The 57,671-nt window shown below is 61.4% G+C and carries 49 protein-coding genes (1 of these 49 running past the window's edge); 19 read left to right on the forward strand and 30 right to left on the reverse strand.

The features are described 5' to 3' along the window. Positions 1 to 104: 104 nt before the first annotated feature. Together AC50X5_RS10690 and uxaC are read right to left on the reverse strand one after the other, a co-directional pair. Positions 105 to 1,526: a mannitol dehydrogenase family protein gene (locus AC50X5_RS10690; protein ID WP_494976094.1), complete on the reverse strand. Its 1,422-nt coding sequence runs from the start codon at positions 1,524 to 1,526 to the stop codon at positions 105 to 107. Beyond that, complete coding sequence (uxaC, locus tag AC50X5_RS10695) at positions 1,523 to 2,932, reverse strand: glucuronate isomerase (RefSeq protein WP_494976095.1); 1,410 nt, start codon at positions 2,930 to 2,932, stop codon at positions 1,523 to 1,525. Before uxaC ends, AC50X5_RS10690 begins: the two co-directional genes overlap by 4 nt. 197 nt (positions 2,933 to 3,129) lie before the next feature. On the opposite strand from uxaC, the gene AC50X5_RS10700 reads away from it, so the two are divergent. Then, positions 3,130 to 4,185 (forward strand): LacI family DNA-binding transcriptional regulator, encoded by a 1,056-nt coding sequence (locus AC50X5_RS10700; protein ID WP_494976096.1) that lies wholly within the window; start codon positions 3,130 to 3,132, stop codon positions 4,183 to 4,185. 265 nt (positions 4,186 to 4,450) lie between these two features. Continuing rightward, positions 4,451 to 6,247, forward strand: a complete 1,797-nt coding sequence (gene uidA, locus AC50X5_RS10705) for a beta-glucuronidase (RefSeq protein WP_494976097.1) — start codon at positions 4,451 to 4,453, stop codon at positions 6,245 to 6,247. A gap of 274 nt (positions 6,248 to 6,521) precedes the next feature. Here uidA and AC50X5_RS10710 read toward each other — a convergent pair whose 3' ends face one another. The 4 genes from AC50X5_RS10710 to AC50X5_RS10725 all read right to left on the reverse strand — a co-directional run bounded on the left by AC50X5_RS10710 (position 6,522) and on the right by AC50X5_RS10725 (position 11,902). Then, positions 6,522 to 7,967, reverse strand: a complete 1,446-nt coding sequence (locus tag AC50X5_RS10710) for an MFS transporter (RefSeq protein ID WP_494976098.1) — start codon at positions 7,965 to 7,967, stop codon at positions 6,522 to 6,524. 382 nt (positions 7,968 to 8,349) lie between these two features. After that, positions 8,350 to 9,129 (reverse strand): alpha/beta fold hydrolase, encoded by a 780-nt coding sequence (locus tag AC50X5_RS10715; RefSeq protein WP_494976099.1) that lies wholly within the window; start codon positions 9,127 to 9,129, stop codon positions 8,350 to 8,352. A 174-nt stretch (positions 9,130 to 9,303) separates the two neighbouring features. After that, positions 9,304 to 10,914: an ABC transporter substrate-binding protein gene (locus AC50X5_RS10720; protein ID WP_494976100.1), complete on the reverse strand. Its 1,611-nt coding sequence runs from the start codon at positions 10,912 to 10,914 to the stop codon at positions 9,304 to 9,306. Then, positions 10,877 to 11,902, reverse strand: coding sequence for a D-2-hydroxyacid dehydrogenase (locus AC50X5_RS10725; protein ID WP_494976101.1), 1,026 nt, complete (start codon positions 11,900 to 11,902; stop codon positions 10,877 to 10,879). The genes AC50X5_RS10720 and AC50X5_RS10725 overlap by 38 nt, the downstream gene beginning before the upstream one ends. Positions 11,903 to 12,523: 621 nt before the next feature. Between AC50X5_RS10725 and AC50X5_RS10730 the strand changes: the two genes are divergently transcribed. The 8 genes from AC50X5_RS10730 (at position 12,524) to AC50X5_RS10765 (ending at position 23,111) form a co-directional block, all read left to right on the forward strand. Beyond that, complete coding sequence (locus AC50X5_RS10730) at positions 12,524 to 13,465, forward strand: ABC transporter permease (RefSeq protein WP_494976102.1); 942 nt, start codon at positions 12,524 to 12,526, stop codon at positions 13,463 to 13,465. After that, complete coding sequence (locus AC50X5_RS10735; protein ID WP_494976103.1) at positions 13,462 to 15,249, forward strand: dipeptide/oligopeptide/nickel ABC transporter permease/ATP-binding protein; 1,788 nt, start codon at positions 13,462 to 13,464, stop codon at positions 15,247 to 15,249. Before AC50X5_RS10730 ends, AC50X5_RS10735 begins: the two co-directional genes overlap by 4 nt. Next, positions 15,246 to 16,106: an ATP-binding cassette domain-containing protein gene (locus AC50X5_RS10740; protein ID WP_494976104.1), complete on the forward strand. Its 861-nt coding sequence runs from the start codon at positions 15,246 to 15,248 to the stop codon at positions 16,104 to 16,106. Before AC50X5_RS10735 ends, AC50X5_RS10740 begins: the two co-directional genes overlap by 4 nt. Before the next feature lie 33 nt (positions 16,107 to 16,139). Further along, complete coding sequence (locus AC50X5_RS10745) at positions 16,140 to 18,215, forward strand: alpha-amylase family protein (RefSeq protein WP_494976105.1); 2,076 nt, start codon at positions 16,140 to 16,142, stop codon at positions 18,213 to 18,215. Between the two features lie 94 nt (positions 18,216 to 18,309). After that, positions 18,310 to 19,791: an FAD-binding oxidoreductase gene (locus tag AC50X5_RS10750; protein ID WP_494976106.1), complete on the forward strand. Its 1,482-nt coding sequence runs from the start codon at positions 18,310 to 18,312 to the stop codon at positions 19,789 to 19,791. Then, positions 19,788 to 21,989, forward strand: coding sequence for a malate synthase G (locus tag AC50X5_RS10755; RefSeq protein ID WP_494976107.1), 2,202 nt, complete (start codon positions 19,788 to 19,790; stop codon positions 21,987 to 21,989). The genes AC50X5_RS10750 and AC50X5_RS10755 overlap by 4 nt, the downstream gene beginning before the upstream one ends. Positions 21,990 to 22,015: 26 nt before the next feature. Beyond that, positions 22,016 to 22,441 carry a GlcG/HbpS family heme-binding protein gene (locus AC50X5_RS10760; protein WP_494976108.1) on the forward strand — a complete coding sequence of 142 codons (426 nt, stop codon included), beginning with the start codon at positions 22,016 to 22,018 and terminating at the stop codon, positions 22,439 to 22,441. A 241-nt stretch (positions 22,442 to 22,682) separates the two neighbouring features. Then, positions 22,683 to 23,111 (forward strand): universal stress protein, encoded by a 429-nt coding sequence (locus AC50X5_RS10765; RefSeq protein WP_494976109.1) that lies wholly within the window; start codon positions 22,683 to 22,685, stop codon positions 23,109 to 23,111. 189 nt (positions 23,112 to 23,300) lie between these two features. On the opposite strand, the gene AC50X5_RS10770 is transcribed toward AC50X5_RS10765, so the two are convergent. The 7 genes from AC50X5_RS10770 to AC50X5_RS10800 form a co-directional block, all read right to left on the reverse strand. Then, the gene (locus AC50X5_RS10770; protein ID WP_494976110.1) at positions 23,301 to 24,254 is read right to left on the reverse strand and encodes a hypothetical protein; all 954 of its coding nucleotides are present in this window, start codon (positions 24,252 to 24,254) and stop codon (positions 23,301 to 23,303) included. After that, positions 24,251 to 25,177: an NAD-dependent epimerase/dehydratase family protein gene (locus AC50X5_RS10775; RefSeq protein ID WP_494976111.1), complete on the reverse strand. Its 927-nt coding sequence runs from the start codon at positions 25,175 to 25,177 to the stop codon at positions 24,251 to 24,253. The genes AC50X5_RS10770 and AC50X5_RS10775 overlap by 4 nt, the downstream gene beginning before the upstream one ends. Beyond that, the gene (locus AC50X5_RS10780) at positions 25,174 to 25,821 is read right to left on the reverse strand and encodes a MerR family transcriptional regulator (protein WP_494976112.1); all 648 of its coding nucleotides are present in this window, start codon (positions 25,819 to 25,821) and stop codon (positions 25,174 to 25,176) included. The genes AC50X5_RS10775 and AC50X5_RS10780 overlap by 4 nt, the downstream gene beginning before the upstream one ends. A 752-nt stretch (positions 25,822 to 26,573) precedes the next feature. Beyond that, positions 26,574 to 26,789 carry an AsnC family protein gene (locus tag AC50X5_RS10785; protein WP_494976113.1) on the reverse strand — a complete coding sequence of 72 codons (216 nt, stop codon included), beginning with the start codon at positions 26,787 to 26,789 and terminating at the stop codon, positions 26,574 to 26,576. Positions 26,790 to 26,868: 79 nt separating this feature from the next. Continuing rightward, complete coding sequence (locus AC50X5_RS10790) at positions 26,869 to 29,259, reverse strand: ATP-binding cassette domain-containing protein (protein WP_494976114.1); 2,391 nt, start codon at positions 29,257 to 29,259, stop codon at positions 26,869 to 26,871. 84 nt (positions 29,260 to 29,343) lie between these two features. Then, on the reverse strand, positions 29,344 to 29,754 hold the full coding sequence (locus tag AC50X5_RS10795) for a VOC family protein (RefSeq protein ID WP_494976115.1): 411 nt from the start codon (positions 29,752 to 29,754) through the stop codon (positions 29,344 to 29,346). Between the two features lie 5 nt (positions 29,755 to 29,759). Beyond that, positions 29,760 to 30,236: a helix-turn-helix transcriptional regulator gene (locus AC50X5_RS10800; protein WP_494976116.1), complete on the reverse strand. Its 477-nt coding sequence runs from the start codon at positions 30,234 to 30,236 to the stop codon at positions 29,760 to 29,762. Between the two features lie 215 nt (positions 30,237 to 30,451). Between AC50X5_RS10800 and AC50X5_RS10805 the strand changes: the two genes are divergently transcribed. The 3 genes from AC50X5_RS10805 to AC50X5_RS10815 are packed head-to-tail and all read left to right on the forward strand — an operon-like array spanning position 30,452 to position 33,571. Continuing rightward, complete coding sequence (locus tag AC50X5_RS10805; RefSeq protein ID WP_494976117.1) at positions 30,452 to 31,711, forward strand: type III polyketide synthase; 1,260 nt, start codon at positions 30,452 to 30,454, stop codon at positions 31,709 to 31,711. A 17-nt stretch (positions 31,712 to 31,728) separates the two neighbouring features. Further along, positions 31,729 to 32,415: a class I SAM-dependent methyltransferase gene (locus AC50X5_RS10810; protein ID WP_494976118.1), complete on the forward strand. Its 687-nt coding sequence runs from the start codon at positions 31,729 to 31,731 to the stop codon at positions 32,413 to 32,415. Next, complete coding sequence (locus tag AC50X5_RS10815; RefSeq protein WP_494976119.1) at positions 32,408 to 33,571, forward strand: FAD-dependent oxidoreductase; 1,164 nt, start codon at positions 32,408 to 32,410, stop codon at positions 33,569 to 33,571. The genes AC50X5_RS10810 and AC50X5_RS10815 overlap by 8 nt, the downstream gene beginning before the upstream one ends. 40 nt (positions 33,572 to 33,611) lie before the next feature. On the opposite strand, the gene AC50X5_RS10820 is transcribed toward AC50X5_RS10815, so the two are convergent. Next, positions 33,612 to 34,031, reverse strand: a complete 420-nt coding sequence (locus tag AC50X5_RS10820; protein ID WP_494976120.1) for a nuclear transport factor 2 family protein — start codon at positions 34,029 to 34,031, stop codon at positions 33,612 to 33,614. Positions 34,032 to 34,105: 74 nt separating this feature from the next. Here AC50X5_RS10820 and AC50X5_RS10825 point away from each other — a divergent pair, with 74 nt between their 5' ends. The 6 genes from AC50X5_RS10825 (at position 34,106) to AC50X5_RS10850 (ending at position 38,842) form a co-directional block, all read left to right on the forward strand. After that, on the forward strand, positions 34,106 to 35,026 hold the full coding sequence (locus AC50X5_RS10825; protein ID WP_494976121.1) for a hypothetical protein: 921 nt from the start codon (positions 34,106 to 34,108) through the stop codon (positions 35,024 to 35,026). 10 nt (positions 35,027 to 35,036) lie between these two features. After that, on the forward strand, positions 35,037 to 35,717 hold the full coding sequence (locus AC50X5_RS10830; protein WP_494976122.1) for a peptide deformylase: 681 nt from the start codon (positions 35,037 to 35,039) through the stop codon (positions 35,715 to 35,717). Positions 35,718 to 35,721: 4 nt separating this feature from the next. Next, on the forward strand, positions 35,722 to 36,597 hold the full coding sequence (locus AC50X5_RS10835) for a putative RNA methyltransferase (RefSeq protein WP_494976123.1): 876 nt from the start codon (positions 35,722 to 35,724) through the stop codon (positions 36,595 to 36,597). 148 nt (positions 36,598 to 36,745) lie between these two features. Then, entirely contained in the window at positions 36,746 to 37,207 is a 462-nt protein-coding gene (locus AC50X5_RS10840) for an NfeD family protein (protein ID WP_463937807.1), read from the forward strand. Between the two features lie 80 nt (positions 37,208 to 37,287). Continuing rightward, positions 37,288 to 38,253 carry an SPFH domain-containing protein gene (locus AC50X5_RS10845; RefSeq protein ID WP_494976124.1) on the forward strand — a complete coding sequence of 322 codons (966 nt, stop codon included), beginning with the start codon at positions 37,288 to 37,290 and terminating at the stop codon, positions 38,251 to 38,253. A 241-nt stretch (positions 38,254 to 38,494) separates the two neighbouring features. Continuing rightward, the gene (locus AC50X5_RS10850) at positions 38,495 to 38,842 is read left to right on the forward strand and encodes an RNA polymerase-binding protein RbpA (protein WP_003802221.1); all 348 of its coding nucleotides are present in this window, start codon (positions 38,495 to 38,497) and stop codon (positions 38,840 to 38,842) included. A gap of 105 nt (positions 38,843 to 38,947) precedes the next feature. On the opposite strand, the gene AC50X5_RS10855 is transcribed toward AC50X5_RS10850, so the two are convergent. The 16 genes from AC50X5_RS10855 to AC50X5_RS10930 form a co-directional block, all read right to left on the reverse strand. Then, positions 38,948 to 39,682: a polyprenol monophosphomannose synthase gene (locus AC50X5_RS10855; protein WP_494976125.1), complete on the reverse strand. Its 735-nt coding sequence runs from the start codon at positions 39,680 to 39,682 to the stop codon at positions 38,948 to 38,950. Positions 39,683 to 40,092: 410 nt separating this feature from the next. Next, positions 40,093 to 41,754, reverse strand: a complete 1,662-nt coding sequence (locus AC50X5_RS10860; RefSeq protein WP_494976126.1) for an amidohydrolase — start codon at positions 41,752 to 41,754, stop codon at positions 40,093 to 40,095. 79 nt (positions 41,755 to 41,833) lie between these two features. Then, positions 41,834 to 44,749, reverse strand: a complete 2,916-nt coding sequence (locus AC50X5_RS10865; RefSeq protein ID WP_494976127.1) for a DEAD/DEAH box helicase — start codon at positions 44,747 to 44,749, stop codon at positions 41,834 to 41,836. Between the two features lie 20 nt (positions 44,750 to 44,769). Then, positions 44,770 to 45,564, reverse strand: a complete 795-nt coding sequence (gene tatC, locus AC50X5_RS10870) for a twin-arginine translocase subunit TatC (RefSeq protein ID WP_494976128.1) — start codon at positions 45,562 to 45,564, stop codon at positions 44,770 to 44,772. Positions 45,565 to 45,611: 47 nt separating this feature from the next. Continuing rightward, positions 45,612 to 45,893, reverse strand: a complete 282-nt coding sequence (gene tatA / locus AC50X5_RS10875) for a Sec-independent protein translocase subunit TatA (RefSeq protein WP_494976129.1) — start codon at positions 45,891 to 45,893, stop codon at positions 45,612 to 45,614. 31 nt (positions 45,894 to 45,924) lie between these two features. Next, positions 45,925 to 46,275: a hypothetical protein gene (locus tag AC50X5_RS10880; RefSeq protein WP_494976130.1), complete on the reverse strand. Its 351-nt coding sequence runs from the start codon at positions 46,273 to 46,275 to the stop codon at positions 45,925 to 45,927. A 10-nt stretch (positions 46,276 to 46,285) separates the two neighbouring features. Beyond that, entirely contained in the window at positions 46,286 to 48,277 is a 1,992-nt protein-coding gene (locus tag AC50X5_RS10885) for a helix-turn-helix transcriptional regulator (RefSeq protein ID WP_494976131.1), read from the reverse strand. Between the two features lie 103 nt (positions 48,278 to 48,380). Continuing rightward, a complete protein-coding gene (locus AC50X5_RS10890) occupies positions 48,381 to 48,776 on the reverse strand; it encodes an FKBP-type peptidyl-prolyl cis-trans isomerase (protein WP_493985497.1) in 396 nt (131 codons plus the stop codon). Between the two features lie 60 nt (positions 48,777 to 48,836). Next, positions 48,837 to 49,769: an FKBP-type peptidyl-prolyl cis-trans isomerase gene (locus AC50X5_RS10895; RefSeq protein WP_494976132.1), complete on the reverse strand. Its 933-nt coding sequence runs from the start codon at positions 49,767 to 49,769 to the stop codon at positions 48,837 to 48,839. A 104-nt stretch (positions 49,770 to 49,873) separates the two neighbouring features. Further along, positions 49,874 to 51,238: a Pup--protein ligase gene (pafA, locus tag AC50X5_RS10900; RefSeq protein ID WP_494976133.1), complete on the reverse strand. Its 1,365-nt coding sequence runs from the start codon at positions 51,236 to 51,238 to the stop codon at positions 49,874 to 49,876. Further along, positions 51,238 to 51,945, reverse strand: coding sequence for a proteasome subunit alpha (prcA, locus tag AC50X5_RS10905; protein ID WP_494976134.1), 708 nt, complete (start codon positions 51,943 to 51,945; stop codon positions 51,238 to 51,240). The genes pafA and prcA overlap by 1 nt, the downstream gene beginning before the upstream one ends. A 2-nt stretch (positions 51,946 to 51,947) precedes the next feature. Then, complete coding sequence (gene prcB / locus AC50X5_RS10910) at positions 51,948 to 52,766, reverse strand: proteasome subunit beta (protein ID WP_494976135.1); 819 nt, start codon at positions 52,764 to 52,766, stop codon at positions 51,948 to 51,950. A 74-nt stretch (positions 52,767 to 52,840) separates the two neighbouring features. Further along, positions 52,841 to 53,044, reverse strand: coding sequence for a ubiquitin-like protein Pup (locus AC50X5_RS10915; RefSeq protein ID WP_493985501.1), 204 nt, complete (start codon positions 53,042 to 53,044; stop codon positions 52,841 to 52,843). 90 nt (positions 53,045 to 53,134) lie between these two features. Continuing rightward, positions 53,135 to 54,748 carry a depupylase/deamidase Dop gene (dop, locus tag AC50X5_RS10920; protein ID WP_494976389.1) on the reverse strand — a complete coding sequence of 538 codons (1,614 nt, stop codon included), beginning with the start codon at positions 54,746 to 54,748 and terminating at the stop codon, positions 53,135 to 53,137. Between the two features lie 50 nt (positions 54,749 to 54,798). Beyond that, complete coding sequence (gene arc / locus AC50X5_RS10925) at positions 54,799 to 56,550, reverse strand: proteasome ATPase (RefSeq protein ID WP_494976136.1); 1,752 nt, start codon at positions 56,548 to 56,550, stop codon at positions 54,799 to 54,801. 83 nt (positions 56,551 to 56,633) lie between these two features. Then, on the reverse strand, positions 56,634 to 57,671 hold the 3' portion of the coding sequence (locus AC50X5_RS10930; protein WP_494976137.1) for a tRNA (adenine-N1)-methyltransferase. It continues 18 nt past the right edge of the window; only the last 1,038 of its 1,056 coding nucleotides appear in the window; its start codon lies beyond the right edge, outside the window — the gene reads right to left on this strand; its stop codon occupies positions 56,634 to 56,636.

Below are 57,671 nucleotides of genomic sequence, written 5' to 3' on the forward strand. Positions count from 1 at the left end.
ACCATCCTCGGTAGTGATCCGGAGCGTCACAAAATTCCGCGACGGACTCGTCACGAAGACATCAGCGGCAATAATTTTCACTGCAAATCCTTTCAAAAACTGACTCAAGGGGCCGCTTTATCGAAGGCGGAAAAATCGGCGGTGGAGGAGGCAGCCATGAAGGCTGCTTGAAGGCTGGTTATTTGAGAAACAAGAACTTCCTCATCGGCGAGTCCAGGCTTAAGCAGCGCCAGGAGCGCCGCCGTGCGGTGGCGGCCCTCCAGGGCCAGGGCGGCCCTGATCTCGGGGGCGTGCTGGTCGTGGAACTCGGCTACCACTGATAAATAGGCGATCCATACTGCAATCATGCGGGCAGCCCCGTCACCCCGTCGTCCGGCAGCACGTTCTGCTTCCAGGACAGGCAAAGCGCGCATCCGAAGCTTTGTGGTCCCGTCCATGGCAATCTGCGCTAGGTTGTGCGCGATCCTGCTGTTTCCAAAACGCTCCAGCAGGGCGGCACGATATTCCGGAATCATAAGGTCTGCCGGCAGATGCCTGGCTGCCTCGTCCCAGAATTCCTGAACGGCCTCCCGGCATGTGCCGTCGGAAAGGGCTTCGGCCACGGTTTGATGACCCCTGACTTGTCCCGAGTACGCCAGGATGGAGTGCGCGCCATTAAGCAACCACAGCTTGCGGTTCTCGTACGGTTCAATGTCATCGACGAAGACGGCGCCAGCATTTTCCCACTGTGGGCGGCCGGCAGGAAAAGTGCCACTGAGGACCCAGTTGTGGAATGGTTCGGTGACCACTGGTGCCGCGTCCCGGTAGCCGCAGGTTTCGGCGACCAAATGAAGGTCCGCCGTCGTGGTCCTGGGAGTAATCCGGTCTACGGACGTGCTGACAAAGCTGACGTTAGCGTCGATCCAGTCTGCCAAACCCGCGAAAGAACCAGGCTGCCCTGCCGGCCACGCGGCCAGGGCCAGGACAGCGTTCCGCGTCACCTGCCCATTGCGGGCAAGGTTGTCACAGCTGACGACGGCGATGGGTCCGGCACCGGCGTCCCTGCGTGCGGCGAGTGCCAGGACAAGACGACCCAGCGGAGTTGAAGCCTCCAGGCCGCTGCCGTTCGACTCGCCCAAGGCATAGGCTGCCTCGGTGATAGTGAGGGTGACGATGGCGGTTTCCGGTGCCGCGACCAGTTCCTTGAGCCGTTGCAAATTGGCCCCGTCCACAGCTTCCACAATGCTTGCCACAAGTTCGAAGTCGTCACCGTTGCCCGACCGTCGAACAAGCGTGAACAGTCCGTCCTGGACGGCCAAGGTTTCCGCAGCATGCGGCCGGCGACCACTGAATGACGCTATTCCCCATTCCGATGCGTCACCTGCGTGCTGGGTGTACCAGGCCTGGTGGGAGCGGTGGAATGCTCCAAGTCCCAGATGGACGATTCGCACGGGAGCCGGGGCTGCAGCGCTTTTCAGGCGGCGGCTGAGCAGCGGCATCGGACGGTCCGCTGCTGTTGTTGAACTTTCGGGACTTGCAGCGCTCATAGCTTGAACACACGTCTTGGTGAAGTGTCTACGGTGTCGATCATTATTTCGTATGCACGTTCCTCACTGATTCGGTGTTCGGCCACCATCCGGGCCAGAAACGAAGCCTCTACCCGCCGGGACGCTTCGTGGCGCGCCGGTATCGAGCAGAACGCCCTCGTGTCGTCGACAAAGCCGGAAAAGCGGGAGAATCCCGCTGTTTCTGTAACAGCTGACCTGAAGCGCAGCATTGCATCGGGAGCGTCGAGGAACCACCACGGGGCACCAAGATAGACCGATGGATAAAAACCGGCCAGCGGGGCAAGTTCCCGTGAGAAAACGGTCTCGTCCAAGGTGAAGAGAACCAGGTGGAAGTCCTTGGCCGTGCCGAAATCCTGCAGGAGTGGGCGGACGGACTCGGTGTAATTGATCGCAAAAGGAATATCGTGACCAGTGTCGGGGCCGAAGGCATCGAAGCTTGCTTGGTGGTGGTTCCTGAAGGAGCCGGGATGGATCGTCATTACCAGCCCGTCCTCTACAGACATGCGGCCCATCTGGTACAGCATGTGCGCTTCGAAAGCGTCACGCTCCGCGTCGCTGAAGGTTCCGGTCCGCGCAAGCTCAAACAGTCGTGCAGCCTCAGGCTCACTCAGCTTTAAAGTTGCAGGAGTTCTTACTCCGTGGTCTGCCGAGACCGCGCCGTTGTCAATGAAGTAGCGTCTTCGGCTTTCCAGGGCACGAATATAGCTCTTGTAGCCGGTGTCCCCTTCCCCTGCAGCCGCGGTGAGCCGATCTACATTTTCCCTCCACCGTGGATGGGCAATGTTCATATAAGCGTCGGGCCGGAAGGTGGGCAGAACCCGCCCATGGAATGTTGGGTCCTCGGCGAGGGCTTTGTGGCTGCTCAGGTCGTCGCACGGGTCATCTGTCGTTGCCAACACTTCAATGTTGAAATCCTTGAAAAGTTGACGGGGACGGAAATCCTCTTCCTGAAGCTTTGCCGACAGCTCGTCGTAAATCCTGTCCGCCGATTCGGCGCTCGGCATCTCACTAAGTCCGAAGACGAACTGGAACTGGTCACGAAGCCAATGGCCTGAAGCTGTTCCATCGAAGAGTGGCCATGCCCGGCAAAACTCGCGCCAAATCGACCTGCTGTCCGGTCCCGACGATCCACCAGCCGCCGGAGTCAGCCGGGACAGCGGCACGCCACTGGCATGGATCAGGCGAACGACGTAATGGTCCGGGCTCACCAGCAACGCAGCCGGGTCAGGAAAAGCGGAGTTCTCCGCGATCACGGCCGCATCGACATGACCATGGGGCGAAAGGATGGGAAGGTTCTTCACCGAATCCAACAGGAACGTTGCGATTCGACGCATCCGGGGATCCGCAGGCAGAAGGCGGTCCGGGTGAACTAAGGACTGAGACATGCCTCCATGGTGGCCAAAACTTCGATTCTTGTCAACCGGTTGCCATGGCGGAATCGGAGCGGTGACCGTTTATGGTGGCAAGAAATCCGGGGGTGATACGCCTACGCTCCGGTTTTAGAGGAGGGAGGACAGCGGAGAAAACAGGAAAGATGGCAACCGAATGAGCTTTTGAGTCCCTCTCCGGATATCATGAGCAGGTGACTGAACTTTTACCCCCACGAGCCGACGAGAAGACCTCCGCCGGCATGGCCGAGGGCAGGGCGGCCAAGACAAACGCCACGATCTATGACATCGCGAAATTGGCAGGCGTGAACCCTTCTACGGTGTCCAGGGCTCTCAGCAAGCCCGGAAGGGTAAGTGTGAAAACCCGTAAGCTCATCGAGGATGCCGCGGCGGAGCTGAACTACCAAGTCAATCCCTTCGCCAGGGCGCTTCCCACTGGAAGAACCAGCACCATCGGCCTCATCGTCGCCGATATTGCAAACCCCACCTTTTTTGGGACTATCCGCGGCGCGGAATTTACCGCCGCGGACCATGATTACTCGGTAATCCTTGCTGAATCGGCCGAATCGCCAGAGAAGGAACTTTCCGCTGCACAACGCATGATGGCCAGCGTGGACGGCCTGATCCTCGCCAGCCCACGCATGGACGACGACCACATCCGGGAACTGGCCGATGCAAAACCTGTAGTAGTCGTGAACCGTGACGTCGAGGGCATCACGTGCGTCGTGCCAGATGTTGCCATGGGAGTGGGCGAAGCGATTCGCCATCTCGCTGTCCACGGCCACAGAAAGATAACCTTCATTGCCGGTCCGGAGGCGTCCTGGATGTCCAGCCGGCGATGGCTGGCCGTCCAAAAGGCATGCGAATGGTCCCGCATAGAACCGGTGAAGTTGCAATCTGAGAGTCCCACAATAAAAGGGGGCCGGGCAATTGCCCGCACCATCGTCAGCCTTGGATCCTCCGCCGTCGTCGCTTACAACGACCTTCTCGCCATAGGACTCATGCAGGAGCTCCAAGCAGCAGCCTACGTAGTTCCGGACCAAATTAGCATCGTTGGCTTCGACGACATCTTCGGTGCCGACTTCACGACTCCCGGACTGACCACCGTCCGTGCACCGATGGAAACCTGCGGCGTGGAGGCAGCCAGTCTCTTACTTACGTTTCTCAAGGGGCACGGAGACGTGCCCTCGACCCGCTACATCGACACAGAGCTGGTGGTCCGGGGATCCACCGGAAAACTCCTAGGCTGACCTGTTGCCGGTGACTGTCGCGAGCGGTTGCCAGGCACTTTTCGCGTGCAGTGCTAGTTTCGCGCAGTGCTAACCACGTTTCGCGGGTGGCGTGGGCTGTTCCAAGCCATTGATGACGAATAGCGCGCGCAAGATTGAAGCCTCTACAGGCGTCAGTGACGAAAAATTTCTCGCCATACCAGCACAGACGGGGTAGGCTCTTGGCAACCGCTTGCCTTTCAGACCAAGCGAAAGACTACAACCAGTTAGAGTCAGGAAATCACCAATGCTGAGACCTCAGGCTTCAGAAAGCCGCGACCTAGTCAACCTGGACGGAATTTGGCGCTTCGCCTTGGACAAGTCCCAGTCCGGTCTCCCGGAACCGTGGTCTGCCCCGCTTTCCGGTTCACTCGACGTAGCAGTACCGGCCAGTTACAACGATCTTTTTCTGGACGCGAGCGTCCGGGACCACGTCGGCTGGGTATGGTATCAGCGTGTCGTGTTCGTACCACGGGGATGGGATGACAAACGCACCATTATCCGCTTCGATGCGGCGACGCACCACGGGAAGGTATATGTCAATGACGTGCTCGTAGTGGAGCATGTCGGTGGCTACACTCCATTCGAGGCGGATATAACCGAGCACGTTCAGCCCGGGAAGTCCTTCCGGTTGACGGTAGGTGTGGACAACGAGCTTTCCATTCACACGATTCCGCCGGGGCACGTCAACGTCGTGGATTCGGGGCAGCGGCGGCAGAGCTACCATCACGACTTCTTCAACTACGCGGGTCTCGCGCGCTCGGTCTGGCTCGCAGGTGTGCCGGAGACGCGCGTCGAGGACATCATTGTGGCAACCGGCGTCGAAGGTACCGTCGGGACGATCGGGTATTCCGTGGCGACCACAGGATCCGCTGAGGTGCAGGTGGTCCTTCGGGACGAGGCGGGTGCGGAAGTCGTGCGCGGGAGCGGTGCCGAGGGCGTCCTTCGCGTCGAGGATGTAAAGCTGTGGCAGCCTGGAGCGGCGTATCTGTACAACTTGGAAGTGTCGCTGTACGCGAGTGGGGAACTCATCGACTCGTACACCCAAACCGTGGGGGTCCGCACTGTCGAAGTGACGAAAAACGAGTTTCTCATCAACGGCAAGCCCTTCTATTTCACGGGGTTCGGCAAGCATGAAGACACTCCGGTTCGCGGCAAAGGGCACGACAACGCGTACCTTGTCCACGACTTCGAACTGATGAAGTGGATCGGAGCCAATTCCTTCCGGACGTCCCACTATCCTTATGCAGAAGAAGTCCTGGACTACGCCGACAGACACGGCATTGTGGTGATTGGTGAGACTGCCGCTGTCGGATTCAACCTCGGTGTATCGGGAGGGATGTCTGCCAGAAACCCGCCACCCACGTTCTCGCCGGATACGCTGGGCGATGAGATGCAGGAGACCCACGCACAGCACCTTCGTGAACTGATTGGCCGGGACAAGAACCACCCAAGCGTCGTGATGTGGTGCATCGCCAATGAACCAGCCAGCCAGGAAGACGGCGCCTACGAGTACTTTGCGCCGCTTGCGGAACTGGCCCGAAAACTGGATCCCAGCCGCCCGATCACTTACACCGCCTGGTTGCTTGCCAACGCGCAAAACGACCAGATCGCGACGCTATTTGATGTCATCGGGATCAACCGGTACTTCGGTTGGTATATCGATAACGGCGACCTTGCCTCAGCACAGGTGAAGCTCGAAGCCGATATCCGCGACTGGGTCGGCAAATTCGACAAGCCGGTCATGATGACGGAATACGGTGCTGACACGCTGGCAGGCCTTCACTCGCTGAACGACGTCCCGTGGTCAGAGGAATACCAGATCGCCTACCTGGAGATGAATCACCGGGTGTTTGACAAATTTCCCGCCTTTGTCGGCGAGCACGTCTGGAATTTCGCCGACTTTCGGACGACGCCGGGTGTGCACCGGGTGGACGGAAACAAAAAGGGCATTTTCACCCGTGACCGCCGGCCGAAGGGTGCCGCATTCTTTCTTCGCAACCGGTGGACCGTGACCGGCAACAGCAAGCCCACCCAGCAGTAATTCAGCAGTGACGCAAAGGGTTCCGCTACCGGTAGCGGAACCCTTTGCCGTGTAGAAGCGAAAAGAATTCCTGGATGGGTGTGAAGCGAAGAGAAGAGCAGTCCTGGATCGGCGTGACTGCAGTGCTGTCACATCTCTGGGGCGGCTCCATGGGCCAATTGGGACAAACGAGACCGCCCCGTAAGGAAAGAAATACGCCGCCGATGCGCTGCTCATTGGAGTCCTCGTGTGCGGGGCGGGGGCAGACTCATCCAGGCGGCCCCGCCCCCGTGTGTCAGTCAGGAATGCGCTGGTCAGAAAGCCGATAACGGGGCAGAAACACCGCAATGACCAAGGCTGCAAGCGCGGCCGCTGCTCCGATCCCCATCATCATTTGAAAGGCTGCCCGTGAGGGAATGGGAGTTCCTGCCAAACTGGTGCTCATGTGAGCGAATACCAGCCCCGCGACGGCGGCCGACAGGGACGTGCCCACGGAGCGCATCAGGGAGTTGAGTCCGTTGGCAGAGGCGGACTCTGAGGGCGGGACTGCGCCCATCACCAGTGCCGGCATCGCGCCGTACGCGAGGCCAATGCCGGCACCGACAATGCCCGAGACGGCCACTAATTGCCAGACTGCTTCCATGGCAAAAAACCCGATCGTATATCCAGCAGTAACGAGGACCGCTCCGGCCATAAGGGACCACTTCGGCCCCCATGCTGCCGAGAGCCATGCAGACATGGGCGCTACAGCCATCATCACCAGACCCGAGGGAGCCATGACCAGACCCACGACCAACATCGATTGTCCCAACCCATAACCGGTTTCCGCCGGCAACTGTAAAATTTGGGGCAGGCTGAGGGACATGGAGAGCATGGAGAAGGCGAAGATTAGGGATGCCATGTTAGTCAGAAGCACCTGACGGCGCCCGATAGTCCGCAGGTCAACGAGTGGCCGGGCGACGCGTAGCTCCCAGAAAGTCCAGCCGGTAAAGAGGATCACGGATCCCCCGGTCAATCCCAGCGTCAACGCCGAAGTCCAGCCCCAGGTTCCGCCTTTGGAAACTACAAGCAGCAGCATCACCAGACCAGCCGACATGGACACAGCTCCGACGGCGTCAAAACGCCCCCCCGACTTAACCTGGGACTCTGGCACCAGCCAAGCGATGAGGACGAAGGCCACCAGGCCGAGTCCAGCCGCCACCCAGAACAAGGTATGCCAGTCCAGATTCTCTGCAATTACTGCCGCTAGCGGAAGACCAAGAGCACCGCCGACTCCAAGTGAGGCGCTCATTGTCGCTGTTGCGCCGCCTAATTTAGCGGGTGGGAGCTCGTCACGCATGATGCTGATGCCCAGGGGGATCACGCCTGCGGCGAGCCCCTGCAGGGTCCGCCCGACGATCAATGGCGCCAAGCTGAAACTGAACGCACCCACCACTGATCCGACGACAAGTAAGGCCAGGCTGATAAGTAGCATGCGTCGCTTGCCGTACATGTCCCCCAGGCGACCTACGGTGGGGGTGGCAACAGCACCGGCAAGCAAAGTTGTAGTGACTGCCCAGGTGGTATCACCTGCGGACGCTGACAGGAACTCCGGCAGTAGCGGAAGCAAAGGAATTACCAGGGAATGCATCAAGGAGACGACGATGCCGGCGAAGGCAAGCACCACAACAATCCTGCCCTGCCCCTTGGAAGCACCACCTTTGGGAGAGCCTGTCCGCCGTCGGGAAGTATCTACAGTCATGGCTTGTTCCTTTGCACAAAGAAGGTCGAACGTTTGGGGCGTATAACTGCACGAACGTCCTGGAGCGGTGAGGCGAACGGCAACAAGACGAGGTTGCTACGTTTTTGGGACGGCCCTGCCGGCCCAAGCTGCGAAGTACACTTCGGATTCAGAGAGGCCCACTATGCTGCGTGTTCAATCCTGGAAAACAACCCAGAACAACTCCATGCCTCGCCCTACGTCAACGACTTGTCCCTGCAGGTGAGGATTAGCACCTTGCCTGGCTTCCGACAGGGTCACCGTGCGAAACCTGAATGGAGGTTTCTACAGGCTATCCCTTGCGTGGCGCAGTGGTGCATTCGCGAGGCGACCTCTGATCAGCGCTTTCGTCCTGCCGATATCCTCAGTTGTTCAGTTTGGCGTGGTCCGAAACAAGGTCGGCAACCAGCTGCGGTTCAGCAACGGGTGCTAGGTGAGCCGTTTCTTTTAGAACTTCATGTCTGGCAGAGGGTATTCCTCGGGCGATGAGGTTTTGGTCTTCGACCGGGTTAGCTGAATCTGCCTCGCCACTGATAACCAGCACGGGCACCTTGATATCGGGGAGGTCGTCTCTCACGTCTGCTTCAGCGAGAAGATCACAGGCATAGGCGTAACCCACGGGATCTGTGGACGCAAGCATCTGCCGGTGCCGATTCACGACGTAGGGTTGCCGCTGCTGGAACTCCGGTGTAAACCAACGGTTCATCACTTGGGGCACCAGCGGAGTAATGCCCTCGGCGCGCACCTGTTGACCGCGTTCGACCCACACATCCTTGGAGAAGCGGGCAGCACAACACATCGCCACAGCGGACTTCGTTCTCTGGGGCATTAGCGCTGCCGCCCGCAATGCCACCAGTCCGCCCAACGACACCCCGGCAATGTGGGCTTTCTCCACGTCCTCTGCATCGAGCACCTCGAACAGGTCACCGACGAGATCATCGAGGCTGAAGGGACTGTGTCCGCGAGGGCCTCCCCGGTCCCTCTGGTCGAAGCGGACGACGTCGAAGTCTTTTGAGAGCCGGGCCACGACTCCGTCCCACATGCGCCCGTTCGTCGCCAGCGAGTTAACAAAAACGATGGTTCCCGAGGCGGGTTGTGCACCTCTCTTTCGCTCAACTGAAACGTTGAAGCCTCCGCCGTTCATGGGCTGGTCCTTTCTATCGATATGGATCAACAAAATGACGTGCAAGTGTCGGGTTGCCGAAGGCACCCCACTTATGACAGCTGCAGTCGGTGCGCATAAAGCGGCACTGGCCGGCAGGCAGGACTCAGGGAGCCCGTCTGCCGGCCAGCGGCCGTGGATTATCGGTCGGTGGGCTTACTTACCTGACACTCCGAATACGCGCAGGTCAGGAATAGCGCTACCGGTACCCCGGTATTCAATCCCTTCCTTCAGTGCCCAGTTAGTTTTCAGAGAGAAGAACGGAGCGAACCAGGCATTGTCGGTCGCGTATTTGTTGATCTCTTTGTAAATTTCCCCGGCACGTGTGGTGTCTGTTTCAGCCCCAAGCTTTGCCAGAAGGTCATTCATCTTAGGGTCTTCGTGCTTGAAGGGGTTTTGTGACCCATTTTTGTCGAAGTAGAGTGCAGCAGTACGTGAGGGAGCGGCCGTGCTGCCCAGGTTGAAGTACATACCCCATTTCGTTGTCTGACCTGAACTCTGGGCAGGCACAGGTTCCCATTCCACCTTGATACCAATGTCGGCAAGGGACTGCGTGATAGTGGCCTGGTATGTCTGCACGATAATGTTCGCAGGCATTGTGAGGCTGAACCCGTCGGGGTAGCCCGCTTCTTTCAGAAGGCTACGTGCCTTTTCCGGATCAAAGCTGTAGGCATCGTCCAGCTCTTCAACGTAGGCCGGGGAGAGCTTGTTGAAGATTTGTGTCGTGGAACGGCCGTTGCCACCAAGAAGTGCATCGAGCATTTTCTGGCGGTCAAAGGCATGGTTGATTGCCTGCCGGACGCGGACATCCGCCAGTGGCGGCGCTACCGTGCCTGCCCGGTCGGCGATCACCAATCCGCCGGTCGTCACGCCCTCAACGGGTGTGATGGTGAATCCGCTGGCTTCGATCTGCTTGGCTTGGCCGTGATCAACTGTCCCGGCATCAAGTTCTTTGGTCAGCAGTGAATTGAACAGTGCCGTCCGGTCCTGGATTGCCCTTATCGTGACCGTCTTGAACGGATATGCTGCCGCGTTCCAGTGGTCCTCGCGCTTGTTCAGCACGTACTTGGTACCGTCAACAGTCGCCGTTCGGTCAAGAATGTACGGACCCGATCCGACTGGATCCAGAGCGGTCCGCGCTTCGTTGATCGTATCGGGATCTCCAATCGCCCCTGCCCCGTATGAGAGAGCCACAAGCAAATTGGGATCCGGGCGGCTGAGGTTGATAACGGCGGTGTGCTCATCCGGTGCGTCGATGGAAGCTACCGCGGCAAGGTTGCTCTTTTGTGGTCCGGCGGTGGTCCGGGTTCGTTCGAGGCTTACTTTGACCGCCTCGGAGGTGACTGGGTCACCGTCACTGAACTTCATGTCATCCCGCAGCTTGAGCGTGAGAGATCGTGCGTCAGCTGAGTACTCCCAGCTCTTTGCTGCTCCGGGCTTGAGCACACCTTCATTGTCGCTGTAAATCAGGGTGTCGAAAACCGCTCCCCAGACGTACCGCTGCTGACCGTCGTGCAGTTGGGCGGGATCCAGTGAGTTCGGTGCCACCTGGACTCCGAACGCGAGCGTTTCAGGGGCGGATTCTGTTGCAGGAGTTGGGTCTCCCCCGCAGGCAGAGACTACCAGGCTTGTTGCGAGCACGACGGCGGCGCTGCCGACAGCGGCTCGGGAAAGGCGAAGTTTTGGCATGAAAGTTCCTTTGACTTGTAGTTGCCAGGCATTTCTTGAATTAGGTATGTGCCGAGGGCTGGAGGCGCGTGTAGACATCCCGTGGAGTTAGGGCGTTCAGCATGTCTTCTCCACGGCGGTACCGGTCGATGTTTTCTACGATGGTGTCAATGGACCGTTGCGTGCGGTTTGGAAGTTTTGGGGTGACATGAGGAGTGATGACCACATTGTCCATATCCCACAACAGCGAATCCCCGGTTAGTGGTTCGGGGTCGGTCACGTCCAACCCAGCCCCTGCTATCTGCCCGGTCTGCAGTGCTGAGATGAGAGCTTCCTGGTCTATAACACCGCCGCGGGCCATGTTGATGATGTACGCCTGATCCTTCATGCGGGAGAACTCCGCAGTTGAGAAGAGATGGTGAGTCTCATCATTCAGTGGCACGGCGAGCATAATGACATCAGATTCTTCGATCAGCGGTTCCAGGGAATCACCGGCGTCTTTTGACAGCATCAGATCCACATTCGCCGGTGTCTCACCGGCGCTGCGGCGGTGAGCGATGACGCGCATCCCGAAGGCTTTACCAAGGCGGGCCATTTCCTGCCCAGTGTTTCCGAACCCCACGATTCCCAGCGTCTTGCCCCAAAGGGCAAGCCGGTTCTCATAACCCGGGATTCGGGTCCAGACGTGCGAGGCCTGAAGTTCAAAAAGCCGTTTGGCGTCGAAGGTCAAGGCTAGTGCGAAGTAGAAGGCATGCTGCGCAAGTGCCGGCGCTGATCTGCCGGCAGATCCTGTGATGATGAGGCCCTTCGCGAAGACCTCGGGCCGGGCGGAGCGTGTGAGGCCCGAGTGATCGCAGTGCACCCATTTCAAGTGTGGAGCGGCTAAATACCGGTCATCGATATCGGTTTGGAGGATAGCCACGTCCACCCGCTTGAGTGCATCCTCAATGTCGGCCGCCTCACGTGGATGAAGGTGCAGGAACTCCGCCGGGGCAAAGGCCTGCCGAAGCTGCTCGATCTCGTCTGGCTGATACAGCAAGGTAGCGAGCACACTTCGGATTTCGCGTGCTTCAGATCCTGTATCCATATGTTTAAACTCCTTTGTTTACGGCGAACGAATCGGGAGTTCGCCGATACCCGCCTTCCGCAAGTATCACAACCTTAAAACATCTTGTCAACCGGTTGCCGTTTGTGAGACGTGACAAAGATATTTGCTTAGCAGCCTTAGATGTTGGGCTTGTGAGTGCTGGGCCATGCGCCGTAGATGAAACGGTCGAGGACAAGGATCAGTGCGCGATAGTTGTTCCCATGGTTCGCCAGTCGTTTTTCGGCAAGCGGTTGTCAACGGGTTCCATACATGCTTTACTTCAAGTGATGCGGGTAACAGCAATTTGCTGGTGTGGCCGCTGACCGCCAGTGTTCATGTGGCGGAAATCAATGAAACCGACAAAGGGGTCGCGATGTCCGACAGAATTCCCCCGGAGTGCACGGCTGCGTGCCTTGCACGGCAGAGGGGGTGGGAGCAGATTCGCACCGATCTGCATTCTCTCCGGGTGCCCCGAGTCGGGCCCTGGTCACAACGCTCCCGGATAGGTACCAACCCAGGAGAGTCGCAGGTACCGCTGTCCAGGCTCCTGCATCAGCTGCCCTTAGTTGCATTTAGGCTGCCGGCCACTCCGGCTCCCGTTCTATCTCATTAAGGTTCTCCATGATTCCCTATATTCTTCGCAGGATGGCAACAGGAGTTGTCCTTGCAGTCCTCGTGACGCTCATAACCTTTTGGTTATTGAGCTTTTCCTTTACAGGAGTTGCATCAAACATTCTGGGTCCTGCCTCCTCAGCCGAGGCGGTGGACGCCCTTATGGAACAAAAAGGGCTGAACCGCCCTGTCCTCACCCAATATTTTGACTGGCTCTGGGCCGCTCTCAGGGGGGACTTCGGGGTCTCCTACTTCACCAGTGAAGCGGTGGGCAAAGCTGTCACATCCCGGCTTGGAGTGACGCTGTCCATCGTTCTGGTGGCCTTGGTACTTAGTGTCATAGTCAGCGTCTTTCTTGGTGTATTGGCTGCTTCACGCGCCGGAGCCGTGGACCGCATCGCCCAAGGCACGTCCCTGATTGGGAACCTGTTTCCCAACCTTCTGATTGCGATCGGGCTGGTTGTGATATTTGCCCTCAACCTAAGGCTGCTCCCGGCCACCGGATTTACGCCTTTCTCAGAGGACCCAAGACGGTGGGCTGCTTCCATCACCATTCCGGTCATAGTCCTGGTCATCAACGGGGTCGCCAACATGTCGGCCCAGATCCGGGGCACGATGATTGGGGAACTTCAAAAAGACTATGTGCGGACGCTTCGTACACGGGGAATCCCTGCGCGATCCATCGTTTACCGTCACGCACTGCGTAACGCGGCTGCGCCCGCCCTCGTTGTGCTCTCCTTGGAGTTCATCTCGATGTTTGGGGGCGCACTCATCATCGAAAACGTCTTCGCGCTCCCAGGTTTCGGCTCTTTCGCATTCAATTCCTCACTGCAAGGTGATATTCCGGTGATCATGGGCGTCACCATCTTTAGCGTCATGCTCGTCGTATCCGTCAACCTGCTGACAGACGTCATCAACGGTTGGCTCAACCCGAAAGCGAGGCTTTTTTGAGCACCGAAGTAGCCCTCCTTGAGACGGAGACGATTGAAGCCGGCTCACAACGTTCACCCTTCCGGCGGCTGGTCAGGGACCCGCAGGCTGTCATCACCACAGCACTGCTGCTCATACTGATCCTGCTAGGTCTGCTGGCGCCCTTTATTGCCCAACACCACCCCAACGAGTCCTCACTCAACGCGGTGAACGCCGAGATCGGCGCACCTGGATACCTCCTGGGCGGAGACCAAAGCGGACGGGACATCTTTTCCCGGTTGCTCTACTCCATCAACACCGGTGCTATCTCCGCGCTCATCGGCACCGGCGTGGCCTGTTTTGTCGGTTTGACCTTCGGGCTTATTGGCGGTTACTTCGGCGGGCGGGTCCGGACCACGATTGAGTGGATCTTCAACCTGATCATGACGTTCCCAGGCCTTCTTCTCCTCATCGTCCTGATGCCACTGACCAAGGGAGATTTCCGCATCACCATGTTGATCTTCGGTGTCCTCCTTTCACCGTCGATCTATCGAATCGTCCGCAACGTCACCGCTGGAGTGAAGAACGAGCTTTATGTTGACGCAGCAAAGGTTGCCGGGTTATCGACGGCAAGGATCCTCGGACGACACGTAATGCCCGTAGTGAGAGGGCCGGTCATAATCTCGGCAGCTTTCCTCATGGGGGCGGCCATCAACCTACAATCTGGCCTGGCATTTCTCGGCGTAGGATCCACGGAAGTCCCCAGCTTCGGCTCCATGATCGCCACAGGGTTCCTGAACTTCTACGTTCACCCGCTGCAGTTCCTGTGGCCGGCACTGCTGCTGGGCGTAATTACTGCCTCCTTGGTCCTCCTGGGGAACTCTTTGCGCGATGCGCTTGAAGGTGCCCGGCCAAAGGCAGCCAAATTGGGAAGCGTCAAAGTCCTTGCACGAGGGGCGGCGGCCAGCGAGGCAAAGAGAGACGCGACCAACCTGCTCCAGGTAAAGGACCTGAAAATGGAGTACCCCACGCCTTCCGGGGAGCCCAAGCAGGTACTGAAAGGCGTTTCCCTCGAGCTTAAGGCCGGAGAAACCCTGGGGCTTGTCGGTGAGTCGGGTTCGGGAAAGACCCAGACTGCCTTTTCCGTCCTGGGTGTCCTGCCTCCCGAAGCGATCATCACGAGCGGGTCGGTGCTGCTTGAAGGAAGGGAACTGCTTGGTCTTCGGGAACGGGAGCTGCGGGAGATCCGCGGCAAAGAGATCGCCTACATCCCACAAGAACCCATGTCCAACCTCGACCCTTCGTTCACCGTCGGAAGCCAGCTGGTTGAAGGCATCAGGACGGCCTCCGGGATGTCCCGCTCGGCTGCCAAGGAACGTGCCTTGGAGCTTATGGAACGGGTCGGCATCCCCAATACCCGCCGTACTTTTGACCTCTACCCTCACCAGATTTCCGGCGGTATGGCCCAAAGGATCCTCATCGCCGGGGCCGTGGCAAGCCAGCCGCGGCTGCTTATTGCCGATGAACCAACAACAGCGCTGGACGTCACCATCCAGGCCGAAATCCTGGACCTGCTTCGCGACCTGCAGCAGGAAATGGGAATGGCCATTCTTCTTGTGACACACAACTTCGGCGTGGTCGCAGACATTTGCGACCGAATCGCCGTGATGCGCGAGGGCCTCATCGTAGAAGAAGGAGACGTTATGCAAGTCTTCACTAACCCACAGCACCCGTACACGCAGAAACTTCTCAGTTCCATCCTGGACGAAAGCACTCTGCGCGAAGACCTCACGCCTTTGGTAGCCACCGGCAAGGAGCAGAAATGACCGCGGACACACTACTCCAGGTGGAGGACCTTCGGGTTGCATTCCCCGGGCACGGCCTGCGCAGAAAAATGCATGAAGTGCTTCACGGTGTTTCGCTGTCAATCGCCCAAGGTGAAGTGTTGGGGCTTGTTGGTGAATCCGGATCTGGTAAGACCACCATCGGCCGGGCCGCGCTCGGGCTCGTCAAACCCACTGGTGGAACCATCACCTTCCAGGGTGAAAACATCACCCACGCCAGTCCAAGCCGGCGACGTGCGCTGGCTAGGGACATTCAGGTGGTGTTCCAAGACCCCTACTCGTCCCTGAATCCAGCGCTGACCATTGGCGACATTCTGACTGAACCCCTCGTGGTCCAAGGTGCAACCCGTGCTGACGCCCGCAAGCGCATACGTGGGCTCCTGAACCAGGTGGAACTGCCGGTCGACGCCGCCGAACGCCTGCCCCGGGAATTCAGCGGCGGACAACGGCAGCGAATCGCCATCGCCCGAGCCCTCGCCCCGGAACCGAAGCTCATCATCTGTGACGAACCGGTATCGGCCCTGGACCTGTCCACCCAGGCCACTGTTTTGCGTCTTCTCCTCGAAATCCAGCAGCGCACCGGTGTTGCGTGCCTGTTTATCTCGCACGACCTGGCTGTGGTGCGGTACGTCAGCCACCGGGTCTCCGTGATTTATAAAGGTGACATCGTCGAGACCGGACCTGCAGGGCTGGTCACCTCCTCCCCGGAACACCCCTACACAAAGACCCTGTTGCTTGCCGCTCCTGTTGCCGACCCGGTGGAACAGAAGCGAAGGCGGCTAGAACGGCTGCGCCTGGCGAAGGAGCAGAGTGCCCTTAATCCAGTGGCGGCCGGCTAACAAGCCACGCACGTCGTTTCATTCAGTTAGGTCATGATGCAAAAAGAATTCAACCTGTACGCCCGCGACCTTCCCAAGGACAGTCGATGGCACCATCCCTTCAACGTGCTGCAGACCAATCTCCAAGAGATAGACGCGGACATGGACACGGAGGCGGCAGCCGACGCGGTCGTGGACTATGGAGCTGACACCTGGCTCCTGAACGCCGGGGGGATCATGTCGTTTTATCCGACAGACCTTCCGTTCCAGACCCGTAACCCGCTGCTGGTTGACCGCCCTTCAGGGGACCTTCTTGGAGATGCAGTCAAAGCAGGCAAGGCGAGAGGGCTGAAAATTATTGCCCGCTTTGACATGTCAAAAGTGTCTGCACGTCTGGCACGCGAACATCCGGAATGGCTCTTCCGCTCTGCTGAGGGGAATCCCCAAATATACAACACCCTGTATAGCGCCTGCCCGTCCGGAGAGTATTACCAGTCACGGACTTTTGACGTTCTGGACGAGGTCCTCGACCGCTATGACGTCGACGCAGTTTTTTTCAACTGGTTCAACTTCAATGTACGCGACTACGACGAGGTCATGCATGGGCCTTGCCACTGTGAAGCCTGCATCAAGGGTTTTGCACTCTTCAGCGGTGAAAGCGAATTACCCATCGACAGGACGTCCGAGTCGTTTGGACAGTGGAGCAGGTACACGGCCGCCACGCTTAAGCAGCTCACCTCCAGGATCGCGGACCACGTGGCAGCCCGGGGCAAGGACCTAGGAGTTCTCCTTCGCGAAGGCGCGCCTATGGTGTATCTCGAGGGTAGTAACGCGTTCAAGTCCATGCCGGGGAAAGAGCTTTGGCCGCATGCTACTGCCGAGGCTGTGAGCGCCCACGTCGCCTCGCGGCCGGAGGCAGCCGTCATGGTGAACTGCGTCGGGTTTATCGACTCCGCCTACCGTATGGGCTCCGAGCAGCCGGAGCACTTCGCCCAGTACGTGGTGCAAACTATCGCACGCGGTGGAAACCCGTCGGCCTATTATTTCGGCGCCCCAGGTCGGCTCCCTACGGAATGGGCCACGTCCCACGCTCGGGACGTCATGAGGTTCCGTCAGCACAACGCTTCCGTGTACCGGGAACTGCGACCAACTGCCAGCATCGCCTTGGTTCGCCCAGACTTTTCATCCGGGGCCGCGGGTAGCTACTGGGAAATCGTCGAAGAATTCCGGGGGCTCTACCTGTCGCTACTCGAAGCACACCTCCCCTTCGACGTCGTCCCTGTGAGTGAGCTGGCTTCCATGGAAACGACCGGCGGACTTAACCGGTTCAGCCTGGTCATTCTGCCCGACCTGAGCAACATGGGCGATGCGGCATCAGCGGTCGACGCTTTTGTCCGCCGCGGCGGGAAAGTGATTTCCACTGGTTCTGCCGGCCTTGGCCGAGATGGCGACCTTGAGCTGTCCAGCAGCCCGGCGTTGCAGGCAATCACCCCGGCGCTTACAGGCACCGAACTTCGCTCTACTTATGTCACAGATCAACCGCAACCCAGAATGGCGGACTACCACTACCAGGCTCCGCTGCTGCCAGTCTTTGGTCGCTATCAGCGCTACGTCTGGAAGCCCGGTTCCGCCTCCACCGGGTTTGTGCTCCCCCGTGCACCCTTTGGCCCTCCTGAACTGGCCTACGGGCACCAAGGAAGTGGCGACCCGGCCTATGTTCGCGGGCAGTTCGGCCAGGGGGAAGTTCTTCATGTCCCGTGGACGATCGGCCGAACGTACCGCGAGTTCGGAAAAACAGACGTACGTGACCATTTCGCAAACCTTGTGCGGACGACGGTGGCGCCTGAACTTACGGCAGACCTCCACGAAAATATTGAAGTCGTCATCGGTGCCAACAACCAGGGCACCGTGCTCCACCTGGTCAACCACTCTGGTGTGCGTCGGCGCACTTACGGCCCGCACTTCCCTTTCAGCGGCGGGCTTCTGCGCCTTCATGGACGAGCCGAGAAGGAATTGAAAGCGGAGGCACTAGTAGCCGGAACTCCGTTGCAGATCCGCTACGAGGGCAGCGACCTGCTGATCGAGTTGCCAACGATCGAACTCTTCGAAGTCGTCCAACTCAAGAACTGACTGACGCTGCAAATTGCTCGGGCAGCCCGGCCCACAGAGCTTGCCCGGAACCCACTAATCTCCCAGAACATTGACCGAAAAGGAGCCCGACCACGTGTCACACGCTGCCAACGTGCAGGATGCAGAGCTACAACCTCCGGCATCCGAAGTAACAGACCAAAGCCATGCACCCGGCCAGACGATCGACGAACTCGCCCTCGTACTGCCGCCCGAAGCCCTGATCACGGATCCTGCAGCCATGGGACCGTACCAACAGGACCGCGCCTTTGATCCCGAAGCCGGCATGCCGATGGCTGTCGTGCTTCCCCTGACCACTGAGCACATCCAAGCAACCATGCAGTGGGCGGCTAAATATCGGATCCCCGTCGTGCCGAGGGGTGCGGGGACTGGCCTTTCCGGAGGAGCTACCGCTGTCAACAACGGCATCGTGCTGAGCACCGAGCGGATGCGCAGCATCCATGTCGACGCAGTCACCCGCACCGCCGTCGTCCAGCCGGGGCTGCTCAACGCCGAGGTCAAGGCGGCTGCCGCCCAGGCAGGGCTGTGGTATCCGCCGGACCCCGCGTCCTACGAGATCTGCACCATCGGCGGCAATGCCGCCACTAACGCCGGCGGCCTGTGCTGCGTCAAGTACGGTGTCACCTCTGACTACATCCTTGGGATGGAAGTAGTCACTGCCGATGGGCGAGTTGTACGCCTCGGCGGGCCGCGGCTAAAAGACGTCGCGGGCTTGTCTATGCTCAAGCTCTTTGTGGGCAGCGAGGGAACGCTTGGCATCATCACTGAGCTCACCCTGCGCCTCCTGCCGGAAGCACCGCCCGCACGGACGGTAGTAGGGTGGTTCGCCAGCAGCGCGGACGCAGCGGCCGCGATCCTTGAGATCGCCTCAAGCATCCGCCCCTCAATGCTCGAGTACATGGACGCGACGTCCATCAATGCCGTCGAAGACGTACTGGCCATGGGCTTGCACCGGCACGCGTCAGCCCTCGTCGTTGCCCGCTCGGATGACCAAAGCCCCAGCGGCGCCGAAGTCACAACCATGCTGGAAGCTTTTGCACGGCACGGCGCGTTCGAGGCATTCGAAGTTGCTGACCAACAGGAAGGTGAGCGGTTTGCCCACGCCCGGCGGATCGCCATCCCTTCCGTCGAACGCTTGGGTACACTGCTGCTGGAGGACGTAGGCGTAGCCATCCCCCGACTGGGAGAACTCATTCTCGGAGTAGAGAAGATCGCTGAAGCCCGCAACGTGGTCATAGCCTTCATCGCTCACGCGGGTGACGGCAACACTCATCCGCTGATTGTTTTCAACCCGGATGACCCCGACATGAAGGAGCGCGCATACCTCGCCTATGGCGAGGTCATGGACCTCGCCATAGACCTGGAAGGCACCATCACCGGCGAACACGGCGTAGGCCGACTAAAGCGGCCCTGGCTCGTTAACCAGATCGGAGAGGACCTCCTGGAGATCTCACACAACGTGAAACGCGCCCTCGACCCGGCAGGAATCCTCAATCCCGGGTCCATTTTCGCGGCTTCAGGTACTGCCCGCGGCGTTACAACGACAGGACGTTCATGATGGACCAGGAAGATCGCATGCAAGCCGGAGGCCTCTCCGTCGACAAGGCCTTGCACCGTTTTATCGAGCAGGAGGCCTTGCCCGTCTCGGGCATCCGAGCAGCAGACTTCTGGCAGGGTTTTGAACAGATTGTCCAAGACCTGGCACCCAAAAACCGTGAGCTACTCGCCCGGCGGGACGAACTCCAGGCACAAATTGACGGATGGCACGCACTGCACTCGGTTCCGATCGACCCAAACGAATACCGGACCTTCCTGGAAAAAATCGGGTACATCCTTCCCGAACCGGAAGACGTACAGGTACTGACCGCCGGAGTCGATAGGGAAATCGCCCACCTAGCCGGACCCCAACTGGTTGTGCCCGTATCAAATGCCCGATATGCACTTAACGCCGCAAACGCGCGGTGGGGCTCCCTCTATGATGCCCTGTACGGCACCGACACGTTGGCCCCGGCGTCGGGAGTAAAAGGCTATGATCCTTCACGCGGCAAACTGGTGGTCGCATTCGTGCGCGACCTGCTGGACGAGTTCTTCCCGCTAACTGCAGGACGCCACGCCGATTCCGTGGGATACGCCGTATATGATCACAGCCTGACCGTGGAACTGGCAGACGGCACCTTCAGCAGCCTGCTTCAGCCTGAACTGTTCGTCGGCTATCTGGGTGGGGCAGGCTCACCATCGGCAGTCCTGCTGCGCCACCATGGGCTTCACGTCGAGATCGCTATCGATGCTTCAACACAGGTTGGACGGACCGACCCGGCAGGCATCTCCGACGTCCTCCTCGAATCAGCCGTTACGACCATCATTGACTTCGAGGATTCAGTTTCTGCCGTGGACGCCGAGGATAAGATCCTCTGCTACCGCAATTGGCTCGGAATCAACCGCGGTGACCTCGCAGACAGCTTCAAAAAGGGAAGTGAAGTGGTGGTCCGGCGGCTGGCAAACGACCGGCGCTATACCACTCCAGATGGCGCAGCAGAAGTCACGGTGCCGGGACGGGCACTTCTCTTCGCCCGCAATGTCGGGCACCTCATGAGCACCGACGCCGTGCTCGATTCCCAAGGAAACGAGATCGGCGAGGGCATTTTGGACGCCGTTCTCACTACGCTGACCGCGTTGCCCGGCCGCGATCCCTCCAACCCTTTGCGAAACGGGACCCAAGGTTCCATTTACATCGTGAAGCCGAAAATGCACGGACCGGCCGAGGTAGCTTTCACGGTCGAACTCTTCCGCCGCGTGGAGGAGCTTCTTGGGCTGCCGCTGAACACGCTGAAGCTCGGCCTGATGGACGAGGAGCGACGGACGACGGTCAACCTCAAGGCCTGCATAGCGGAAGCCCGGGAACGACTGGTGTTCATCAACACCGGCTTCCTGGACCGGTCCGGCGACGAAATACACACCTCAATGGAGGCCGGGCCTTTCGTCCGCAAGGCTGACATGCGCAACCAGGCGTGGATATCCGCCTATGAGGATCAAAACGTCGACATTGGCCTTGAGGTGGGGTTGCCCGGCCACGGCCAGATCGGTAAAGGCATGTGGGCGATGCCCGAGCTCATGGCTGCGATGCTCGAGCAAAAGGTTGCCCACCCCCTGGCTGGGGCCACTACTGCCTGGGTACCCTCCCCCACCGCGGCGACCCTCCACGCCATCCATTACCACCGCGTAGATGTTCCTTACCGACAGCGGGACATCGCCAATCAGGGCCGCCGCGGCACCCTTGAGGGACTGCTGACTCTTCCCATCGAAGCTAACCCCTCGTGGTCCGCGGCCGAGCGTCAGGAAGAACTCGATAACAATATGCAGTCGCTGCTCGGCTACGTCGTCCGCTGGATTGACCAGGGGGTGGGATGTTCCAAGGTCCCTGACATGCAAGACATTGCGCTCATGGAGGACCGCGCCACCTTGCGCATATCAAGCCAACACATCGCCAACTGGCTCCGCCATGGAGTAGTGAGCGTGCAGGACGTGCAGCAAAGCATGAAACGGATGGCCGCAGTTGTAGATGAACAGAACGCAACTGATCCGCTGTACCGACCCATGTCCTCCAACTACGAGGAAAGCATCGCCTTCCAGTGCGCTGTCGATCTGGTGTTCCAAGGAACCAGCCAGCCCAACGGCTACACCGAACCTCTCCTTCACCAACGACGACGTGAAGTCAAAGCGGCCCTTATCCGCTCAGCAGCAATTCCCGCTGTTTAACTCATGAACGCACAAGGAAAAACCTCATGCAAAACTATGTTGAAACACTTTCGGTGAGCTATCCGGTCGCCGCACGGGCTGTCTCGTTGGCCATCGAGGAAGGGTCTAAGCGAGGTGTTTTGGTCGCAGTCACTGTCGTCGATCCTATGATGGGTCTCGTTGCCTTCGGCCGGGCGGACGGATCGATGCCCCACAGCGTTGAGACAAGCCGACGGAAAGCCAATACAGCGGCGTCCTCTCGTAGGCCCAGTGGATGGATGCAGGGAGACTTCGCGCTTGCCCTTCCAATGGGAACCGACAATCTTCTCACAAACATTCGCGGTGGATTCCCCTTAGTTCTGGACGAAAAGCACCTAGGCGGCCTTGGCGTCGCCGGTGGAACCCCTGACCAGGACGCTGAAATCGGCCTAGCAGTACTCGAAGCTCTCAGCAGCTCAGTAGCTGCGACCTGATCCTTTCAGGTTGAAGCCTCTTAGTTTTTCCGGAACCCCTTCGAATGTTCAGCGGACCCGCTATCTGCGACCCCCTGCACCCGTCGCCTCGGCTGCAAGGGGTCGAGGTAGCCGTTCCGGATTGCTCGGTGACCGCACCGATATGGCGGACCAAACTAACCTCCCGCCTCGAAGTTAGGCCAGGCTACGATCTGCGCCTGTGAGACCCAAACGCCCATAGTTCAAGCAAAGGAGCACGCACATGAGCGCAATAATAGTTGTAGGAGTTGACGGCAGTGCAACCGCGAAAAAGGCCGCGGAATCGGCGCGGAATCTCGCAGCTGCCGTGGGCGCTTCCCTCCACGTTGTGTCGGCCTTCGACAGCGATCGCGCTGAGGTCTTTGACGTCGGCAGTGACAAATGGATCGTGTCCGACGCTGACTCTGCTGAGCATGTTGCCCGGTCGGTGGCACAGTCGTTAGGCCCTGGGATCAACGTGACAGTTTCAGCCGTCCGCGGCAGACCCGCGGACGCCCTTATCAAGGAAGCGGTCCGGATAGACGCAGGCATCATAGTGGTGGGAAACCGCAGAATGCAGGGGATCGGCCGCGTCCTAGGTAGCGTCGCCAATAGCGTGGCGCACAATGCTCCCTGTGACGTCTACATCGCCAACACCTACGACGCCGAATAACTTCTTTTCCGCGATTCCTCGTGGCCTCCTGTTTGAACCCAGGAGAATGCGCCAGGTTTTTAGTTGAATTGGGTGCGGCGAACAGGTTTTCTTGCTCCGCAAAGGGAACGCCCCATTGCATGATGCCGCGTCCCTGGTTCCTGTCGCTGCGGGCCTCTTAGTCGCATCGGTTTAGCGGGTAACGCTTACTCAAACATTCTGTAACGGTGCTCTCTTTGATGACTTTGAGCTGAGGAAGAAAGTATGAGCTGCGGAGCTTCCGCAGAGGAGAGCAACAGCCCACCCCGCGGCGAGAAAGAAGCCGTCCGGGCGGACGACCGATTGTCCCGCGGCTGCTTGAGCAGTGAGAAGTCCGACGGCGGCGGCGTAGGCAAGGGAGGCGGCGACCACCAGACGCAGTTGTACTCCGGGTGGCGAGAGAAGAGGGAGGTGGCGTGCTGCGGCGTTCAGGCCGATGGCGAGGAGAGGAAGCACTTGCAGCGCGTGCATTCCAATGAAGTGAGCGATTCGGTAGTCGCCGCCCTGTGTACTCCATCCCAGTAGCGGCAGGCCGGGGCCACCGTCGGTCACGCCGACCGCATGTGCCCCGGCGATTCCGGAAGGAGTACTCAGTTGTTCAGCTGTTGGGCCGGTCATGAGGAATGCGACTCCGATTCCGGCGAGGGCGTTGGCCAAGCCAGCGCGCAATGCGACGGTGATCGCCGGCGTTTGTAGGCGCATGAAAAATGCTGCTGCCGACGTCACGAGTGTGCAGAGGTACATGATGGTGATGGCCGTTGCCATGGTCGCCCAAACCGCGGTGTGTAGGCCGTTGGAGATGTTGAAGTGGCTTGTCGTGCCGGTGGCTGCGGCCCAGATGATCAACGCTTGTTCGATGGCGAGGGTGACGGCGATGATCGTGCCAAGAGCATGCGTAAGGCGCCGCCACCGGGGCAGGTGAGCGATGAGCCAGGCCCAGGTGAATGTGTACACGAAGATCGAGAGCGAGAATTTCAGCGGTTTGGACCATGCCGGCGTGCCCAGGATCTCGCGAGGATCAAGCACAATGCCGGCGATGCTGAGTGCGGCGCAGGAAAGCATGAGGCCTGCGACGATCATTAGTGGCCGGTGCCATCGATAGGCCCGGCGCAGCGTCGCGATCATGACGTCATTCGCCTGTGCGCAAGCGACGTCGCAATGCCGTGTGCAGTTGGTGTCGCGGTCATGCCGAAGGCCGCTTCGAACCTGTTGGAGTCGAAGAGGTAGGGCCGGGTGTACTGGTAGTCCATTTCGAGAGTTTCGCGAGCTGCGGGATTGAAGAGTGCGCCGATTCGCATCGTCGTGCTTCCCATTACCGCGGTGCGGGCATCGGGACCGGCCGCGATTTCGACGTATTGGCGGCCTGTCAGTGCGGGGGCGGTCGGTAGGTGCCACGTCTGGCCTCTGGCGGCGGGTTCTCTACCGAGGATGGCGAGGGCGTCGCCGATGTCGGGGGTGTAGGTGAGGGAGTGTGGTTGCTCTGCGTCGAAAAGCCAGGTCCCGGCTTTTCCTGCGGCGACCTTGTCGAGGGCGAAGGTGTTGAAGACGCTGGTGCTGGCACCTGGGCCATAGAAGTCAGCGCTTCTCCCGATGGTCACCGTCAGTCCCCGTGACTGAGCGTCGTCGAGAGAGCGCAGGGCGGCTGCGCGCACTTCACCTTTTTTGCTCCTCGGTGCGAGGGGCGTGTGTTCGGTCATGACGCCGTCGACGAGGCCGTACGCGTAGACGTTGTCGAGGTAAACAAGATGAACGCCGTGCTCGAGCGCGGCGACGATCGTGTTGCGGAGGACAACGGGCCATTGTTCCGCCCATACGCGCGCCGAGTACGGGAGGCCTGCGGTGAGGTAGGCGACGTCGGCGCCTTGCAGTGCGCGCGAAACGTCGCTGGCACTGAGAAGGTCAGCGGTCAGGGAATGCGCTCCGGCAATGGCCGATGGGAGGCGGCCGACGGAGGAAGGTCTTTCTCCAACCGCGGTCAGGGCGCGCAGGGTTTCGCGGCCGACGATGCCGTTGCCGCCGAGAACAACGTGACGGGATGTGATGGTCATGAGGGGGTTCCATTCGGATCGATGGTGGGAAAGAGGGTTGACGTGGCGTGTTGGTGCGCAAGGCGGCGCAGGCCAGCGAAGAGCGGGTCACCGAGCGCCGTCCCCACGACCATCAGTTCTGCCACTTCATCGGGGCCAGAGAGTGCCGTGAGTGCGTTCAGATCCGCGTCGGCCGCAGACGCCGCCGCCGCCGCATAAGCACCGAGATATTCATCGGGCGCGTCGAATCCGATCGCATGAAGCCCGTCGAGGGCGCGAGCTGCCTCATCAAGTCCAGGGTTGTCATCGGTAATGCACCATCCCTGGTGCTGGGCGACGGACGCAACGCGCTCTCGGGTGATGGCGCTCGGTGTGGACTCTGCTGTTCTCGGGGTGCTCATGGCGTGTTGAGCGACGCGGAACGTCTCGGCGATCGGCATGCCGGGGGTGTCGATCACCCGGATGACCTCCCTCGTGGCGGAGATGGACAGGCCGCCCGTCTCGATAAGTGCGCGAATGAGACGAACTCGTTGTACGTGCGTCTCGCTGTAGGCGACTTGGTTCGCTGAGGACCGGATCCCTTCAGGGATAAGGCCTTCGCGCTGGTAGTACTTCACTGCAGACAAGGGGACGCCCGCCGACTTGGCCATTTCGGATATCTTCACTATCAGATAGTAGCAGTATCCGTTAGCACAAGCAATGACGTTTGGGGCGACCTGGCTCGACGGCTGCACCTCTGCTCGTGAACGACCGTTCATGGGTTAGCCGCCCCGACCTAGGAACAGGCCGGCGACGGCGAAGTCCCTTGGTGATAGGGTTGGGCCGCCGCTGCCGCCGTAGATGACCCGGCTGTCGGCCTGACCTCGACCGCGCGTCGGCGCCCTCGGCCTTCAGGTCCCCAGCACGAAGGGTGCAAGCCCTGGCCGAAGAGGTCCAGGAGCATCTTGCGCCCCAGCGTGGATGGTCCCGGCCCGGGTTTGCCGAGAATGAACGTAGGCAGCTTGGGGATCAGGTGGCGCGCTGGAACCAGCTGATCAGGGCCGCAACAGATCGTTGCCTGGGCTTCCTCATGCCGGCCCAGTGGCACGCCAATCATCGGCGAAGACGTGCCGGAGCTGCACAGGCCACGACCCGCAGACCAACACAGTCGCGCCTATACTCCCGCACCGCAACGACGAAGGCAGCTGCTCCCCCACCAAGGCCGCCCCAGCCGCGTGAGCCGGCGCCGGACACGGCCGGTTCGCGACAGCGTATAGGGCACCCGATGGTGTGAGGGCGTCGAATGACGGTCCTAACTCTCATCGGGCGGGGCCCGGCTCGGAACCCTTCACCTACTCACGAAACGCGCCCCGTCGCCGGTCCGCCGCCAGCTGCACGAGTGTTTCCGTGATCGTTATGGTGTCAACGGCTTGCACGCTCACATTTTGCCGTATTTGCGGTGGACTGCCTGCTTGCTCACGCCCAGACACAGAGCGATTGCTTCCCAGGACAAACCCGCCTGACGCGCATTCCGGACAAGGGAAGCTTCGGCCCTGCTGACTTCCTTGGTAAGTTCCGCTACAGCGTAGAGCGCCTCCGCAGGGCCCTTTCCATCCATTGACGCAACAAGTGTTTTCATCCGTTCCACCTCCATGCGTCAACAATAGTTGACGCGCATTTCGGCGTCAACAGATGTTGACTCCGGAACGGCGAAAACACCGAGCCGGTAGCGGTCACCCGCCGACGTAGGCGGCAAGGTGCTCTCCGGTAAGTGTTGGCTTGGTGGCCACCAGCTCCGCCGGCGTTCCCTCGAAAACGATCCTCCCGCCGTCGTGGCCTGCTCCCGGGCCCAAATCGATGATCCAGTCCGCATGGGCCATCACCGCCTGATGGTGCTCGATGACGATCACTGACTTCCCGGACTCCACCAGACGGTCCAGCAGGCCGAGAAGCTGTTCGACATCGGCCAGGTGCAGTCCTGTGGTGGGTTCATCCAGAACGTAGACGCCGCCCTTTTCAGCCATCTGGGTAGCCAGTTTGAGCCGTTGGCGTTCACCGCCGGAGAGCGTGGTGAGTGGCTGGCCGAGGCTTAGGTAGCCGAGTCCGACGTCCGCCAACCGCTCAACGATTTTGTGGGCAGCGGGAACGCGTGACTCCCCCGTATTGAAGTAGTCCAGGGCTTCAGTCACAGGAATCGAGAGCACCTCGCTGATGTCCTTGCCGCCCAGCTTGTAATCCAGCACATCGGCCTGGAAGCGCTTGCCGTCGCACTCCACGCAGGTGGTGGCAACGCCAGCCATCATGGCCAGGTCGGTGAAGGTGACACCGGCACCATTGCACGTTGGACAGGCACCCTCGGAGTTGGCGCTGAACAATGCGGGCTTGACAGCATTGGCCTTCGCGAAAGCCTTGCGGACAGGCTCCAGGAGGCCGGTGTAGGTTGCCGGGTTGCTTCGACGGGAACCCCTGATGCCCGTCTGGTCCACCGTTACCACGCCTTCACGCCCCGATACCGAACTCCGGATCAGCGAACTCTTGCCGGAACCGGCTACCCCGGTCAGAACGCAGAGCACACCCAACGGGATATCGACGTCGACGTTCTGCAGGTTGTTTGCGTTGGCTCCCCGGATTTCGAGTTTGCCGCTGGACCTCCTGACCGTCTCCTTAAGGGCTGCCCTGTCGTCGAAATGACGGCCGGTCAGGGTGCCGCTCTTCCGCAGACCCTCCACAGTGCCTTCGTAGCAAACACTGCCTCCCGCAGTACCGGCGCCTGGACCAAGGTCGACGACGTGATCGGCAATCGCGATTGCTTCTGGTTTGTGTTCCACCACCAGAACCGTGTTGCCTTTGTCGCGAAGGCGCAGCAGGAGCCCGTTCATCCGCTGGATGTCGTGCGGGTGCAGCCCGATCGTCGGTTCGTCAAAGACGTAGGTGACGTCCGTGAGGGACGAACCCAGGTGGCGGATCATCTTGGTGCGCTGACTCTCTCCACCGGACAGGGTGCCGGAGGGGCGGTCCACACTGAGGTACCCCAGGCCGATCTCAACGAATGAATCGAGGGTCTCCCCCAGCGCCTCAAGCAACGGCGCCACCGACGGCTCGCTCAGGCCCCGCACCCAAACGGCGAGGTCGCTGATCTGCATGGCGCAGGCGTCGGCAATGTTGATGCCCTTGATTTTCGAGGAACGTGCTGCCTCGCTGAGCCGGGTGCCATTGCACTCAGGACAGGTGGTGAAGGTGATGGCCCGGTCCACGAATGCCCGAATATGCGGCTGCATCGCTTCGCGGTCCTTGACCAGCATGGACTTCTGGATTTTCGGGATCAGGCCCTCGTACGTCAGGTTGATGCCCTCGACCTTAATCTTGACCGGCTCCTTGTAGAGGAGATCATGGAGTTCCTTCTTGGTGTACTTCGCAATGGGCTTGGCCATATCGAAAAAGCCGGAGCCGCTGAAGATACGGCCATACCAGCCCTCCATGGTGTAACCGGGAATGGTCAGGGCACCGTCGCTGAGGGATTTGCTGTCGTCATACAGTGCGGACAGGTCGAAGTCAGTCACTGACCCCATGCCCTCGCAGCGCGGGCACATGCCGCCCGTGATGCTGAAGCTGCGCCGCTCCTTGGTGGTCTGGCCGGCCTTTTCAATGGTGACGGCTCCGGCTCCGCTGATGGAGGCGACGTTAAAAGAAAACGCCTGCGGCGATCCAATGTGCGGCTGGCCCAGGCGGCTGAAGATAATGCGCAGCATGGCGTTGACGTCTGTAGCCGTGCCAACGGTGGACCGCGGATTGGCGCCCATCCGCTCCTGGTCCACGATGATGGCCGTGGTCAGGCCTTCCAGCAGGTCCACGTCCGGCCGGGCCAGCGTCGGCATGAAGCCCTGCAGGAAGGCGCTGTAGGTTTCATTGATCATGCGCTGCGACTCCGCGGCGATGGTGTCGAACACCAGGGAACTCTTTCCTGACCCCGACACGCCGGTGAACACAGTAAGCCGGCGCTTGGGGATCTCGATACAGACGTCCTTGAGATTGTTCTCGCGTGCCCCCTGCACCCGGATCAGGTCGTGAGTATCTGCAATGTGGACCGCTTGCTGCCCCGCGTCTGTGCCCGTCGCCGTGCTCATCGTGTCTCCATCTGCTAAAGGGGCCCGCCAACGCCGTCGCCGGCGGGCCCACTGGCTCTATCTAAACAGTCTTTGCCTCTCGGATCAGGAGAGCTCATTGATTCGGATCATGTTGCCGGCCGGATCCCGGAAGGCGCAGTCGCGAATTCCGTATGCCTGCTGGGTCACTTCCTGCACCACTTCAGCACCGCTGGCTGCCAGGCGTTCGAACGTGCCATCCAGGTCAGTGGTCGCCAGGACTATGCGCGCGTAGTTGCCCTTGGCCATCAGCTCGGCAATCGTGCGGCGTTCGTCATCGGTCAGTCCGGGATCGGCTGCAGGTGGTTCCAAAACAATGGCCGTCTGCGGCTGGTCCGGTGGACCGACGGTGATCCAGCGCATGCCGCCATATCCGACGTCGTTGCGCACCTCGAATCCGAGGGTGTCCCGATAGAACTCCAGGGAGGCATCGGGGTCATTATGCGGGAGGAATGTCCAATGGATCGAAAGGTTCATGCGGATCAGTCTAGGTGGGCTCCAACAGCCGGTACTTCTTGATTCCTGACCGGTCTGGTGACCTGTTTTACTACGCACGACGGCATGCCGTGCGTAGCACGCGCCCGGCCCTTGTAGACACTGGGCGGGACGCCGACGAGCTCAGAAAACCTGGTACTGAAGGTTCCGAGTGAGGAACAGCCGACGGCGAAGCAGACGTCCGTGACGGACAAATCGGTCTGACGCAAGAGAGTCATCGCCCGTTCGATCCGCCGGGTCATCAGATAGCTGTACGGCGGTTCCCCGTATGCACTACGGAACTGCCTGCTGAGATGTCCCGCTGACATGTTGACGCCGCGGGCGAGCGCTTCGACGTTCAGCGGCTGAGCGTACTCCCGGTCTATCCTGTCCCGGACCCGCCGCAACAGTGCCAGGTCGCGTAGGCGCTGGGCATCAACGGCAATGGTGGTCACGTGCGCGATACTGCCACTGGTCCTGCGCATTGTCCAGCATGTTGAACGCGGGCTGTTACCTCCAAAACGCAGCACCATGAGCCAGCCCGCCGGTAACGGTCTGGTGAGAAGGGTCCCCGCAGCTCAGGATCAGCTGTACCGTGACGCGGGGATACCTCGGTTAAAAGGTGCGGCAGGGGCGCTTGAAATGGGGTTTTGTCCTTTCAGGCATTGTCTTCAGGCCGATGCTGGCCAAGAATGAAGCAATGACTGTTTACGTGAGGTCGCTCGAAACCGCAGTTCCGGCAACGGTGTTGTTCCAGCACGAAGCGCGCGACGTTTTCGCTGCCCAGCCCGGGCTGACCCGATTGGGGACGAGGCTGGTTTCAACATGTTTTGACTCTGCGGCCATTGATACCCGGTACACGGCCGTCAGGGAACTCAGCATGGATTCCCGGACCGACGATCCACAGTTCTTTGATTCGGCCACGGGGCTGCTGCTCAACCCGAGCACCAAGGTCCGCAACGATATTTTCGCCACGGAAGCGACCAAGCTATTTGTTCAAGCAGCACGCAATGCGCTTGACGCCTTCGCCGGTGCCGGGCCGCAGGACATCACCCACCTTGTCACTGTGTCCTGCACCGGGTTCTTCAACCCCGGCCCCGACTACAAGATCGTCCGCGAGCTGGGGCTGCAGCCGTCGGTGCAGCGCTTCCATCTCGGTTTTATGGGTTGCTATGCGGCGTTTCCGGCACTGCGTGCAGCCAAGCAGTTCTGCGAGGCGGATCCTGACGCAGTGGTATTAGTGGTCTGCGCCGAACTCTGCTCACTCCATGTCCGTGCCTCTAACGATCCTGACACCATCATGGGATCGGCTCTTTTTGCAGACGGCGCAGCGGCCGCCGTGGTCAGCGCCCGGGACTTCGACGGTGAGCCCCCGCTGTTGAGCCTTGACCAGATGGAGACGGTCCTGACGCCGGTGGGCGAAGAATCCATGGCCTGGAACATAGGTGACCACGGATTCGAGATGATCCTGGGGAACTACGTACCGCACATCATTGAAGAACACATCACCGGCGCCCTGGAGCCCTACTTCGGCCCTGGTGGCAGGTTGAGCGGCACGCCTTACCAGAGCGTTCCGCACTGGGCCATCCACCCAGGCGGAAGAAGCATCCTGGATAAGGTCCAGCACCGGCTGGAGCTCACAGAGAAACAATTGGTTCCTGCGCGTGAAGTGCTGAGGAACTACGGAAACATGAGCAGTTCAACTGTGCTGTTCGTCATCAGGAACATCCTGGAACAGCCCGGCGGTGAGGGTGAACAGATGTGTTCCATGGCGTTCGGCCCCGGCCTCACGGTTGAAACCGGACTGTTCACCAAGCTTCGGAGCCTCTCCCCTGCCTTCGAATCCGTCCGCGATGCCGCCGTACCCGCCGCGGTCAGCGCAACAGGCAATGTGGACGACGCTCGAGCCATAGCGGGCACCGGACACCTGTCCCCGGTGACGGTTGACACCTACCCATGATGCTGGACCATCGCGCGGTGAACGATCGCGAAAGGATGGATAATCCGGACTGCGACTTGGCCACACTGCGCAGGACTTATCAACAATTTCCACTGGTCAACAGGGCTTTCGCGGGTTGGTCAGCGGTGTACCGCAGGTATCTTCGGCCGCGGCTGTCCACGGACGTTCCCACCACACTCCTGGACCTAGGCTGCGGCGGTGGCGACGTTGCGCTGCATCTGGACAGCCTTGCCCGGCGGGACGGGTTGAGGCTCAGCGTTACCGGCGTCGATCCTGATCCCCGGGCCATGGATTTCGCCCTGGGCCGTCCGGGCCGCGGGCGCGTGACCTTCCGCCAGGCGGCAGGCCGGGAGCTGGTGGCGGAGGGGAAGACCTTCGACCTGGTCATTTCCAATCACGTCCTCCACCATTTAGGTCCCCGGGAATTCGGGGACTTCCTGCGGGAATCGGAGCAATTGTCCCGGCAGCTTGTTGTGCACAACGACCTGCGCCGCCATCCGGCCGCCTATGTTCTTTTCGGCCTTGCCGCACTGCCGCTGCGGGGCTCGTTCATCCGCGAAGACGGGTTGACGTCCATTCGACGGAGCTACACGCCGGGCGAGCTTGCGGCGGCAGCGCCGTCGTCGTGGCAGGTTGTTCCCATCCGGCCGTTCCGTCAGCTGCTGCTCACCGCCCGTGATGCCCCTGCGGACGACCATGATTGACGTCGCCATTGTGGGTGGCGGTCCGGTGGGCCTCTATCTGGCGGGCCTGCTGCTGCAGGAGGGCATAAGCGTCAGGGTATTCGAACAGAGGCTCGAACGCAGCGGCCATTCCCGGGCTATCGGAATTCATCCCCCGGCGCTGGAAGCCCTGGACCGGGTTGGCTGCTCGGACGCCCTGATCCGCGGGGGCGTAGCCATCAGTTCAGGGCACGCTTTCGGCAACGGGCGGCAGCTCGCCAAGATGGACTTCTCGGTGTTGCCGTCCCGCTATCCGTTTGTGCTTTCCAGTCCACAGATGCTGACCGAGGCAGTGCTGGAAGCACGGGTGGCAGTGCTCGACGCCGGTGCGGTGCGGCGCGGTGCCCGGGTGTCCGGTTGCTTGGACCGCGGCGGCCGCGTGGACGTTGCTGTGACCGTCACCGATGGTGCTCGCGGAGGGGAAGTTCGGACGGAACAGGTGCAGGCCCGCTGGTGTGTTGTGGCGGCAGGCGCCCGGTCATCGCTGCCACAGGAAGGGTCTGCCGGCCAGGACAGGATCCGCCAGCGGGAGTACAGGGACTCCTACGTTATGGGCGATTTCGCCGATTCCACGGGCTTTGGCAGCACGGCCGTCCTGTTCCTGGAACCTGACGGGATTGTTGAATCGTTCCCGTTGCCTGGGAACATCAGGCGCTGGGTAGCCCGGGTGGATGACTACACGCCGGACCCTACCGCCCGCTGGCTTGCCGGCGTCGTGAATGCCCGGACAGGGGCGGCGCCGGACGTGGAATCATGCTCCATGGTCAGTAGCTTCCGCGTCCGGAGCAGCATACTTCCCAGGCTCCTGAACACACGCACAGCCGTGATTGGCGACGCCGCCCACGAGGTCAGTCCCATTGGCGGGCAGGGCATGAACCTGGGCTGGCTTGATGCAGCGGAGCTTGCCCCCATCATCGCGCTGGACCTCCGCGGCTCCGCCACGGATAGTGCCGTCCGCCACTTTGAGCATTCCCGGCGCCGGGCGGCGCGCCGAGCCGCTTTCCAGTCAGAGATCAACATGATGCTGGGCCGTCCGGGTCCCGTTCCTTTGCTGGCCCTGCGGAACAGGTTCGTCGGCGGGCTGGCCGGTATTCCGGCAGTGAACAGGTACATGGCTCAACGCTTCACCATGCAGTAACAATCCGCCTGGCCGTAAGTAAGCGGCTGCCACAGACTCGTCAGTCGTCCTGGTGGTAACAGTCGTAGCTGCTCTGGCGGTAGATCAGGCCGTTCCGGACGCCGAACACCGAGCACGTCTTGGCCCGGATCAGCTGGCCGCGGTCCCAGTAGCGCAGGTCCATCAGGGACGTGGCGGACCAATCGACCTCCAACACCACGTTAACGCCGTCTGAGGTGCTCCCGGTGACATCAAACCGCTGGTCCTTGACCACTTCCCGGCTTGCGTCCGCTCCTTCCAGTACCTGTTCGAGGGACCGGACGGCGCCTTTGGGCGAGAGCAGGTTCGGCGCCTCGGTCAGCTGGAAATCCGGGGCCAGGAACGGCCGGATGTCAGCAGAACCTCCCCCGGCTTCTATGGTCCTCACAAATTCCAGCACCCGGCTGAGGGCATCATCAGGCAAGCTCAAGTGTTCCGTCATGAACCCGACACTAGCCGATCAGGATGCAGGAATTCCTCTGGTCCGGCCCCTCACCTGGGCCTAGACTGCGCTGTATGCGGGTCTCTGCGGCGGGATCAAAACCTGCGACGACGGGACGGCGGCTGGTGGCACAGGCAGCTGCTGCGGCGGCCCTTGTTGCGTTAGCCTCCTGCTCGCCCGCTGCGGGGCCCCCGGATACCGGGCCAACCGGCACTACGCAGCATACTTACACGATCGAAGTTAACCAGTCCCGCTCCAATTACGGAACGCGGCTCATTGACCTGTTAGCCACGAACAATGGTCCCGGACCCGTGACGGTTACGTCAGTCTTCCTGGACAGTGGCCTTTTTGCCGGTCCCGTGGCGTGGACGGCCGACGGCGACGGCACCGTCCTCCCGCCCGGCCAACCTAAGAGTCTGGTTACAGAGCTTCCGGAACCTGAGTGCGTGGACCCTCAACGAATCCCACCGGAGCCGGCGTTGTCCGCCCGCCTGGAACTGGGGGGCCACGGTGCGGTGGCCGCAACCTACGTGACAGACGCCTTCGGCGTCCTGGAGCGGAACCGGACGGAACAATGCCTCACCCACGCCGTAAAGGCAATTGCCGCCGTCGAACTCCTCCCTCATCTTCAACATGAAGCCACAGGGACGGCAACGCTCCGGCTCGCCATAACCCCCGCCGCGGAGGGTGCTGCCCCAGCAGGCGGTGAACTGGTGATTGAGCGGATTCTTGGGACGACCCTGCTGGCTGCCGATCCTGCGGCACCGTGGCCGGAACGAATCTACGTCCGGTCCGGGGACGTACCCCGGACTGTCCTGTTGCGGGTTCGCCCCGCACGCTGCGATCCGCACGCTGTAGCAGAAGACAAAGTAGGCACCCTGATCCCACTGGAAGTGTCCGTGGGTGGCCAGGGCGGCACCATCAAGGTGGCGGCCGGACAGCAGCTCAAGGGTGCCATCCACGACTTCGTCAGCATGACCTGCACGCCCGGCTAGGATATTGGCCATGAGCCAGCCCGCCGAATTCCGCGATTCACCTTTCAGTCCCAAAGCAGCGGGCATCCGGGAGGCGGTCCTTGGTTTGCTGGACGCCGGGGTTCTTCCGCCGATTGTGCAGGCGGGTCATCCGGCTCTGCGGCAGCCCGCCGTCAAATTTGATGGACAGCTTTCAGGCACCGAGCTGGCCCGCTTCATAGAGCTGATGCGAACGGTTATGCATGAGGCACCTGGTGTGGGGCTGGCTGCTCCGCAACTGGGTATTCCCCTGCAGCTGGCCGTTCTCGAAGACCTCTATCCGCTTGACCCGGAGGTTGCTGCAGCACGGAACCGGCACCCGCTTGAGTTCTTTGCCATGCTGAACCCGCGGTATCAGCCCATGGGCCCGGCAACAGCGGCTTTCTACGAAGGGTGCCTGTCGCTGAACGGGTTGCAGGCCGTCGTTGTCCGCCCCGAGCGGGTGGCGCTTGATTACCTGACCCCTGATGGCACGGCCCTTCACCGCGAGTTCGAGGGCTGGCAGTCCCGCATCGTCCAACATGAAACAGACCACCTGGCCGGAGTCCTGTACATTGACAAGGCCGAACTCCGATCATTGAGCACCAATTCCGAATACGCAGCCCGTTGGGCAGAGCCGGGCATCGGCCGCGCCAGCGAAGCCCTGGGCTTCATGCGCGAAGCCCAGGATTGAAGCCATGCCTGCCCACCCCAAGCCTGCCTTGCTGTGCCCCGTTTGCCGGACGCCCCTCGCTTTATCCGCGGCATCAGGGGACGAGGGCGGACCAGCCTCCATGCATTGCCAGGCGGGCCACCATTTCGACGCCGCAAAGCAGGGCTATTTTAATTTCCTGGTAGGCAAGGGAACGGTTTTTGAGGCGGACTCCGCGGCGATGGTGGCCGCCCGCCACGACTTCCTGGCCAGCGGCCATTACGACGCACTGGCTGAAGCTGTTGCCGCGGCGGTTTCCCCCGCACTGACGCGAGAATCCCCGCTGATCCTCGATGCCGGTACCGGCACCGGGCACTATCTCCGCAGGGTCCTGGACAGGATCCCCGCTGCTGCCGGGCTTAGGGCCCTTGCCATGGACATTTCAAAGTTTGCCGTCCGGCGGGCTGCCCGGCTCAACCCGGAGGCCATGAACCTGGTGGCAGACATCTGGCAACCCCTTCCGATTGCTGACCGGACCGTAGATGCCATCATGGTGGTGTTCGCGCCCCGCAATGCCGCAGAATTTGTCAGGGCACTACGGCCGGAAGGACTCCTGGTGGTGGTGACTCCGAGGCCGGGTCATCTTTCGGAGATAGCCACAGCCCTGGGAATGCTAGGGATAGAGCAGGGCAAGGACGATCGGCTGGCCGGACAGCTGGCCGGCCGGTTCGAAAAACTGGGCTTCGAGGACCTGGATGTGGCTATGGACCTGGCCGTCAGCGAAGTAGCGGACCTTGCGTATATGGGTCCGGCAGGCCATCACCTGGACCGTGCCGCCCTGAGCGCTGCGTTGTCCGGAAATGGCATCACCCGGGTAACAGCTCAGTTCAGGATCACAACGTTCCGGCCGCTCCCTGCCTGAAGTCCTGTGTACCGGCCAGAGGCACTGGAGGTCACAACTTGGCCACGTTCAGCATGGTTCCAGGACTCCCCTGCCCTCTCCGAGCATGGCGCATTACGATGAGTATGCCGCGGTTCCCATATGGACGCGGAATTGCAAGGGGGAAGAAATGTTTGAATGGATTGGTCAAAACTGGTGGGCCCTCTGGCTCACCCTGTTCCTGGCGTTTGCCGTCATTGAAATGCTCACCCTCGACCTGTTTTTCATCATGCTCGGAGCTGGTGCCCTGGCTGGCCTGGTTACTGAACTCGCGGGCGGGGAGTTCTGGCTCCAGATCGTCGCCTTCTGCGTCGTCTCGCTGCTGATGATCGCTTTTATCCGTCCCGTAGCGCTGGCGCACCTGAAGAAGGGTCCGGCAGAGCAGCGCAGCAACATCGACCGGTTGATCGGTGAGACAGCGCTGGTGCTGGAACCGGTGACCGCCAACGGTGGCCGGGTGAAAATCGGCGGGGACGTATGGAGCGCCCGCTCCGCCGCCGGAACCATCGCTGCCGGCGAAGGCGTGATCGTGGCAGCCATTGATGGGGCCACGGCAGTTGTCACGGCTCCAACGGACCCTGCGGTCAACTAATTGTTCTGCCCGCCGGGCAGGATTGTTGAACAAGCTACGGCTACAGCTTCACTTATCAAACTGGGGAATGAAGGAGATGTATGGATAACGCCGGAGGAGTCGCCGCAACAGTGGTGCTGCTGGTTCTGATTGTATTCGTGATTATTGTCTTGGTCCGCTCGGTACGGATCATCCCTCAGGCGAGGGCCGGCGTCGTCGAACGCCTTGGAAAGTACCAGCGCACGCTTCTCCCCGGCCTGACGATCCTCATCCCGTTCGTTGACCGGCTGCTGCCGCTGCTGGACCTGCGCGAGCAGGTCGTGTCGTTTCCGCCCCAGCCCGTCATCACCGAAGACAACCTGGTGGTCTCCATTGACACCGTCGTCTACTTCCAGGTCACGGACCCGCGCGCAGCCACCTATGAGATCGCCAATTACATCCAGGCGGTTGAGCAGCTGACCACCACCACGCTGCGTAACGTGGTGGGCGGGCTCAACCTTGAAGAGGCTCTGACATCGCGTGACCAGATCAACGGCCAGCTCCGTGGAGTCCTGGATGAAGCTACGGGACGGTGGGGTATCCGTGTTTCACGCGTGGAGCTCAAGGCCATTGACCCGCCCCACTCCATCCAGGACTCGATGGAAAAGCAGATGCGCGCCGAACGTGACCGCCGTGCAGCCATCCTCACCGCCGAAGGCACCAAGCAGTCCGCCATCCTGACGGCCGAGGGCCAGCGGCAGGCTTCCATTCTGGCTGCAGAGGGTGACGCCAAAGCTGCCATCCTGCGCGCCGACGGCGAAGCCCAGGCCATCCAGAAGGTCTTTGGCGCCATCCACGCCGGTAACCCGGACCAGAAGCTCCTGGCCTACCAGTACCTGCAGACCCTGCCAAAACTGGCCGAGGGTACATCCAATAAGTTGTGGATCATTCCCAGCGAAGTTGGCGAAGCGCTCAAGGGTATTGGCAGTGCCCTTGGAGGCGTCCCGGCCGAGGATAAGTCCGGTCAGGACAAGTCAGGCCAGGGCATCTTCGGCAGCGGTTCAGGATCTGAGACGCCCGCTTCGTAACCACTGCTCCGCTGATCCGGGCCCCTGCGCACTCCGCGCAGTGGCCCGGATTTTGCTGTGAGGACGGGTTTCCGTATAATGAAATATTTGTCCGGTTCGGCCATTCGAGCCGGAACAAGAACGCTTCGCAGGACGTTGAATCTAGCATGATGCAGCGTTGTGCACATCATAGCCCGGCGATGATTTCGGTCGCCGGCTAGCGCGGGGTTACAGCCTCGCGAACCGAACAGAGGGAGAAATCATGAGCGATCGCAGCCTGCGGGGAATGCGCCTGGGCGCGCAGAGCATGGAGACCGAATCCGGTGTTGAACCGGCTCCGCGTCAGCGTGTCGAGTACCGGTGTGAAGACGGCGAACAGGTGTTCGTCACTTTCTCTTCCGAGGCCGAAATTCCCCCCGTTTGGGTTTCAAAGACAGGCAAGGAAGCCCTGCTCGTTGACGGTGAGCGTCCTGACACCAGCAACGAAAAAGCTGTGCGCACCCACTGGGACATGTTGCTGGAACGCCGGAGCCTTCCGGAACTTGAGCAGATCCTCGAGGATCGACTGACCATTCTGCGCGAACGCCGTGGAGAGCGCCGCAGCGCCTGATTGGACCCGCCCTTTCTCTAGGGACGCAAAAGCGGGCCTGCCGTAACAACCGTTACGGCAGGCCCCGTTTTTTTCTTCCAGCCTGCTTTGGTCCCGTAGACGGAACTACTTGGCTGCCTTACCTGTCAGCTTGTTCCAACGAGCTGCCAGGCCCCATCTGGTGACGTTGAGCATGGCCTCGACGACAATGTTGCCGCTCATTTTCGAGGCACCGAGTTCACGCTCCACAAAAGTGATGGGCCGCTCTACGATGGTCAGCCCCAGCTTGGCAACCCGCCAGGCCAGATCCACCTGGAAACCGTACCCCACCGACTCAACCTCTGACAGGTTCAGCTTTTCAAGCGTGGTGCGGCGGAACGCGCGGTAGCCGCCAGTGACGTCCTTGATGCTCAGCCCCAGCATGAGGCGGGCATACAAGCTTCCCGTCCGGGAAATAAGCTGGCGGTGGAACGGCCAGTTAACGACGCTGCCGCCGCTGACCCACCTGGAACCCATGGCGAGGTCAGCGCCGTCCTCGATGGCATCTAGCAGCAGCGGAAGCTGCTCCGGCTGGTGCGAACCATCTGCATCCATCTCCACCAGGACGTCATAACCAGCCTCGAGGCCCCACTGGAATCCTGCGATGTAGGCCGCGCCCAGGCCTTCCTTACCCTTGCGGTGCAGCACGTGGACCTGCTGGTCCTCCGCGGCGATGCGGTCCGCAAGCTGGCCGGTACCGTCCGGGCTGTTGTCGTCAACCACCAACACATCCGACTCCGGAACGGCCGTCCTCAGGCGTCCAAGGGTCAGCGGCAGCGACTCCAACTCGTTATAGGTAGGGATGATGGTCAGGACGCGCACAGAGGGCCTTTCCGAAAGGGGACGATCAGCACGGCAGGAACCGGAACAGCCGGGTCCAAGCACAAATCCCCATTATAGGGCCACGAAGGCAGGTCCACAGTCGCGGGCCGGTTCCGTGGTGCCGCGCTGCACGGCTTTCGAAACTGTTCTCTGCACCTGTGGACCTGCCCCGGTAGCTACAGCACGCTCCCCGGCCCGATCGGTTTGGCCGAAACGTCCTGGTCTGGGCCCAAGCCCGCCGTAGCCGGGCGGAAACCGGTATTGTCCCCCACCCGTTGAAGCACAATGCTACGTGTTGCAGGACAGCTGTCAACCGGTCCCCCACCAGCCGCGACAGACGTCGCCGCAGCTCAGCGAGCCGTCTCCGGTGGAGAAGTTTCCTGGACCGGCGGTCAAGATGACGCGCCCTGTCAGCCCTTGGGAAGGTCCCCGGAGGAATAGATCTCGACGCCGTCCCGTACCGTCTGCAGGCAGACCGGATCACTCCCGGTATCGAGGGCCGGCAGCAAAGGGGTCCGGGCACGGGGATCGGTACTCCAGGACTGCACCCTGCCATCGGATACCTGGACCATCAGTTCCTCCACCTCCCAGACGGCGAAACTTGCCGGTGCTCCCGGCACCAGCTGCCCCGCCATGGGGTTTGAGTAGCGTGCAGCCCGCCAGCCTGCCCTGGTATGGCCCAGAAACGCGGCGCGGGCGGAGACCTGTGCTTCAGGGTTGTGATGCTCCACGCATGCCCGGACACTGGACCAGGGCGCCAGGGGCGTGACGGGGCTGTCACTGCCGAAGGTGATGGGCACCCCGGCGGAGTAAAAGGAAGCGAAGGGGTTCATAGACGTGCTTCGACCGCCCAGGCGTTGTTCGTACAGAGCCCCGGTACCGCCCCACAACGCATCGAAGGCAGGTTGCGCGCTGACGGACACGGAGTAACGCGCCAATCTCTGAACGGCGTCGTCATCGGCCATTTCAACGTGCTCAAAGCGGTGGCCCGCCGCCCGGACGAGGCTCTCCCCTACCTGGGCTGCAGCACGGTCCAGGGCTTCCAGGGCAACATCCAGGCCGGCGTCGCCAATCACATGGAAGCCGCCTTGGATGCCCAGCAGCGAACAAACGGCCAGATGTGTAGCGGCCTCATCCACTGAGAGATACAGCGAGCCCCGGTGTCCTGCGGCATCCGAATAATCTGAGCGGAGGGCTGCCGTGCGCGATCCGAGTGAGCCGTCAATGTTCAGGTCTCCGGCAAGGCCGCGGACCGGAGCCCCCAGGCTGGACAGCAGGGCACGGGTCTGGTCTTCGGAGGTGGCGAGTTCCGCCCAGTACGCCAGGACCTCGGGCCCGGTGACCGGCGCGTTGTTCCGGGCCACCGCCAGGCGCAGGTCTTCGGGGCTGGATATGTTCGGCCCGGCCATCTCGGCAACGGCTACGTAGCCCTGTGCGCCGGCTTCCCGGAGCGCGTGTTCCTGGAAGTCCTTCCTTGCGGACTCCGGCAGGTCCCGGGTGAACCGGCGGGCTGCCACGTGGGCGTCCCTGACGACCATTGAGCCCCCGGAGTAGCCATCGAGCCCCAACAGGTGCGCAGCTGCTGCCAGTGACGGTGACACCAGTGCCGAATGTACGTCGATCCGTGCCAGATAAAGAGGCCGCCCTGCTGCGGCACGCTCCAGTTGTTCCGGCGTCGGAAGTTCCGGGCTGGGCCAGGTGGATTCATCCCAACCATGTCCCAGGATTATTCCGTCACCGGCGGCCGCCCGCACTGCCACGGCGTCCAGGAGCTCCGTGGCCGACCTGACCTGCCCAAGTTGCAAGCCTGACAGGGCGATGCCGGTCTCGGTCAGATGGATGTGCGAATCTACGAAACCGGGCGCAACAAGGGCGCCCTGGAGATCAACAATGTCCATGGAAGCGTCGGCAATCGAGGAGGCCGCCTGCTCCGACCCCACCCACGCCACCTGGCCGTCGTCAACCAGCATTGCGGAAGCGAAGGGATCAGCGGCGGTGTAGACCGAACCGTTCCGGTAGAGGACCACGCGTCGTTCTGGGCGGGCGGCAGGGCTGTATTGGGTTGCTGTCATGGCAGGCGGACTCCTTGGATTGCACACACCGGGGTGGTGTCTCTGTGGATTATGCTTTGGGCGGCCGGGTGCTGGCCGGTCAGGTCACGGCTGAGTACGCCACCACTCCCCTGCGGATCTTCCTGATGGCCTCGGTGCAGAGCCGTGCCAGCCGTGGTTCGAGCCCGGGAATGCCGGCCAGCTGGTCCAGGAGGTCGATAACCTGCTTGACCCAGCGGACAAAGTCACCCGCTGCCAGATCCGTACCGCGGAGCACCTCCTGCAGGTGTTTGCCCTTGGCCCACTTGTAGAGCGGCCAGATCAACCCCAGTTCAGGCTCGCCCGTCAGCGGCAGTTTCTTCTGCTCCTCGAGGTCCTCGAGGGCGGACCACTCCTGGACCATGATGTCCACGGACGTTTCGAGGGAAACGCTGGGCATCCGGGGCCGGAGCCCGCCCTCCTCCCGCCGGGCCTGAAAGACCAGGGCGGAGGCAACGGCTGCAAGTTCGACGGCGTCGAGGTCGTCAAAGGCGCCCAGCCGCAGCGCCTGTGAAATCAGCAGGTCCTTTTCACCGTAGATTCGACGCAGCCGTTGGCCGTCGCGGCTGATGGAAAGCTCGCCGTCGTCCCGGGTTTCAAGGTAGCCATAGGCTGCCAGGACATCACAGACCCTGTCGAAGGTCTTGGCGATGGTGTTGGTCCTGGACTGGATCTGCCGGACCAGGCCGTCGGCCTCGCGGCGAAGCTTCCACCAGCGCTCGGACCAGCGGGCATGGTCCTCCCGCTCGCTGCAACCATGGCAGGGATGGGCGCGAAGCGCCTTTCGCAGCTCCACGATGCGCTTTTCCTGGTCGGCAGAGCCTGACCCGCCGGCGAACGCGCTGTTGCGTGCGCTGGCCGGCGATGGCGGCCGGTTTTCACGAAGCGCATCACGAACGGCCGAGGCGAGGTCGCGCCGGGACTTGGGGGTCTTGCCGTTGAATCCTTTGGGAATCCGTACGCGGGTAACAGGGGCGATCGGTCCATCCAGATCATCGTTGCCCACGCGACGCAGCTGGCCGTCGAGGGTCAGCACGGCCGGCCTGGGTTCACGGCTGTGATGGTCCGCCGCCAGGACCACTACCGTCCCGGGGGCGCGGCCCTGCGGGACCTCGATCACGTCTCCGGGCAGGAGCCTGGCCAGGGAATCGTCAGTAAGGGACTTCCTCGCCTTGGTGAGCGTACGCGAGGAGGCTTTTTCGGCGTCGGATAGTTCCCTTTGCAGGCGGGCGTACTCCGTGAAATCCCCCAGATGACAGGTCATGGACCTGGCGTAGCCGGCCAGCGACTCCTCGAGAGCCCTCACCTGCCTGGCAAGGCCCACCACGGAACGGTCAGCCTGGAACTGTGCGAAGGAGGACTCAAGGATCTCGCGCGCCCGGGAGCGGCCGAACTGTGCCAGCAGGTTGATGCTCATGTTGTAGCTGGGACGGAAGCTGGAATTCAGCGGATAGGTCCGGCGGGAAGCCAGACCTGCAACGGCGGCGGGATCGGTTCCCGGCTGCCACAGCACGACGGCATGACCTTCGACGTCGATGCCGCGCCGTCCGGCGCGGCCGGTCAGCTGGGTGTATTCGCCCGCAGTAATGTCCACGTGGGATTCGCCGTTAAATTTATCCAGCTTCTCCAGCACCACTGTCCGGGCTGGCATGTTGACACCCAGGGCCAGGGTTTCCGTGGCGAAGACGGCCTTGACGAGCCCTTCCGCGAACAGCTTTTCCACTACTTCCTTGAAGGTGGGGAGCATGCCGGCATGGTGGGCGGCAAATCCGCGCACCAGGCCCTCCCGCCATGTCCAGAAGCCGAGGACGTCAAGATCGTCCGACGGGATGTCCTGGCCGGCCTCGTCCACGCGCTGCGCGATGATGCGCTGTTCCTTTTCGGAGGTGAGCCACAATCCGGAGGATACACATTGGGCTACGGCGGCATCACAACCGGCCCGCGAGAAGATGAAGGTGATGGCCGGTAACAAGTCCTGCTTGTCCAGGCTGGCGATGACCTGCGGGCGGCTGGCCTTGCGGATGGCACCGTTGTCCTGCCCATGTCCCTGGCCGCGGCCGTAGGAGTCGCCCCGGCGTTGCTGGCGGCGTCCGTTGCGGCCGCTGTGGGCAGCGCGGGCTCGGCTGTGCGCCGGGGTCTCGTTGCGTGCCAGTGCGGTCAGTTCGGGGTTGACCTCGTAGCCGGTGCGCGCCTTAACCGGCCGTGCCACCGTGGCCTCGACAGTATTACGGTCCGCAGGCGGGGCGATCTCATCAAAGGTGGTTTGATCGGCGAAGAGGTCAATAATCTCCCTGCCGACCATTACGTGCTGCCACAGCGGCACCGGCCGGTGCTCCGAAACTATGACGTCGGTGTCGCCGCGTACTGTATCGAGCCAGGCGCCGAACTCTTCAGCGTTCGACACTGTGGCGCTGAGCGAAGCCACCTGCACCTCGCTGGGCAGATGGATAATCACTTCCTCCCAAACGGCCCCGCGGAACCTGTCAGCCAGATAATGGACCTCGTCCATGACGACGTAGCCGAGGTCGAACAGGGCGTCCGAGTCCGCATAAAGCATGTTGCGCAGGACTTCGGTGGTCATCACGACTACCGGAGCGTCACCATTGATGTTGGTATCACCGGTAAGCAGGCCTACGTTCTCCGGGCCGTATTTCTCGCTGAGTTCAAAGAACTTCTGATTGCTGAGGGCCTTGATGGGCGTGGTGTAGAACGCCTTCAAGCCGCGCTGCAACGCCAGGTAGATAGCGAATTCGCCAACGATGGTCTTTCCTGCACCGGTTGGTGCTGCCACCAGGACACCTCGACCCTCCTGCAATGAACGGCACGCCTGGAGCTGAAAGTCATCCAGTGCGAAGTCGAGCGTCCGGCGGAAGCGGCCCAGGTAACTCGCCGCTTCCGCCGCCCGCTCAACGCTGGCTCGATAGGCTTCAGAGGGTGAAAGGGAACCAGAGGAATCGGACCCGGCTGTGGAGGACATACCTCCAGCCTAATGGGCGCCTAAAGATTCTTCAGTTCGCTGCTGGGCGTTGCCATGCTGGCAGTGGCATCGGTCTCGGCGGCGATCTTGGCGGCACGCTTGTCGCGGCGGTTGTCGTTGAGGATGCACAGGCCAATGGCCGCAAAGAACAGCACCAGCAAGGGACCTGCCAGCATGATCATGGACAGTGCATCAGTGCCGGGGGCAGCAAGTGCGGTCAGGACAAATACGAGGAACACAATGATGCGCCAGGCCTTGAGGATAGTCCGGCCGCGGACAATCCCGGCCATGTTCACTCCCACCAGCAGGACCGGCACGAGGAAGGAGATGCCGAGGATGAGGAACATCTGGGTGACGAAGGTCAGGTAGTCCCCGGCAAGGACGTTGTTGGCGCCGTCGGTAGGGGTGAACTGCAGCAGGGCGCGCACGACCGTGGGAAAAACCAGCCAGCCGACGTATACCCCGGCGAGGAACAACGGCACGCCGGCCACCATGTATCCCAGGGTGTACTTGCGTTCCTTGGACGTCAGTCCGGGCGTGATGAAGGCCCATACCTGGTAGATCCAGACGGGGCTTGAAATCACCAGGCCGATCTGAATGGCAATCTGGATCTTGAACGCGAAAGGGTCCGCAATCGTCGCGAAGTTCAGGACGGCTGTGCGTCCCGTTTCCGCAGCAATGGTGATCAGCGGCGTGGAGAGAGCGTTAACAACGGGATCGTAAAGGAACCAGCCGCCGACCGCTGCCACGAGAATGCCGATGGCCGACTTGATAAGCCGGTTCTTCAGCTCCCTGATGTGATCCCAGAGAGCCATCCTCCCCTCGGGGTTGGACTTGCGGCCTTTCGTCAATGCCACTGGAATCAGATACGGCTGGACGGCGGAACATCATTTCCACCGGTCGTGCCATCGGCGTTCCGCTGCTCATTCTGCGGGTGGTTCACCACTTTGCCTTCGACAGGGCCGGTGGTGTTGTCTGCCTCGGGCTTGCCGTCGTTCTTCATCTCCTTGACCTCGGATTTGATGATGCGCATGGACTGGCCAAGGCTGCGGGCCATGCCGGGAAGCTTAGGAGCGGCGAAAAGCAGCAATGCCACGATGATGAGGATGAGAATGGGCCAGGGGCTATCAAACAGTCTTCCCACGGGAATTCCTTTCTAGGGGATACATCTACGTCTATCTTAAGTCGAGGTCGCGCAGTGACTGCGGTTGGTTCCGGAGTCTCTTGCGCTGCATGCGCCGTTGGCGGCGCAACTCCCGGCGGGACGACTTGGCGGTGTGGTAATCATGTCTTACCTTCGCTGGCGAGGCAAAAACAGCCCACCCGGGTTCGGGTTGGGCCCTATCCGCCGGCGGGGCGGCGTCCGGCAGAGCTGCCGGCGTTTGCCCCAGCTTCTCTCCGGCAGCACCAAGATCGCGCATGACGGCCATGAACTGCCGGAAGAGCCGGATTCCAAGCAGCACAAAGAGCAAGAGGGAAAGCGCTATCAGCGCGATCCAGATCACTATCCAGGACCACCAAGGCATGGTGTCCACTCTATCCTCCGTACCGGCCGAGGGCGGACTCCACCCAGTTCCGGGCAGAAAGGGCAAGCTCTGCAGGGGCCAGCACACGGACCTGGCCGCCGTGCTGGGCTACCAGCATGGGAAGCCGGTCGGCGTTGGCGATCCGGATTTCCGCCACCAGGCCGCCGTCGGGAAGGTTGGCAGTACGCTCCGCGAAGTATTCGTCGGCAAGGCCGGAACCCTGGCGGGTCAGCTGCACAGTAACCACGGTGTCTTCATCGTGAGGCGTAAAAGGCCGGGCCGGGCCTGTTGCCAGCTCTTGTGCGCCGTGCTGCACTGCATGGCCGTTGGGTTCAAGGGACTCCATCCGGTCCAGGCGGAAGTTCCGAATACCGCCTGCTCCATGGCACCACGCCTCCACATACCAGATGGTGTCACGCGAAAAGAGCCGCAGCGGATCGATATCCCGTTCACTGACTTCATCACGGAGCGGCGAGACGTACCGAAGATGCAGTTGGGAACCGGAAGCGATAGCCGAAGCGATGATGTCCATGGCGGTGCGGTCTGCGGGCACCACATCGGGCCCGCTCAGGGAAGCCGCACGGAGTCCCTCTTCCCCGGCCGCTGCAAGGAGTTTCAGCGTGACCGACTCAAGGGCGGAATCTTCGGTGAGTTCAGGAAGCCCGTTCAGTACGGAAAGTCCCGTCAGCAAGGCGCAAGCTTCCTCGACCGTGAAACGGACCGGCCGGGTCAGCTCCAGGTCCTCGATGATGTAGACGTGGTCGTCCTCCCACTGGATATCAAAAAGGTCCCCCGGATATCCCTCAGGCAGCCCTGTGCAGATAAGGATCCGCAGGTCGTCCTCGAGCTGGCGCCGCGTGACACCGAATTTGTCGGCGATTTCCTCGATGTGCAGGCCTTGGTTGTGCACAAGGAACGGCACCAGTTCGAGCATCCGGCGCAGCTGGTCTTCGGAGGTCCGCGCCCGGACGTTGCGCGCTGCCCGTTCATCGAACGTGTACTCAGGAACGGGCGACGCCGCCAGCAGCGTGGCCGCCCGCAGTCTTCGCTTGACCGAGGATACCAGCTCCTCGGGTTCCAACACCCGAACCTGCGGGCCGTAGGAGGCGAGTTCTTCGGCGAGTACCTCGGGGTCACGGAACGGCAACTGCAGAACGTCGATGCCGGCGTCGTGCATTCCTTCGGATTCTCCGGCCCTTACCAGCTTCGAGACCGCTTCTGCACGCTTGCGCAGCGGCAACAAGCGGCCCGTCGGCACTTCCACCACGGCATGCGCCAGCGGGAGATCGGGGAGTTTTGCCAGTTCCGCGCGGATGTCGAAATCCGACGGCGGCTCGAACCCCTGATCCTCCAGCACCGTTACCTCGCTGGTGAAGCGTGACAACCGGAAGTAGCGCAGGGCGTTACGCTGACGGTCCCGTCCGGCCAGGTACCAGTGGCCGAAACGACTGCCCAGGCCCCAGGGTTCCACTGTCCGAAGCTCTTCCACCCCTGTACTGCCGGCAAGGTAGCGGAATGTCACGGCGTGTCGGGCATGCATGGCAGTCACCAGGAGATCAAAGGCCTGGCCCGCCGGCTTGATGCGCGGCTGGATTCCCGCAGTTACGTCGACGTCGGCCTGGCCGCCGGCAGCCTGCAGCTTGCGGAGGGCGTTCGCTGCGGCTGTACCCAGCGCCTCCTGCTCCCACAGCTGGGCTGCCAGCAGGAGGACCGCCCACTCTTCGCGGCTGAGCTGGACGTCGGGCAACCGGTTTGATTCTTTACCGATCCGGTACCGCGTGGTGGCCGGATCATCCGAACCCCACCCCGTGTCCGTGACGGTTTCGACGTCAAAGCCGAACTGCCGGAGGTCGTTTTTGTCGCGCTCGAACATTCTGCCGAACGCGGCATCGGAGCTCGTCCGGTAGATCTTTTCCCGAAGCTCGCTGCGGCGCAGGCCATAGCGGGTATTGAGCAGTGCCATCAGGAGGTTCAGGAGGCGTTCAGTACGGGTTGCGGACACTCTGGCTACGTTACTAAATGCAGGGGTTTAACGCATGAAGCGCGGCAACAGGCAGGGAAAGAAGTCCCTGATTGTTACCGCGCCATGCGTGTGGTTATTGTACCTAGCGGACGGCTACCAGATCCACGACGAATATCAATGCCTCATTGGGGCCAATCGCCCCGCCTGCACCACGGGAGCCGTAAGCCAGTTCGGAAGGGATTTCCAGGCGACGCCGGCCGCCTACCTTCATGCCCAGGAGGCCCTGGTCCCAGCCCTGGATCACCTGGCCAACACCCACGCGGAAGTCCAGCGGTGCGCCGCGGCCCCAGGAAGCGTCAAACTCTTCCCCGGTGGACCAGGCAACGCCCACGTAATGGGTGGAGACGGTATCGCCCTTTTTGGCCTCGGCGCCGTCGCCTTCGATCAGGTCGGTGATGACCAACTCGGTGGGGACATCGCCTTCCGGAAAGTCGATCTCGGGCTTCTGGCGGTCAAATTCACGCTGTCCAAATGACATGGTGCTCCTTCGATATCTATTGGGGATGTGATGCAGGTGCCGGAATGAGGTGTCCCGGTACTACTTCTTCGCGACGATCTCCACCACGAACACGAGCGGCCCGGCCGGCCGCCCCTGTTGAGCGGCAGTGGCCCCGTAAGCGAGATCGGCCGGGATAGTCAAGAGTACTTTGGAACCGACCTTTTGGCCCTCGAGTCCCATGGTCCATCCCTGAATCACTCCTGTAAGCGGGAACGTCGCGGCCTCACCGCGATCATAGCTGGAGTCGAACTTCTCGCCGCCTTCCCAGCGCCAGCCGGTGTAATGGGCTTCGATGGAGTCTGAGGCTGCGATTGCCTCGCCGGAGCCCTCTTCCAGCACCTTCACGGAGAGCCCGTTGGGTGCCTCACCTTCAGGGATCTCGACGGCGGGAACGCCCTTGTCATCGAAAGTCACCTTGGGAAGCTTGCCGTCCTGGTCCAGTTTGGCAGTCTCTTCCGGGCTCAACAGGCCCGGAAGGTCCTTCGCAGAGACCACTTTAATCAGGATCAACTGCGTCGGCTGCGGCTCGGCACCGGCGGCAGCTGCCTGGCCCGGCATGGCAAGAGCAAGTATCGAACCGAGCTTGGCGCCAACCAGGGCGTCATAGAGTATCGCGCTTCCGGTCTTCAGTGAGTCGTCAATTTCCAGGGGCTGGGGTTCTGCGGGGAACGTGTCTTCCAGAGTGGAACCGTCTGATCCATTGACAGCAAGAATGTTGATGGCAGCAACCTGGTCGGCTTTCAGAGCGTCGCCGGAACCCTCAGAAACAACCTTGATAGTGGGCTCCCCTACTTCCAGCGGCTGTGTGAACTCCAGGCCCGGCGCTGCCTTGTCACCGTTATCCGTGACTTTGACGGAGTCCAGCTTGGCCACCTCTCCGGCGGACTGGCTGGTGGGCTCAGGTTCACCGGACCCACCACAAGCGGTCAGGAGCAACAGCGCGGGAAGGATTATTGCGAGTATTCGGCGCACTTAAAAACTTTCGTCGGGGCTGGATGGACGCAGCACCCGCCTGGCAGGCAGGTACGTCGAGGGCTGAATAACGCCCAGTCAAGGATAACGGCTGAAGCTGGGAGTCAGCCCATAGAATCCAGGAGGGCGTTGACGCGGGCGTCTACGCTGCGGAAAGGATCCTTGCACAGAATGGTCTGGTGTGCCCGGTCATTGAGTTTCAGATGAACCCAGTCCACGGTGTAGTCACGGCCAAGCTCCTGGGCCCGCCGGACAAAGTCTCCACGGAGCTTGGCCCTGGTGGTTTGCGGTGGCCCGTCAACGGCGGCCTTCACCGCGGGATCGTCGACCAGCCGACGTACAGCTCCACGGGACTGCAGCAGGTAGAAGAGTCCGCGAGTCCGGGAAATGTCGTGGTAAGTCAAATCGAGCTGACTGATCCGTGGTGCATCCAGCTCCAGTCCATGGCGCTCCTGATAACTGTCCACCAGCTTCTTCTTAATCGCCCAGTCAACTTCGGTGTCAATTGCCGCAGTGTTGCCGGATTCGATGGCATCGAGGGTGCGTTCCCAGAGGTCCAGGATCAGCGGTACGTGCGGATTGTGCGCGCCGTGATCCTTAACGAAGGCGGTCACCTTGGCGAGGTACTCCCGTTGGATGTCCAAGGCGGTCAACTGCCTGCCGTTGGCCAGGCGAACCAGGGCACGGCCGGTGAGGTCGTGTGAGATTTCCCGGATGCTTCGGATGGGATTCTCCATCCGCATGTCCCGCATGATTACGCCGGCCTCAACCATACGAAGGATCAGGTCCACGGTGCCCACCTTCAGCAGCGCTGTGGTCTCGGACATATTCGAGTCCCCCACAATCACGTGCAGGCGCCGGTAGAACTCTGCGTCAGCGTGCGGCTCGTCGCGGGTGTTGATGATGGGCCGGGACCTTGTGGTGGCTGAGGAAACGCCTTCCCAGATGTGGTCTGCCCGCTGCGAGAATGCGAACGTGGCGCCGTGGGGCGTCTTAAGGATCTTGCCGGCACCTGCAATAAGCTGCCGGGTTACGAGGAACGGGATCAGGATCTCGGCGAGCCGGGAGAACTCTCCGCGGCGGGGAATGAGGTAGTTCTCGTGGCTGCCGTAAGAGTTGCCGGCCGAATCGGTGTTGTTCTTGAAGAGGTAGACAGTTCCGTTGAAGCCCTCGGCGGCCAGCCGGGACTGGGCCTCATCGACGAGGTCGTCAAGAATCAGTTCGCCGGCTTTGTCATGGGCGATCAACTGGGCGAGGTCGTCGCACTCGGCGGTGGCGTACTCGGGATGTGAGCCCACGTCCAGGTAGAGCCGGGAGCCGTTGGTGAGGAAGACGTTGGATGACCTTCCCCAGCTGACGACCTTCCGAAAAAGATAACGGGCAACCTCTTCCGGCGCCAGAGGACGTGAGTCCGGGCTTGAGTACGAGATCCCGAATTCGGTTTCGATGCCAAAGATTCTCTTGTCCATTAGTTTTTCCCCCGTAACAGCGGTTCCACATCGGCGGCAGTGAGCCTGCGGAACGCGCGCCGCGTTCCCCGGGTCGACTCGGAATCGCGGTGCAGCACCGCGACTTCGACAACGGGCAGTGGCTGCGGATCCGTGTCAGTCTTTGGAACCAACCCCTGGACAGCCAGCCTGATTGCGTCAGCAAAGGTCAGCGTGGGATGCCAGCCCTCTCTAATGGCGGCCGAGACGGTGTCTGCCTGTCCGCCCATTACGATGAAGCCGTTTTCGTCCGCGATCGATCCGTCAAAGGTAAGGCGGTACAAGTGGTCGGATTCCTGCCGTGGGCCTACTTCCGCCACGGCCAGTTCAACTTCGAAAGGTTTCTGCTCGGCGGTGAACACGGCTCCGAGGCTCTGCGCATAGACACTGGCCAAGCCACGGGCGGTAACGTCTTCACGGTCGTAGGAGTAACCCCGGACATCCGCATACCGGACTCCCGCTTGGCGCAGGCTCTCGAATTCGTTGTATTTCCCCACGGCCGCGAAGGCGATTTTGTCGTAGATTTCGCCGATCTTGTGCAGTGATGGGGAGGGATTCTCCGCTACCAGCGCGATGCCTTCCGCGCAGCTGATGACGGCGACAGAGCGGCCCCGGGCAATGCCTTTCCGCGCAAAATCGGCGCGGTCCTTCATCAGTTGTTCTGGCGACACATAGAACTGCTGGCTCATGTTTACGCCTCCCGCCGGGCGATGGCCCGTGCCTCGATGATGGAACCTGCCACTGCGGCCAGATCCTGCTCCGGTATCCGTTTGGCGCCTTCCTGTGTCACCACGTAGACCACAGGCCACAACTGGCGGACGGCGTCCGGACCGCCGGTCGCGGAATCGTCGTCAGCTGCGTCATAGAGGGATTCAACGGCAACGGCTACAGCCTCTGCTGCTGTGAGGCCGGGCCGCCAGAGCTTCTTCAGTGCCCCACGGGCGAACTGTGATCCGGAACCAACCGAATGGTGTTCGTGTTCCTCGTACCTGCCACCAGTGACGTCATAGGAGAAAAGCCTGCCCACGCCCGCAACCGTGTCATAACCCGCAAACAGCGGGATGACGGCGAGACCCTGCATGGCCATGGCCAGATTGCCCCGGATCATTGCGCCAAGCCGGTTGGCTTTGCCGTCCAGGCTCAGCAGCGTGCCTTCGATTTTCTCGTAGTGCTCCAGTTCGACCTGGAACAGGCGGGTCATGTCCAGGGCAATGCCTGCGGTGCCGGCAATGCCCAGGACGGAGAACTGGTCGGCTGGAAAGACCTTTTCAATGTGCCGGCTGGCGATCACGTTGCCCATGGTTGCCCGACGGTCACCCGCCATGAGTACGCCGCCGGCAAACGTCAGGGACACGATGGTGGTGGCGTGCGGTGCCTGCAGCGGCTGGCTTTGGCTCCCCTGCCCAGCTGCCAGATTGAACGGCAGCAGCTCGGGCCGGTCCCGCTGAAGGTGCTCAGTAAAGGACGAGGTGGCGTTGGCAGCTATCCGGTTGGCGGTTCGCTCCTGCAATGGTGCACTCCTTCATGTAGAAAACGCTTTTCCAGCCTGGTGCCGCACAGCGCCCTCCGGCGCCGCGGACTCCCTTATTGGCCACCCTTTTGCACGAAGGCCCGGACGAATTCCTCTGCATTTGATTCCAGGACACCGTCGATTTCGTCCAGGAGGTCGTCAACGCCCTGGGTTGCTGCCGAGGCCTGTGCTTCAGGCGCTGCGGGGGGAGCGTCGGGGATTTCATCCTCGACAACGTTGTCCCGCGACTGCGGCTGCTGCTGTTCCTGCGCTGCCATTGTTCTCTCCCTCTGTCAGTTCCAGCGGGCTGTTATTGCTGAAACATCCGATATGCCCATATTGCCACGCTGCTGGTCACCCCGAGCGCTTTAAGCCCCTGGCGGAGGGCTGTTCTGGCCCAACAGTTCCGCCAGGAAGGACTCTGTATCCCGGTGCTTCTCAAACAGGCCCCCGGTCAATGCCTTTGTGCCGCGCAGCGGCTCCCGGGTCGGAACCCGCTGCAGCCTTCCATAACCAGGGACATCAAAGATGACCGAGTCCCAGCTGGCACCCACCACATGCTTTCCGAAGCTGCTGACGCTCCGGCCGCGGAAGAAGGCCCTGGTGTCCGACGGCGGATCGGTCACCGCAGCCGCGATCGCGGCGTCATCAACCAGTTTCCGGATCCGGCTCCGCGCCGCCAAGCGGTTATAGAGACCCTTCTCCGGGCGGATATCTGCCCACTGAAGGTCGATGAGGCCCAGCCGGGCATTGTCCCAGGCCAGCCCGTCACGCTGGCGGTACCCCTCAAGGAGGGAGAGTTTGGCAAGCCATTCAACGGAGCCGGCAGCGGCCGCCCGGTCCGTCCCCAGCTGGGTCAGCGTTGTGGACCAGTGCTCCAACACGCCGTGGGTGTGTCCGTCGCCGTCCACTGCATCTCCCACACCACTTTCCTGGGCAAGCTTGGCCGCGGCTTCGTAGTACATCCATTGCAGGTCCAGGGCCGTTACCTTGCGTCCATCCGTCAGCGTCAAAGTGGCAGTGAGTGAGGTGTCGTGGCTGACAGACTGCAGGGCCGCGACGGGTTCGTAGACCTCCACTTTGGGGGCCAGCCCGGCCTCGATGAGACTCAGTACCATCGCGGTGCTGCCGAACTTGAGGTAATTCGAGGCCTGGCTCAGGTTCGCATCGCCAATGATCACATGCAGGCGCCGGTATTTTTCCGCCGTCGCGTGCGGTTCGTCCCTGGTATTGATGATGGGCCTGCGGATGGTGGTCTCCAATCCCACCTCAGCCTCGAAGAAATCGGCCCGTTGGCTGATCTGGTAGCCGGGCGTTCCGGCGTCCTGCCCGATGCCCACGCGGCCTGCGCCACAGATAATCTGCCGGGTAACAAAGAAGGGAGTCAGGCCCCGGATGATGTCCCCAAACGGAACAGAGCGGGGCATCAGGTAATTCTCGTGGGATCCGTATGACACCGACTTGTTGTCGGTGTTGTTCTTGTACAGGTTCACCTGCGGCAGGGTTGGGTCGCTTGCGATCCGGCGCACTGCCGCCAGGGCCACCAGGTCACCTGCCGCATCCCAGACGACGGCGTCGCGGGGGTTGGTAACCTCCGGGCTGGAGTATTCGGGGTGGGCATGGTCCACGTAGAGCCGGGCACCGTTCCCCAGCACCATGTTCATCAGCAGGGATCCGGATTCGTCTTCACCGTCCAGTTCATCCCGGCCGTAAGCGAGGGCAATCGCCTCGGCGTCGAGCACGGGCGGTTGGTCCGTAAGCTGGCTGGGGTGCGCCTGGGACCGTTCGAGCGTCCAGCCGCGGGCGTCGTGGAGCGGCTCCTCATCGGTGTAGTCCCACCGCGTCTCGGCGCCACCCGCTGCCCGTTGCTTCGTGACCTGGGCGTAGGCCTGCACCACCCGGGCAGACATCATCGTGGCATTCGCCCCCGGGGACGAAGGTGCATGGATGCCGTATTCGGTTTCCGCCCCCATGACCCGCATGGCCCCGCCCACGGGCAGTCCCTCTGTCCCGGCGGAACGCGGTGCAGCCGTCACAGGTACTGCCCCGTGGTCGGCATCGTCTCAATGGATTTGCCCGGTTCCTGGCCGGCCTTGCCCTGAACGATGGTGCGGATGTACGTGATCCGTTCACCCTTCTTCCCGGAAATCCGAGCCCAGTCATCCGGATTGGTGGTGTTGGGCATGTCCTCATGCTCGCGGAACTCGTCGACGACGGCACGCAACAGGTGGTCGATCCGCAAGCCCTTCTGGCCCAGGGTGAGCAGGTCCTTGATGGCGTACTTCTTGGCCCGGTCCACCACGTTCTGGACTACTGCCCCGGAATTAAAGTCCTTGAAGTAGAGCATCTCGGTATCCCCGTTGGCATAGGTCACCTCGAGGAACTCATTGGACTTTTCCGTGGAGTACATGGCCTCGACGGTCCGTTGGATCATGTCATCCACCGTGGCCGGGACGTCGCCGTCGTGTTCGGCGAGATCGTGCTCGTGGAACGGGAGGTCCTCGGTGATGTACTTCTTGAAAATGTCCGCGGCCGCCTCGGCGTCGGGCCGGTGGATCTTGACCTTCACGTCAAGGCGCCCGGGCCGCAGGATTGCCGGATCGATCATGTCCTCGCGGTTGGAAGCACCAATAACAATGACGTTGTCCAGGCGCTCGACGCCGTCGATCTCGCTCAGCAGCTGCGGGACGATGGTCGTTTCGACGTCGGACGAGACACCGGTGCCGCGGGTGCGGAACAGCGAGTCCATTTCGTCGAAAAATACCACCACGGGGCTGCCATCTGATGCCTTCTCCCGTGCCCTGGCGAAGATCAGCCGGATGTGCCGTTCCGTTTCGCCAACGTACTTGTCCAGCAGCTCCGGACCCTTGATGTTAAGGAAGTAGCTCTTCAGGTCGAGATTGCCGGCCCGCTCCGCTGCCCTGGCGGCCAAGGAGTTGGCAACAGCCTTGGCGATCAGCGTCTTGCCGCAGCCGGGAGGGCCGTACAGCAGGATGCCCTTGGGGGCCTTCAGCCCGTGCTCGCGGTACAGGTCAGGGTGCAGAAAAGGAAGCTCGACGGCGTCGCGGATCTGTTCGATCTGCGGGCCGAGTCCGCCAATGTCCTGGTAGGTAATATCAGGAACTTCTTCCAGCACGAGGTTTTCCACCTCGGAGCGGGGAACCTTCTCCAGGGCGTATCCGGTCCGGGAATCAATGGACAGGGCGTCACCCACGCGCAGATGCTCTGCCTGCAACGCGCCGGACAACCGGATCACGCGTTCCTCGTCCGCGCGGCCCAACACCAGGGCACGGTCTGTGCCGAGCTTTTCCTTAAGCGTGACGAGCTCGCCGGCGCGTTCATAGCCCAGCCCAGCTACCACCAGCAAAGCCTCATTAAGCAGCACTTCCTGGCCAGGGGCCAGCTGGTTGATGTTGACGAGCGGACTGACGCCCACCCTCATCTTCCGGCCCGCATTGAAGATGTCCACCGACTCCTCGGTGACGGACTGCCGGCTGTCGCCCGGTTGCGGATGCCGCCGCGGGTTGATCTGGAGGATAGTGCCAAAGCTGTAAGGAGGCTGCCCCTCCTGATCCAGCGCATTCTTCAGCCGGACGATCTCCGCCTTGGCCGCCTCCAACATGCTGACAAGCTTGGAGTTATTTTGCGCGGCCGCCACGAGTTGACGGTCGATGTTCCGCAATTTGTCCCGGAGAATGTTGATTTGCCGGTCTGCTGCGGAGATTCCACTGACGGAAGCCTGTTCTGCCGGCGTTCCTGCCGACCCCTCATTGGGAGTTTCCATGATGCCCCAGCTCCTTCCTGCGCTTCTCTTAAGACCTTAACCCCAAGATGGCTGGAACTGCTGGCAACTTCGTAGAATGCAGGCTAGTTCGTGATCTCCGGTTCGTCCTTGACATTGGTGCCCGCGATGGCGTCGCGGGCGGCGCGGCGCAGCTTTTTGTCAGAAACGGGACGTTCACCCACGGCACCCGGAGTCCACGCGTTGACGTCTTCTTCGTTAAAATCCGTTTTGGAGGGCCTGCGCTTCACGGAGATACCGGTGACGCCGTCCGCGAGCCTCCGGGTGACCAGCAGGAATCCCGTGTGGGCAACCATCCGGTGGTCCGGCCTGACTGCCAGTCCTTCAAGGTGCCAGCCGCGCACCATCGATTCCCACGCGTCCGGCTCGGTGAAGCGGCCATCGGCCCGGATTGCTTCCGCCGTGCGGGAAAGCTGGGTAACGGTGGCAACGTAGTTGATCCATACACCACCGGGGGCAAGGACTGTGGCTACGGCGTCGAGGCACTCCCACGGCGCCAGCATGTCCAGGACGACCCGGTCCACGGAGCCGGGCTCCTCGGTCCGGACAACCTCGTCCTGGAAGTCGCCCAACGAGATTTTCCAGGCGGGATGCGGACCGCCGAAGATCGTTTCGACGTTTCCGCGGGCAATATCGGCAAATTCCTGGCGCCGCTCAAACGAGTGCAGGTAACCGTTATCGCCGACGGCGCGGAGCAGCGAGATGGACAGTGCGCCGGATCCTACGCCGGCTTCAACCACCCGTGCGCCCGGGAAGATATCGGCCATGGTGACAATCTGGCCGGCGTCCTTGGGATAGACGACGGCGGCGCCCCGGGGCATCGACAGCACGAAATCAGAGAGCAGCGGGCGCAGGGTCTGGTACTGCTGGCCTACGTTGTTCATTACCACCGAGCCGTCCGCGTGCCCGATGATGTCGTCGTGATTCAGGAATCCCCGGTGGGTGTGGAAGGCTCCGCCCGCTTCCAGCGTGATGGTATTCATCCGTCCGCGTTCGTCCGTCAACTGCACGCGCTCGCCTTCACGGAAAGGACCCCGACGGCGTGCGGCGCCGACGGCTTCTCCCTTTCCTGTTTCCGCGTCCTCAGCCGTGTCCCGGATTGC

The sequence above is a fragment of the Pseudarthrobacter sp. MDT1-40-2 genome (assembly GCF_059383595.1).

Bases quoted from the DNA above. Each gene is read 5' to 3' on its own strand.
- uxaC (WP_494976095.1), bottom strand. From the start codon at position 2,932: ATGTCTCAGTCCTTAGTTCACCCGGACCGCCTTCTGCCTGCGGATCCC.
- AC50X5_RS10820 (WP_494976120.1), bottom strand. From the start codon at position 34,031: ATGACGGAACACTTGAGCTTGCCTGATGATGCCCTCAGCCGGGTGCTG.
- AC50X5_RS10765 (WP_494976109.1), top strand. From the start codon at position 22,683: ATGAGCGCAATAATAGTTGTAGGAGTTGACGGCAGTGCAACCGCGAAA.
- pafA (WP_494976133.1), bottom strand. From the start codon at position 51,238: ATGGACAAGAGAATCTTTGGCATCGAAACCGAATTCGGGATCTCGTAC.
- AC50X5_RS10845 (WP_494976124.1), top strand. From the start codon at position 37,288: ATGGATAACGCCGGAGGAGTCGCCGCAACAGTGGTGCTGCTGGTTCTG.
- AC50X5_RS10840 (WP_463937807.1), top strand. From the start codon at position 36,746: ATGTTTGAATGGATTGGTCAAAACTGGTGGGCCCTCTGGCTCACCCTG.
- AC50X5_RS10770 (WP_494976110.1), bottom strand. From the start codon at position 24,254: ATGATCGCGACGCTGCGCCGGGCCTATCGATGGCACCGGCCACTAATG.
- arc (WP_494976136.1), bottom strand. From the start codon at position 56,550: ATGGAAACTCCCAATGAGGGGTCGGCAGGAACGCCGGCAGAACAGGCT.
- AC50X5_RS10915 (WP_493985501.1), bottom strand. From the start codon at position 53,044: ATGGCAGCGCAGGAACAGCAGCAGCCGCAGTCGCGGGACAACGTTGTC.
- AC50X5_RS10745 (WP_494976105.1), top strand. From the start codon at position 16,140: ATGATGCAAAAAGAATTCAACCTGTACGCCCGCGACCTTCCCAAGGAC.
- AC50X5_RS10880 (WP_494976130.1), bottom strand. From the start codon at position 46,275: ATGCCTTGGTGGTCCTGGATAGTGATCTGGATCGCGCTGATAGCGCTT.
- AC50X5_RS10760 (WP_494976108.1), top strand. From the start codon at position 22,016: ATGCAAAACTATGTTGAAACACTTTCGGTGAGCTATCCGGTCGCCGCA.
- tatC (WP_494976128.1), bottom strand. From the start codon at position 45,564: ATGGCTCTCTGGGATCACATCAGGGAGCTGAAGAACCGGCTTATCAAG.
- AC50X5_RS10715 (WP_494976099.1), bottom strand. From the start codon at position 9,129: ATGAACGGCGGAGGCTTCAACGTTTCAGTTGAGCGAAAGAGAGGTGCA.
- AC50X5_RS10740 (WP_494976104.1), top strand. From the start codon at position 15,246: ATGACCGCGGACACACTACTCCAGGTGGAGGACCTTCGGGTTGCATTC.
- AC50X5_RS10720 (WP_494976100.1), bottom strand. From the start codon at position 10,914: ATGTCTACACGCGCCTCCAGCCCTCGGCACATACCTAATTCAAGAAAT.
- AC50X5_RS10790 (WP_494976114.1), bottom strand. From the start codon at position 29,259: ATGAGCACGGCGACGGGCACAGACGCGGGGCAGCAAGCGGTCCACATT.
- prcA (WP_494976134.1), bottom strand. From the start codon at position 51,945: ATGAGCCAGCAGTTCTATGTGTCGCCAGAACAACTGATGAAGGACCGC.
- AC50X5_RS10690 (WP_494976094.1), bottom strand. From the start codon at position 1,526: ATGAGCGCTGCAAGTCCCGAAAGTTCAACAACAGCAGCGGACCGTCCG.
- dop (WP_494976389.1), bottom strand. From the start codon at position 54,748: ATGCGGGTCATGGGGGCGGAAACCGAATACGGCATCCATGCACCTTCG.
- AC50X5_RS10775 (WP_494976111.1), bottom strand. From the start codon at position 25,177: ATGACCATCACATCCCGTCACGTTGTTCTCGGCGGCAACGGCATCGTC.
- AC50X5_RS10785 (WP_494976113.1), bottom strand. From the start codon at position 26,789: ATGGAGGTGGAACGGATGAAAACACTTGTTGCGTCAATGGATGGAAAG.
- AC50X5_RS10795 (WP_494976115.1), bottom strand. From the start codon at position 29,754: ATGAACCTTTCGATCCATTGGACATTCCTCCCGCATAATGACCCCGAT.
- AC50X5_RS10710 (WP_494976098.1), bottom strand. From the start codon at position 7,967: ATGACTGTAGATACTTCCCGACGGCGGACAGGCTCTCCCAAAGGTGGT.
- uidA (WP_494976097.1), top strand. From the start codon at position 4,451: ATGCTGAGACCTCAGGCTTCAGAAAGCCGCGACCTAGTCAACCTGGAC.
- AC50X5_RS10830 (WP_494976122.1), top strand. From the start codon at position 35,037: ATGAGCCAGCCCGCCGAATTCCGCGATTCACCTTTCAGTCCCAAAGCA.
- AC50X5_RS10890 (WP_493985497.1), bottom strand. From the start codon at position 48,776: ATGTCATTTGGACAGCGTGAATTTGACCGCCAGAAGCCCGAGATCGAC.
- AC50X5_RS10725 (WP_494976101.1), bottom strand. From the start codon at position 11,902: ATGGATACAGGATCTGAAGCACGCGAAATCCGAAGTGTGCTCGCTACC.
- AC50X5_RS10805 (WP_494976117.1), top strand. From the start codon at position 30,452: ATGACTGTTTACGTGAGGTCGCTCGAAACCGCAGTTCCGGCAACGGTG.
- AC50X5_RS10835 (WP_494976123.1), top strand. From the start codon at position 35,722: ATGCCTGCCCACCCCAAGCCTGCCTTGCTGTGCCCCGTTTGCCGGACG.
- AC50X5_RS10850 (WP_003802221.1), top strand. From the start codon at position 38,495: ATGAGCGATCGCAGCCTGCGGGGAATGCGCCTGGGCGCGCAGAGCATG.
- AC50X5_RS10865 (WP_494976127.1), bottom strand. From the start codon at position 44,749: ATGTCCTCCACAGCCGGGTCCGATTCCTCTGGTTCCCTTTCACCCTCT.
- AC50X5_RS10815 (WP_494976119.1), top strand. From the start codon at position 32,408: ATGATTGACGTCGCCATTGTGGGTGGCGGTCCGGTGGGCCTCTATCTG.
- AC50X5_RS10860 (WP_494976126.1), bottom strand. From the start codon at position 41,754: ATGACAGCAACCCAATACAGCCCTGCCGCCCGCCCAGAACGACGCGTG.
- AC50X5_RS10755 (WP_494976107.1), top strand. From the start codon at position 19,788: ATGATGGACCAGGAAGATCGCATGCAAGCCGGAGGCCTCTCCGTCGAC.
- AC50X5_RS10730 (WP_494976102.1), top strand. From the start codon at position 12,524: ATGATTCCCTATATTCTTCGCAGGATGGCAACAGGAGTTGTCCTTGCA.
- AC50X5_RS10825 (WP_494976121.1), top strand. From the start codon at position 34,106: ATGCGGGTCTCTGCGGCGGGATCAAAACCTGCGACGACGGGACGGCGG.
- AC50X5_RS10800 (WP_494976116.1), bottom strand. From the start codon at position 30,236: ATGCGCAGGACCAGTGGCAGTATCGCGCACGTGACCACCATTGCCGTT.